Source organism: Myroides sp. LoEW2-1, assembly GCF_009767705.1.
In the GTDB taxonomy this organism is placed as follows: domain Bacteria; phylum Bacteroidota; class Bacteroidia; order Flavobacteriales; family Flavobacteriaceae; genus Flavobacterium; species Flavobacterium album_A.
This window is the reverse complement of the sequence record NZ_WSPP01000063.1, coordinates 57,672-101,565: the sequence shown is the minus strand read 5'-3', so window position 1 is coordinate 101,565 and position 43,894 is coordinate 57,672. Positions and strand designations below refer to the sequence as shown.

37 protein-coding genes are annotated in these 43,894 nt (G+C 35.3%); 11 read left to right on the top strand and 26 right to left on the bottom strand.

Annotation, left to right across the window (positions count from 1 at the left end; translation table 11 throughout):
* Positions 1-204 precede the first annotated feature (204 nt).
* The gene (locus GOQ24_RS05065; protein WP_155091281.1) at positions 205-1,269 is read left to right on the top strand and encodes a 2,3-butanediol dehydrogenase; all 1,065 of its coding nucleotides are present in this window, start codon (positions 205-207) and stop codon (positions 1,267-1,269) included.
* Between the two features lie 74 nt (positions 1,270-1,343).
* Here the strand turns inward: GOQ24_RS05065 and lgt are convergent, their stop codons facing one another.
* Positions 1,344-2,195, bottom strand: a complete 852-nt coding sequence (gene lgt / locus GOQ24_RS05060; RefSeq protein ID WP_155091280.1) for a prolipoprotein diacylglyceryl transferase — start codon at positions 2,193-2,195, stop codon at positions 1,344-1,346.
* Between the two features lie 188 nt (positions 2,196-2,383).
* Positions 2,384-3,157 carry an XRE family transcriptional regulator gene (locus GOQ24_RS05055; RefSeq protein WP_155091279.1) on the bottom strand — a complete coding sequence of 258 codons (774 nt, stop codon included), beginning with the start codon at positions 3,155-3,157 and terminating at the stop codon, positions 2,384-2,386.
* 84 nt (positions 3,158-3,241) lie between these two features.
* Here GOQ24_RS05055 and dinB point away from each other — a divergent pair, with 84 nt between their 5' ends.
* Both dinB and GOQ24_RS05045 read left to right on the top strand, forming a co-directional pair.
* On the top strand, positions 3,242-4,423 hold the full coding sequence (dinB, locus tag GOQ24_RS05050; RefSeq protein WP_155091278.1) for a DNA polymerase IV: 1,182 nt from the start codon (positions 3,242-3,244) through the stop codon (positions 4,421-4,423).
* Between the two features lie 32 nt (positions 4,424-4,455).
* On the top strand, positions 4,456-7,518 hold the full coding sequence (locus tag GOQ24_RS05045) for a DNA polymerase III subunit alpha (RefSeq protein WP_160339236.1): 3,063 nt from the start codon (positions 4,456-4,458) through the stop codon (positions 7,516-7,518).
* Between the two features lie 153 nt (positions 7,519-7,671).
* Here the strand turns inward: GOQ24_RS05045 and GOQ24_RS05040 are convergent, their stop codons facing one another.
* Positions 7,672-7,872, bottom strand: coding sequence for a hypothetical protein (locus GOQ24_RS05040; RefSeq protein WP_155091276.1), 201 nt, complete (start codon positions 7,870-7,872; stop codon positions 7,672-7,674).
* Positions 7,873-8,132: 260 nt separating this feature from the next.
* Entirely contained in the window at positions 8,133-8,333 is a 201-nt protein-coding gene (locus GOQ24_RS05035) for a hypothetical protein (RefSeq protein ID WP_155091275.1), read from the bottom strand.
* A 1,007-nt stretch (positions 8,334-9,340) separates the two neighbouring features.
* Between GOQ24_RS05035 and GOQ24_RS05030 the strand changes: the two genes are divergently transcribed.
* Positions 9,341-9,958: a hypothetical protein gene (locus GOQ24_RS05030; protein ID WP_155091274.1), complete on the top strand. Its 618-nt coding sequence runs from the start codon at positions 9,341-9,343 to the stop codon at positions 9,956-9,958.
* A gap of 70 nt (positions 9,959-10,028) precedes the next feature.
* Here the strand turns inward: GOQ24_RS05030 and GOQ24_RS05025 are convergent, their stop codons facing one another.
* The 5 genes from GOQ24_RS05025 to GOQ24_RS05005 all read right to left on the bottom strand — a co-directional run bounded on the left by GOQ24_RS05025 (position 10,029) and on the right by GOQ24_RS05005 (position 17,888).
* A complete protein-coding gene (locus GOQ24_RS05025) occupies positions 10,029-10,460 on the bottom strand; it encodes a hypothetical protein (protein ID WP_230381491.1) in 432 nt (143 codons plus the stop codon).
* A gap of 266 nt (positions 10,461-10,726) precedes the next feature.
* The gene (locus tag GOQ24_RS05020) at positions 10,727-12,115 is read right to left on the bottom strand and encodes an efflux transporter outer membrane subunit (protein WP_155091273.1); all 1,389 of its coding nucleotides are present in this window, start codon (positions 12,113-12,115) and stop codon (positions 10,727-10,729) included.
* 102 nt (positions 12,116-12,217) lie between these two features.
* Positions 12,218-15,370: an efflux RND transporter permease subunit gene (locus GOQ24_RS05015; protein WP_160339235.1), complete on the bottom strand. Its 3,153-nt coding sequence runs from the start codon at positions 15,368-15,370 to the stop codon at positions 12,218-12,220.
* Between the two features lie 17 nt (positions 15,371-15,387).
* Entirely contained in the window at positions 15,388-16,509 is a 1,122-nt protein-coding gene (locus GOQ24_RS05010; protein ID WP_160339234.1) for an efflux RND transporter periplasmic adaptor subunit, read from the bottom strand.
* 515 nt (positions 16,510-17,024) lie between these two features.
* A complete protein-coding gene (locus GOQ24_RS05005; protein ID WP_155091270.1) occupies positions 17,025-17,888 on the bottom strand; it encodes a helix-turn-helix domain-containing protein in 864 nt (287 codons plus the stop codon).
* A gap of 171 nt (positions 17,889-18,059) precedes the next feature.
* Between GOQ24_RS05005 and GOQ24_RS05000 the strand changes: the two genes are divergently transcribed.
* The 6 genes from GOQ24_RS05000 to purL all read left to right on the top strand — a co-directional run bounded on the left by GOQ24_RS05000 (position 18,060) and on the right by purL (position 27,150).
* Complete coding sequence (locus GOQ24_RS05000; RefSeq protein WP_155091269.1) at positions 18,060-18,899, top strand: NAD(P)-dependent oxidoreductase; 840 nt, start codon at positions 18,060-18,062, stop codon at positions 18,897-18,899.
* Between the two features lie 31 nt (positions 18,900-18,930).
* Positions 18,931-19,746, top strand: coding sequence for a 2,3,4,5-tetrahydropyridine-2,6-dicarboxylate N-succinyltransferase (locus tag GOQ24_RS04995; protein ID WP_155091268.1), 816 nt, complete (start codon positions 18,931-18,933; stop codon positions 19,744-19,746).
* 75 nt (positions 19,747-19,821) lie between these two features.
* Entirely contained in the window at positions 19,822-21,684 is a 1,863-nt protein-coding gene (locus GOQ24_RS04990; RefSeq protein WP_155091267.1) for an LTA synthase family protein, read from the top strand.
* 51 nt (positions 21,685-21,735) lie between these two features.
* Positions 21,736-22,485: a glycosyltransferase family 2 protein gene (locus tag GOQ24_RS04985; RefSeq protein WP_155091266.1), complete on the top strand. Its 750-nt coding sequence runs from the start codon at positions 21,736-21,738 to the stop codon at positions 22,483-22,485.
* 56 nt (positions 22,486-22,541) lie between these two features.
* Entirely contained in the window at positions 22,542-23,306 is a 765-nt protein-coding gene (locus tag GOQ24_RS04980; RefSeq protein WP_155091265.1) for a glycosyltransferase family 2 protein, read from the top strand.
* A 172-nt stretch (positions 23,307-23,478) separates the two neighbouring features.
* Entirely contained in the window at positions 23,479-27,150 is a 3,672-nt protein-coding gene (gene purL / locus GOQ24_RS04975) for a phosphoribosylformylglycinamidine synthase (protein ID WP_155091264.1), read from the top strand.
* Between the two features lie 93 nt (positions 27,151-27,243).
* Here purL and hisIE read toward each other — a convergent pair whose 3' ends face one another.
* From hisIE to GOQ24_RS04930, 9 genes are all read right to left on the bottom strand, one after another.
* The gene (gene hisIE / locus GOQ24_RS04970) at positions 27,244-27,840 is read right to left on the bottom strand and encodes a bifunctional phosphoribosyl-AMP cyclohydrolase/phosphoribosyl-ATP diphosphatase HisIE (protein ID WP_160339233.1); all 597 of its coding nucleotides are present in this window, start codon (positions 27,838-27,840) and stop codon (positions 27,244-27,246) included.
* Positions 27,837-28,589, bottom strand: a complete 753-nt coding sequence (gene hisF / locus GOQ24_RS04965) for an imidazole glycerol phosphate synthase subunit HisF (protein ID WP_160339232.1) — start codon at positions 28,587-28,589, stop codon at positions 27,837-27,839. The genes hisIE and hisF overlap by 4 nt, the downstream gene beginning before the upstream one ends.
* Positions 28,583-29,296, bottom strand: a complete 714-nt coding sequence (gene hisA, locus GOQ24_RS04960) for a 1-(5-phosphoribosyl)-5-[(5-phosphoribosylamino)methylideneamino]imidazole-4-carboxamide isomerase (protein ID WP_155091261.1) — start codon at positions 29,294-29,296, stop codon at positions 28,583-28,585. Before hisA ends, hisF begins: the two co-directional genes overlap by 7 nt.
* Positions 29,293-29,871: an imidazole glycerol phosphate synthase subunit HisH gene (gene hisH / locus GOQ24_RS04955; RefSeq protein WP_155091260.1), complete on the bottom strand. Its 579-nt coding sequence runs from the start codon at positions 29,869-29,871 to the stop codon at positions 29,293-29,295. Before hisH ends, hisA begins: the two co-directional genes overlap by 4 nt.
* Complete coding sequence (hisB, locus tag GOQ24_RS04950) at positions 29,868-30,959, bottom strand: bifunctional histidinol-phosphatase/imidazoleglycerol-phosphate dehydratase HisB (RefSeq protein ID WP_160339231.1); 1,092 nt, start codon at positions 30,957-30,959, stop codon at positions 29,868-29,870. The genes hisH and hisB overlap by 4 nt, the downstream gene beginning before the upstream one ends.
* Positions 30,931-31,998 carry a histidinol-phosphate transaminase gene (gene hisC, locus GOQ24_RS04945; RefSeq protein WP_160339230.1) on the bottom strand — a complete coding sequence of 356 codons (1,068 nt, stop codon included), beginning with the start codon at positions 31,996-31,998 and terminating at the stop codon, positions 30,931-30,933. The genes hisB and hisC overlap by 29 nt, the downstream gene beginning before the upstream one ends.
* Positions 31,991-33,280, bottom strand: a complete 1,290-nt coding sequence (gene hisD, locus GOQ24_RS04940) for a histidinol dehydrogenase (protein WP_160339229.1) — start codon at positions 33,278-33,280, stop codon at positions 31,991-31,993. Before hisD ends, hisC begins: the two co-directional genes overlap by 8 nt.
* 11 nt (positions 33,281-33,291) lie before the next feature.
* Positions 33,292-34,149: an ATP phosphoribosyltransferase gene (gene hisG, locus GOQ24_RS04935; RefSeq protein WP_155091292.1), complete on the bottom strand. Its 858-nt coding sequence runs from the start codon at positions 34,147-34,149 to the stop codon at positions 33,292-33,294.
* Positions 34,150-34,488: 339 nt separating this feature from the next.
* The gene (locus tag GOQ24_RS04930) at positions 34,489-35,718 is read right to left on the bottom strand and encodes a DUF6051 family protein (protein WP_160339228.1); all 1,230 of its coding nucleotides are present in this window, start codon (positions 35,716-35,718) and stop codon (positions 34,489-34,491) included.
* A gap of 167 nt (positions 35,719-35,885) precedes the next feature.
* Here GOQ24_RS04930 and GOQ24_RS04925 point away from each other — a divergent pair, with 167 nt between their 5' ends.
* The gene (locus GOQ24_RS04925) at positions 35,886-36,230 is read left to right on the top strand and encodes a hypothetical protein (protein ID WP_196216213.1); all 345 of its coding nucleotides are present in this window, start codon (positions 35,886-35,888) and stop codon (positions 36,228-36,230) included.
* 70 nt (positions 36,231-36,300) lie between these two features.
* Here GOQ24_RS04925 and GOQ24_RS04920 read toward each other — a convergent pair whose 3' ends face one another.
* From GOQ24_RS04920 to GOQ24_RS04885, 8 genes are all read right to left on the bottom strand, one after another.
* Positions 36,301-37,692: an aminopeptidase P family protein gene (locus GOQ24_RS04920; protein ID WP_155091256.1), complete on the bottom strand. Its 1,392-nt coding sequence runs from the start codon at positions 37,690-37,692 to the stop codon at positions 36,301-36,303.
* A gap of 107 nt (positions 37,693-37,799) precedes the next feature.
* Entirely contained in the window at positions 37,800-38,405 is a 606-nt protein-coding gene (locus tag GOQ24_RS04915; protein ID WP_160339227.1) for a porin family protein, read from the bottom strand.
* A 101-nt stretch (positions 38,406-38,506) separates the two neighbouring features.
* On the bottom strand, positions 38,507-39,523 hold the full coding sequence (locus GOQ24_RS04910) for a hypothetical protein (protein WP_160339226.1): 1,017 nt from the start codon (positions 39,521-39,523) through the stop codon (positions 38,507-38,509).
* A 189-nt stretch (positions 39,524-39,712) separates the two neighbouring features.
* The gene (locus GOQ24_RS04905; protein WP_155091253.1) at positions 39,713-40,117 is read right to left on the bottom strand and encodes a DUF2262 domain-containing protein; all 405 of its coding nucleotides are present in this window, start codon (positions 40,115-40,117) and stop codon (positions 39,713-39,715) included.
* A gap of 152 nt (positions 40,118-40,269) precedes the next feature.
* Positions 40,270-40,740, bottom strand: coding sequence for a hypothetical protein (locus tag GOQ24_RS04900; RefSeq protein WP_155091252.1), 471 nt, complete (start codon positions 40,738-40,740; stop codon positions 40,270-40,272).
* Between the two features lie 112 nt (positions 40,741-40,852).
* Complete coding sequence (locus tag GOQ24_RS04895) at positions 40,853-41,491, bottom strand: hypothetical protein (RefSeq protein ID WP_160339225.1); 639 nt, start codon at positions 41,489-41,491, stop codon at positions 40,853-40,855.
* Between the two features lie 6 nt (positions 41,492-41,497).
* Positions 41,498-43,174: a hypothetical protein gene (locus GOQ24_RS04890; protein WP_155091250.1), complete on the bottom strand. Its 1,677-nt coding sequence runs from the start codon at positions 43,172-43,174 to the stop codon at positions 41,498-41,500.
* A 38-nt stretch (positions 43,175-43,212) separates the two neighbouring features.
* Positions 43,213-43,848 carry a DUF4471 domain-containing protein gene (locus tag GOQ24_RS04885; RefSeq protein WP_160339224.1) on the bottom strand — a complete coding sequence of 212 codons (636 nt, stop codon included), beginning with the start codon at positions 43,846-43,848 and terminating at the stop codon, positions 43,213-43,215.
* Positions 43,849-43,894 lie beyond the last annotated feature (46 nt).

The following is a 43,894-nucleotide window of genomic DNA, read 5'->3' as shown; positions in this document are numbered from 1 at the left end:
GTAAATAACACCTTAAAATACAATTCAGATGCACAGTTATATCCTCTTATTCTTAAACAAAGTCTAATCTTGTCTTTTTTTAAAAGTTAACAAATACAAACAATGTTAATCAATATACTTTTTTCTTCTATTTTAACTTTTAAAAACTAAAAATAAATTGTCTTTACAGTAAATTTGGACAAGACATAAAAAAAGATTTATACTATGGCAACTATGAAAGCAGCACGTTGGTATGCAGCAAAAGACATCCGCGTGGAAACTATCGACATCCCCACTCCTGCAAAAGGACAAGTAAAAATTGCCGTTCAATATGCTGGGATTTGTGGATCTGACTTACACGAATACGTACATGGGCCTCAACTTATCCCCTTTGACAAGCCATACCCTTTAAACGGACACCAAGGGGTGACAACACTTGGGCATGAGTTTTCAGGAATTATCGAAGAAGTAGGACAAGGCGTGACAAATCTAAAAAAAGGAGATCGCGTTGTTGTTGAACCAATTTACAAAAACTTTGACAGCCCATTTGTAGCCTCAGGAGAATACAACTTAGGAGAACACTTAGGTTTTATTGGATTAGCTGGCAACGGCGGATTTGCAAACTACGTGGTAGTAGAAGATTATATGGTACACAAGATTCCTGATACAATGTCCTTTGAACAAGGAGCATTAGTAGAGCCAGCAGCTGTGGCTGTATATGCTGTACTTCAAAGTGGATTAAAAGTAGGACAAACTGTTCTTATCTCAGGAGCCGGACCAATTGGACTATTATGTGCTCAAGCGGCTTTAGCGGCAGGAGCATCAACTGTTATTGTCACTGATGTTGCTCAAAAGCGTTTAGAAAAGGCAAAAGAAATCGGAGCTACTCATGTGTTTAATGCCACAGAAGATAATCTACCTGCGAAAATTAAGGAATTAACAGCGGGCTTAGGAGTAAACGTATTCTTAGACTGCGCAGGTGTACAAGCCTCTTATAACACAGGGATTGCTTCTACTCGCAATGGAGGTACTGCTGTATTAGTAGCTTTATTTGGAAAACCAGTACAACACAATGCTTTGGACCAAGTACTAAGAGAGGTCACTGTTAAAGGAGTTATTGCTTATAGAAATATATTCCCAGAGGTAATCAACTTAATTGATTCAGGCCGCATGCAAGTAGAGAAATTAGTAACTAACAAAATTGCATTAGACCAGATTGTAGACCAAGGTTTTGAAGCTTTAGTAAGCAATCCTGAACAGGTAAAAATTCTTATTGATATCAATAGATAAATTCAATAATAGACAAAAAACGCTTAGAGGTTATCCCCTAAGCGTTTTTTATTTGACCATATAGAAAAAGTAAACTACTCTACTTTCAAATTTCGAGGATCAAACTCGCTTACTCCCTTTAGCTTACTTTGGAAAATCAACAGCCCTGCCCCGATAACAATAAAGGGAATACTAAGCCATTGTCCCATATTAAGCAGCATATCTTGTTCGAATTCGACTTGATTTTCTTTGAAGAACTCCAATACAAAACGCGTTGTAAACATCAATATTAAAAACCAACTAAAGATAACTCCGTTTGATTTTACCTTATTGCTCTTGTACAATACCCACAAAAACACACAGCTAAGCAAATAACCCAATGCCTCATAGAGCTGAGTGGGATGACGGGCAATCATATCGTCTTGGGCAAAAATAACACCCCATGTTCCACTTGTTGGCTTTCCGTATATCTCAGAATTCATAAAGTTTCCAAAGCGAATAAACGCACCCGCAATTGGCACGCCTAAAGCAATGCGGTCCAAAACCCAAAACACTCCTACTTTGTACTTTCTACAAAACAAGTAAATAGCCAACAACACTCCAATTGCTCCCCCATGACTCGCAAGTCCTTGAAAACCAACAAAAGTATAAGAACCATTAATCTCCTGAAAAGGAATAAAAATTTCTAATATATGATTCTTATAATATTCAAAATCATAGAACAAACAATGTCCTAAACGCGCTCCAGCTACCGTCCCCACTATAATATAAATAAGCAGTTTATCCAGGTATTTAATATCTATCTTCTCTTTATTAAATACTGTTTTTACAGCAGTGTACCCCAGAATCAACCCCAAAGCAAACAATACTCCATAATATCTAATTGGAACACTTCCTATTTTGAATATCTCAGGATCAACGTCCCATACCATCACAGCTAAATTCATTTATTTGTTGTTTTATTTAAGGCGTGCAAAGTAATAAAATTCACCTACAAATGAGTGATTTTTTTAATTAATCCACAATTCACATCCCTTATTGTTAGTTTTAAACAGATCAAAAAAAGCGTTTAAAAGAACCATACTGCTCTTTTAAACGCTTACTATTTACTGTAGACTAACAGTTAAGATAGTCTTTACCTCTTTACATGACTGGCGATATTGTGTAACATATATCGAATTTCTTTAAACATAGCCTTGGTATCTGGTTCCTCTAAATCCTCTGGCTTAAATTCCTGAGTGGCGATACTACAAGCATATTCCCAAATTTCAATAATATCATAAGCCTTTACAGTATAAGGCTCATAGAAGGTATTGTCTGAGTGCAACTCGAAAGTTTCTTCATCTATGCGATACACGCGCTTATACACCACTCCTTCATTAGCTGTTATCACAATGTAAGTTCTACCGTCCCTAACATCGCTTAAACGCTCAATATAACTTCCAATGATAAAAGACCCCTCTTGATGAGGAGGCATCGAATCCCCCTCTATGGGAAAAGCCCTATATTTTCCCTCTCTAAGAAAAGGAAGAGATATTTGCTCCAAATTCTGAATAAACTCAGGGTCCGCATATCCTGTAAGGTATCCAGCTCGAGCTTTATGAGGAATAATCTCTATATAGTTATTCCCTGTGGTAGAATCCACCATAATAGGCAACAAAATACGATTATCCTCAAGCTTTAATAAATCTTGCATAGGAACTTTGCGCAAATCTACCGAAATCATAAGATCGACACTCACGTGAAAAAAACGAGAGATGCGCAACAATACTTCCAAAGGTGGCTCAGAGGCTCCCTCTTCATATTTCGAATAACGAGCACGTGTAATTACTAATTCGTCTGCCACCTTTTGTTGTGACATACTTTTCTGTGCTCTCAAATACCGGATGTTATCTGCTAAAAATGACATTTGCTACTATTTATAGCATCAAATATAATAAATATTGCTAACATATATAGTAATTTCGTTTAATAAATTTTGAACTTCATTAAAATGGATCGGGCAATAGCACATTTAGATTTAGATACTTTCTTTGTCTCTTGTGAGCGTTTACAGGACTCCTCTCTCAATGGGCTTCCCATTATTATTGGAGGAGGCGATCGCGGTGTAGTTGCGAGTTGCTCCTATGAAGCTCGTTATTTTGGCGTGCGTTCTGCTATGCCTATTCGCATGGCGATGAAACTGTGTCCTCAAGCCAAAATCATCAAAGGAGATATGCAACTCTACTCCAATATGTCCCACTTAATAACGGATATTATCTGCGAGCAGGCTCCCGTTGTTGAAAAGGCAAGTATAGATGAATTTTACCTGGATCTCACGGGAATGGACCGCTTTTTTGGGACGTATAAATGGACAAGTGAACTGATTGAAAAAATAAAAAAAGAGTCTGGGCTTCCCCTGAGTTATGCTTTATCGATCAACAAAACAGTTTCTAAAATTGGAACTGGTCAGGCCAAACCCATGGGAGCATTGAGCATTCCCTCTTTACAAGTTCGACCTTTTCTCAACCCTTTGTCGATTCGCAAGATTCCCATGCTTGGCGAGGTTACTTATACTACTTTGTCCAGAATAGGAATACGAAATATCAAAACACTATCGGAAATGCCTATACAAGTCTTGCAGCAGATGCTCGGGAAAAACGGTGTAGATATATGGAAAAAAGCCAATGGAATTGACCTTACCCCTGTAGAGCCGTATAGAGAACGCAAGTCTATATCGACAGAACACACTTTTGATCAAGATACAATTGATATTGTCTTAATCAAATCCATTTTATTGGGGATGGTTGAGAAATTGGCTTTTCAACTCAGAACAGAGCAATGGCTTACTTCAGTGATTACAGTGAAAATTCGATATGCAAATTTCGATACCGAAACAAAACAAAAAAGAGTTACCTATACTTGTGCTGATCACACCCTAAGTCAACTTGTCTATGAATTATTCGACCGCTTATACCTCAGGAGAATGAGGCTTCGACTAATTGGCATTCAGTTTAGCGGACTAGTTAGAGGAACCTATCAAATAGATTTATTTGAAGACACCCAAGAGCTCATGGCGTTGTATCAGGCTATGGACAAAATGAAAAAGAGATATGGAATAGATGCTGTAACTCGTTGTGCAGCCGCAAACTTAAAGCACAGAGAAAAGCAGATCAAACAGATAATCGACAAATAGCAAACACACATTAATTCTCACTATTAAAAACTATGTTTTTAAACTGTCATTCATATTACAGTCTGCGCTACGGTATGCTGCCTTTAGACCAACTTGTCAAGCAAGCCCAAATACACCAAGCAAGCGCTATTGCCCTAACAGACATTGACACCTTTAATGGTATTTATGACTTTGTCACCCTATGCGAGCAGGCCAAAATAAAGCCCCTTGTAGGAATGGAGTTTAGAGATAATCGAGGACTTTTATATATTATTTTAGCAAAAGAGGTAAGAGCCATAGCTGAGATAAGCTCCTTTAGAACAGCCTACAATAAATCAAAGGCCCCTTTACCTGAATTTGCTCCAATATTTGAACATTGTATTGTTATCTATCCCCTTGACAATGTACCCAATCAATTAAATAAGCAAGAGTATATCGGCATCACTAATCATCAGGTAAACCTACTCTACCAAAACAAATGGAAACAAAAGATAGATAAAATGGTTGTCCTTCACAGCGTTAATCACCACAGTGAAGATGAATTTACTGTGCATCAAATTCTAAGAGCAATAGACAAAAATACCTTACTGTCTAAATTAGCTCCAGAAGATTGCGCCTGTACAACAGATACTTTTATCTTGGAGTCTGAACTGATAAGTCACTTTGCAGATTATCCAGTGATTGTCGAAAATACAAAGGCAATCATCGATACTTGTAACTATGAATTTGAATTGCATAAGCCGCGAAATAAGCAACACTATACCCAAAGTAAAAAAACGGATATGGAACTGTTGACCCAACTCACTTATCAAGGGATGAAACACATCTATGGACAAGATCATCAAGAGGCAAAACAGCGCATAGAAAAAGAGCTCAAGGTAGTAGATCAACTAAACTTTGCTGGGTACTTTTTAATTACTTGGGACATTATCAGATATAGCAATAGCATGGGGTTTATGCATATCGGTAGAGGTAGCGGAGCCAATAGTATCATTGGATATTGTTTGGGCATTACCAATGTATGTCCTTTAGAACTGGATTTATACTTTGAGCGTTTTCTCAATGAAAACAGAAAATCACCACCTGATTTTGACATCGATTGGTCGTGGAGAGAGAGGGATATTATATTAGCCTACATATTTAAACGCTATGGATCGGAATACGTAGCTTTCTGTGGAGCGATCTCCACCTTTAAATACCGCTCAATTATACGCGAAATAGGTAAAGTTTACGGACTACCCAAAGAAGAGTTAGACAGCCTGACTCGCCATACACTTGAGCAACATGAGCCAAACAGCATTGTAAAACTCATTCACCGTTATGGTCAAATGTTGGAAGGCTTCCCCAATCAACGTACTATGCACCCTTGTGGAGTTCTAATTTCAGAAACGCCTATGACAAACTATACAGCTTTGGATTATCCACCCAAAGGATTTGCTGTAGCACAATTTGATATGCATATTGCTGAAATGGTTGGCTTTGACAAATTCGACATTCTGAGCCAGCGAGGAATAGGTCATATTAACGATGCAGTCATGCTGATTAAAGCCAATCAAGGTATTAACCTGGATATTAGAAATATTGCTATATCAAAAGACGAAATAAACTGCAATGACTATTTGCAAAGAGGTCATACAATAGGTTGTTTTTACATTGAAAGCCCAGCCATGAGAGGGCTACTGAGACGATTAAAATGCGACAACTACAAAGTACTTGTCGCAGCCTCATCTATTATAAGGCCAGGAGTAGCACAAAGTGGAATGATGCAAGAATACATCTATAGACATAACCACCCAACAGGCTTTGAATACTTCCACCCTGTATTCCAACAGCAATTAGCAGAGACCTACGGCATTATGGTTTACCAAGAAGACGTAATCAAAATTGCATTACATTACGCTGGTTTACCTGCCGCAGATGGCGATATACTGCGTAGGGCAATGAGTGGAAAGACGCGCTGCAAAGACGCACTTACTTCAATCAAAGAGCGATTCTTCGAATGTTGCTTGGACAAAGGGCACCCAAGAGAACTAAGTGAGGAAATTTACCGTCAAATCGAATCTTTTGCAGGATATTCTTTTTGCAAGGCACATTCTGCTTCCTATGCTATAGAAAGCTACCAAAGCTTGTACTTGAAAGTGTACTATCCCTTGGAGTTTATTACCGCTGTGATTAACAATCAAGGAGGCTTTTATCGCACAGAAGTCTATGTACACGAGGCCAAAATGTCTGGAGCCACTATCCTACCACCTTGTGTAAACCACAGCGATATGGAGGCCACTATACAAGGCAAGACCATTTATTTGGGCTTTATGTTTATTCAAGGTATCAATACAGAGTTAATACAGGCCATACTACACGAACGAGCATGTAAAGGCGATTTCACTTCTTTAGCTGATTTCACACAGCGGGTAGATATTGGAATAGAATCCCTACAAAAATTGATATTTATTGGAGCTTTCCACAGTTTTGGCAAACAAAAAAATGAATTACTCATACAGGCCAGATTACTTTTTGCACATCCCAAACAACCACAAACACTAACTTTGCTTCAAGAGCCAATACAAGAGTATAACTTCCCCGTACTGGAACGCTCCGTTTACGAAGATGCTTTTGACGAGATAGAACTATTGGGATTTAGTATCTCATGCACTCCCTTTGACCTATTAAAAACAAAATTTAGAGGAGATGTAATGGTGCAAGACCTCATGAAACACCATAAAACAACAGTGCGTATGTTAGCCTATCTCATTGCGAGAAAACACGTACCTACAAGTAAAGGGACTATGTATTTTGGTACTTGGATTGATTGTAATGGAGATTACTTTGACACTATACACTTTCCCGATAGTTTACAGCAATACCCCTTTCAAGGAGGAGGCTGTTATTTACTACTTGGTAGAGTCGAAGTAGAGTATCACTTCCCTTCTATTCAAATAGTAAAAATGGCGAAAATGCCTTTTATAAATGATCCACGCTATCATTATGAGGATGAAAAAAGTAGTGAATCACGACAAATCTTAAAAGAAGATTTCAGTGGTACCAATCGCGCTGCCTATCCTAAAGTAACTGAGATCAATTTACCCAGACATCGCATGAAGTTCAAAACTACTTAGCCTTAATAAAAATCCCCTACTATGACAACAAAGCAAGGGATTTAATCTATCAATAACCAACCTTATGAATTCTTTTACCAACTCTAAAAAACGAATTAGAGCTTTGAAATAACGATAAAAAAAGCATCCCAATTCAAGGGATGCTTGCATATTTTAAACGTTAATTAATTTTAATGAACCTTGTAGTTCAGGTTTTTCTTTTACATAACCTGATACCCAACTTGTTAATTGATCCACATCATATGGTAACAATTGTTTAATTGCTTTTTGAAGCTCTTTGTAAAACAACTGAGGATCGAAACTTACATTTTCTAAAATTGTTCTAGCAAACTCAAACATATTAAGTGATTTCATTCTTTATACATTTAGTGTTTTTTATTATACTATAAACTTAAGCATTTAATTATTTATTATATACTATTCAAATAAAAATTAATAAAATTTTAATAACTAAATAAAATATTATCTTTTTTCAATCTAAAAAGAACAATAAATAATAAACTATTGCATTAATATTCTTTATTGTTATCTCAAAACCGATATCAAGCTAATGAATCAGTATGAATTCGCTGACAAAAATAAAAAAAGCACTTCATGCGAAGTGCTTTTTAATATTATGCGTTTATTAAATTTAATGAATCATGTAGCTCTGGTTTATCTTGTACATATCCATTTACCCAATTCGATAGTTGTTCTACATCATAAGGTAATAAATGGTTGATGGCTTTTCTTAGTTCCTTATAAAACAACTTAGGATCGAAACTAACATTTTCTAAAACTAAACGTGCGTAATCGAACATTGCTCTTGTTTTCATAATCTAACTTTTTTCTTTACTACTGTAGTAAATATAGCACATATAATAGGCTTTGCCCGTTTTTGGATTAAATTTTAATACAATTTTAGCAATTATTATTTCATTTATACTATTTAAACCAATTCTATATAATAAACTCAAATAAAAATCATTTTACTGAATTTTCTTCAAAATTCAGTATTAGAATCAAAAGTTAGCATACCTAGCAAGTCATATAATTACTGCCTATTGAGTCTAAAAAAATCCATTTACAGCCTAGTCAAAGACCACAAAATTGAAATCAGTAATAAAGCATCTATTAAAACTACCTTAACAGCTAAAAGATAAAACTGGCATTATATCAAAAGTGCTTATCCAAAAGGATAATTAGTAAATCAGTACTAAATAGATGGGACTTTCTTGAGGTTTTCTAGGAGATTGCTAGGGGTTTTCCTGCTAAAATGCACCTTTCAGCGAGTAAAAGTGCAAGGATACAGCAAGAAAAGTGAAAGAAAGCCCAAAGAAAACAGGTTTTATATTCAATCCAAAGTTGAATAATCAACAAGAAAAAGCTGTAACATAATTTGAATAATACCCCAATGTGAAACAAACTTATATCCTGTCATCCCTTAATTGATCAAGCAGATCCTTAATCATTAAGATCTCAACGATATAAAAACGAAAAGGCACCCTATAAAAGAGTGCCTAAACTATGGTTATGCAATAATAAACTTATTTACTACTATGACTGACTAAATAATGTTCATATATTATTGATTCAACTTATAACAAATAGAAAAACAGGATTATCTACCTGTTTACAAGAAGTAAAATTACTGATTCTATCTCCAAATGACTATAACTTTAATACAACTTTAGGACAATATACGGTCAGGTAATAATGCTCAAAAAAGACTTTAAAATACTATCATACAAACAAATTCATAGATATTGTACTATACGCCTATTGATTATCAATAAAAAATAGACTTACTTTGATTAGTATAATTATTTAGTTTTATTAACTGATGAACCTACTAAAAAAAACAGATTGGGCAAGGCTTGGTATTATTGCATGTACAATCATTTTCTTGATTACAGCTGTTACCTTCGAAATATTTGAATTAAACACCTTACCTGCTCAATTCTTTGGAACATTACTTGGTGTTGTAATTACGGCTATTATAACAGTCTTACTACTACAAGGTCAAACTAAAAGTGAAGAAAAAAGAGAGCGACACTTAATGGTTTTTGAAAAGAAACAGGAGGTTTTCTTTCAATTCCTAACACAACTAAACACAATCTTACAACGAGAATCGCTTAGTCCTCACTTGGCTACAGGTAAGAAGATAGAAAAGGAAGTGAACAACCTACATGATCTTATATTTGAATTCGGTTTTCTTCAAATGCATACCTCAGCAGAGACATTCGATAAAATCTTAGTTCACGTAGGCAATTTGATGATAGAAAGCAGTCAAATAAAAGTTGCTGAAAATCAATCTGTAGAGAAAGTAGAACAATACTATTTAACTCTTACTTCGGATTTCTTTTCGATTGTATCGTTATTAAAACAGGAACTATACAATGAATTCTCTCCTGATATTGATAAAGAAAAATTAGACCGCATTATACGTTTATCATTTTAAAGTAAACAATAATAGGGTGACTTCTCAGTCACCCTATTAAACAAAAAAAATCGATAATTAAAAAGTAAAATTAATAAGAAGCTACTGGCCAAAACATCCATGGTATTCGGCTTAATATTAATATTAAACCAATCACATAGTAAACAGCAACAGTACGGTTTTGTTTCTTAGCATCTTTCAAGCGCTTTGCCTTTGAAAAACCTATAGTGATGATCACTGCAGCAATAATCATAACAAGCGGATGTTCAACTGTGTAAAGTCGCAATAAAGTATCCTGCATGGCATCTGCACTGAGGCTTTTCATACCCCAAGGAGAAAGAAAATACATCAAAACACCTGCTACAATTTGAAAATGGGTTGCTCCCAGCCCTATAGCCGCTATCTTTTTGTTGTACGGCTGATTACTCATATACGCCTTCCAAGCATATACTATTGAAATTAAAATACCTAATAGCACCACATATCCCATAAAAGAATGTAAATGTTTTATCCCTACGTACATATTTATTGTTTTTAAATTGATAATTCAGTTTGTGGAATAAACACTCCTCAACACATTAGTTGTCAAAAGCTAATTCGAACAATCAGCTCTTTAAACACATTGTATTTCAACTCTCATTAGCATATAAAAAATAAGAAACACAAGAACTGTAAAGCTGCTAACGATCAAGGAGTGCTATTATCTAAATGAAAACAAAGTCAACATTTAGAACACAGATTAAAAAATGACGTCAATCTCTAACCTTCAATATTTTTATGTAGATTCTTTTAATCTACACCACCACCTAAAGCACGATAAAGTTTAATAGCGGATTGCCACTTGAGTAAACGATCGTTTGTGATTTGCATTTGCGCATACAAATATGATTGTTCACTTGTCAATACATCCGTATAATTAGTCGAAGAATGATATAACAGTAGCTTTTTGGTGTAATCTACGGCCAAGGAAAGTTTCTCTACTTGTATTTGCCTATTTTGTTCTTGAGTTTCAGCAGTCTGATACGCGTAAAGTGCGTCCGAAACTTCTTGACCAGCCACTAAAAGTGCTTTTTGAAAATTGTAAACCTTCTCCTGGTAATTTGCTTTAGCAACCTCTAATCTGGTTTTGTTTAAACGTTTATTAAAAATAGGTTGCAATAACCCTCCAGCTACATTGGCAAAGAACCCCGTAGATGTAAACCAATCCTTAAACTCATAACTCGAGAATCCCACCCCTGCTGTTAAAGTAAGAGAGGGATAAAATGCACGTCTTGCTGCACTTACTTCCTCAAAATAAGAGGCTAACTCATACTCTGCTACTCGAACATCGGGTCTGTTTTGTAGTAGTTGAACAGGAATACCTACTTGAATAGATTCATACATTTTCTGACTCTCAAAACTTCCTCTATCAATCACCTCTCCCACTTGACCTATCAAGGTACTTAGCGCATTCTCTATCTCTCTAATTTGGCGATACACTCGTGGCAAATCTGCTTGAGCGTCATAATAGTTTGCTTCACTTTGAACAACCGCAGCTCCAGTAACAACACTAGATTCCTTTAAGTTCTTCATAGTCTTGACATCTTCTTGTCTATTTTCAATAGTTTGCTTCAAGATGCGCACCTGCTCATCCAAGGTCAATAATTGATAATAGTAGTCAGCTATCTGAGCAACTAATTGCGTTTGTACAGCTTGCTGAACCGCTTCGGTTTGCATTAACCTATAAAAAGTAGCGCGTTTACTACTAGCGAGTTTTCCCCACACATCAAGTTCCCATGATGTATTGGCAAAGACATCGTGTTGGGTTGCATCTTTTACAAAGCCAAAGCCCTGTGGATAAGCTAAACGTGACCTCTTTAATCCACCACCGATACTCAAATCAGGTAGAAAGGCTGCCTTTGATTGTTTGAGCATTGCTTGAGCAGCATTAATTCTCTCAATCCCCATCTTTAAATCAAGATTGTTATCTAATCCTTTTTGGATTAAATCTTGCAAATAAGGATCCGCAAAGAACTCTTGCCAACTCACATCAGCTATATTTGTTGTATCAGTCGATTGAATATCTCTGTAGAGTTGAGTATCAACACTTTCTTGAGGTTGATACCTTTTGCTTGAACCACACGAGGTCAATGCTCCCGCAATGGCTAAAGCAAGTAAAAGTTTATAATGAGTTTTCATTGTCTAATAATTTAAAATCACAATTGATTCTCTGGGCAAAACAGTTAAGTAAAAGAGTGGAGGTACTCAGTCTAAAAAATACCTCCCACCCTTTTTATATAACTAATTAGCCTCCTCCATAGCAGTATCTGCCAGCGTTTCAGGTGCTCCTGAAATTTTTTCTTGAAGGGATTGGAACACAATAAAAAGAGCTGGTATTACCATTACCCCCACTAAAGTACCAATCAACATTCCTCCTACGGCAGCAGTACCAATTGATTTGTTGCTCAATGCTCCGGCACCAGTAGCCAACATAAGTGGTAATAAACCAAATATAAAAGCAAAGGAAGTCATCAAAATTGGGCGCAGACGCAAACGCGCTCCTTCTATTGCTGCATCGGCAATTCGCTGTCCTTGCAGACGTCTTTGCAGTGCAAATTCAATAATAAGAATAGCATTTTTGGCCAATAATCCGATTAACATAATCAAACTAATCTGCAAGAAAATATTGTTCTCTATTCCAAATAACTTGGCAAACAAAAAGGCTCCTGCAAGCCCAATTGGCAATGAAAATAATACTGCTAATGGCAAAATATAACTCTTGAACTGCGCACTAAGTAAGAAGTAAACAAATACAATGGACAATATGAAAATAACTATGGTTTGGTTTCCACTTGTACTTTCTTCTCTTGACAAACCAGAATACTCGAATCCGTATCCTTTTGGCAAAGTCTGAGCAGCTACCTCTTCAATTGCGTTAATTGCATCTCCCGAACTGTATCCTGCATTAGGACTACCATTTACAAAAGCTGAATTAAACAAATTAAAGCGAGTTAAGAACTCTGGGCTATATACTTTCTGCAAATCGATAAAGGCAGTGATAGGTGTCATAACACCTTGACTATTTTTCACATACAATCTATCTATTGCTTCTTTATTTTCTCTAAAGTTAGGATCAGCTTGAATCATCACTTTATACTGTTTTCCAAATCGGTTAAAATTCGTAGCATAAATACCTCCTAAATACCCTTGTAATGTCGTCAAAACTTCTGTTACAGTTACTCCTGCTTCTTTCGCTTTTGCAACGTTTACAGATACTTCATACTGAGGAAAATTAGTATTAAATGAAGAAGTGGCATACATAATTTCAGCACGTTGATTCAAGGCTCCTAAAAAGCCACCTATCACCTGTTCAAATTCTTTATAATCTCCACCGGTTTTATCTTGAAGTTGAATTTCGAATCCCGAACTATTACCAAATCCTTGTAAGGTAGGTGCGGCAAAGAAAACGATATTAGCATCTTTGATATGTGCTGTTTTGGCAAATAACTGTCCTACTACACTGTGAATATCTTGCCCTTTTTCCTTGCGTTCACTCCAGTGTTTTAATTTGATAAACTCAACAGCATACGAACTACCATTTCCACTAAAAAAGTCCATACCTGCCAAACGAGAAGTAAACTTAACCTCTGGGATACTCATAGCAATACTGTCAATCTGATTGGAAATGCGCTCTGTTTCTTCTAAAGAAGTAGACGGAGCTAAGATAATATTACCATATATTGAAGCACTGTCTTCATTAGGAACAAATCCCGTTTGAGTTGTTTTGGTTAAATACATAAATATACCCGCAAAAACAACTACTGTAGTTAAGGCAAGCCACAAGCGCTTGTTTAAAAACTTCAAAACACCAACATAGCGATCAGTCATTCGATCAAAACTGCTGTTGAAAGCTGTTTTCAGCCTATTAACCACTCCTCTTTTTTCTTGATGTATACCTGATTCTGGCTTTAACATAATCGCACATAATGCTGGACTCAAAGTCAAGGCATTAATAGCTGATATTAAAATAGCAACTGCTAAGGTGATACCAAACTCCTTGTAAAATACTCCAACAGATCCTTCAATAAAAGTTACGGGTACGAATACTGCTGACATAACTAAGGTAATCGAGATAATCGCAGTAGTTAACTCATCCATTGCACTGATTGTTGCCTTTTTAGCACTTTCAGCACCTTCATATAACTTGGCGTGTACCGCCTCTACAACGATAATGGCATCATCCACTACAATCCCAATGGAGAGTACAAGGGCAAACAAAGTCAATAGGTTAATTGTAAATCCGAACAAATTCAAGAAGAAGAATGTTCCAATTATCGCTACTGGTACTGCAATAGCAGGAATAAGTGTAGAGCGCCAATCTTGTAAGAATACCAATACAACAATAAATACCAAAACAAAGGCTTCAATCAATGTTGATATTAATTTGTCAATCGAAGCTAATAAAAAGTCATTTGAGTTTGCATAAACAGCAAATTTAGCACCTGCTGGCAGGTCTTTTTCAGCCTCTTGCAAGACTTGTTCACATTGCTTAATAATATCATAAGCATTCGAACCCGCTGTTTGGTTTACTGCTACATAGGTACCGTGTTCTCCATAGGCAGTCATCGTCATTGCATACGAATAAGCCCCCAAGTCAATCTCGGCAACATCTCTTAAATACAATACCTTACCATTGCCTAAAGATCGAATAACAATATCTCCAAATTCTTCTGGAGTTTCTAATCGCCCTGTGTATTTCAGCGCATATTGGAAACTCTGTTGACTATTCTCCCCTACCTTACCAGGAGCGGCTTCCACATTTTGCTCGTGCAAAGCATTTATAATATCTGTTGGAGTCAAACTATACGATGCCATGACATTTGGCTTCAACCAAATACGCATACTGTACTCTCTTCCTCCATATATCGCAGCATCTCCTACACCATTGATACGCTTTATCTTTGGCAATAAGTTAATGCGTGTATAATTCTCTAAAAACGCCTGATCAAACTGTCCATCTTCACTATAGAAAAGGAAACTAAAGATCTCACTTGCCAATCGCTTGGTAGTGGTAACCCCTTGTTTGACAACTTCTTCTGGAAGTTGACTCATAGCCTGACTTACACGGTTTTGAACGTTAACGGCAGCCATATCTGGATCTGCCCCTTGATTAAATGTAATTGTTATAACAGCAGAACCATCATTACTCGCTTTTGAGTTGATGTAAGCCATATCTTCTACTCCGTTAATCTGCTCCTCTAATGGTGTGATTACACTCTTCATCACAGCTTCTGCATTAGCACCTTGATAATTTGCAGTAACCTGTACCGTAGGTGGAGCAATCTCAGGATATTGTGTCATCGGTAAAGATGACAGTCCTAACACCCCGAGTATCACAATAATAATTGATATTACTGTTGATAATACGGGATTCTCTATAAATCTTCTCAACATAATTATATCCCCTTACTTTATAGTTTAATTTGAGTACCATCACTTAGGCCACCAATATCTTCACTGACAATTTTATCTCCTTGTTTTAATCCATCTTCTACAATGAAAAATTGACTTGAAGGTACTTTATCCATGATCTTGATTTCTGTACTTTTTACTACTCCATCAGCTCCTACGACATAGACAAATCGCTTTCCTTGTACGTCATAAGTAGCTTTTTGAGGTACTAATATTGCCTCTTGTATATCTTCGTATACGCGAAGAGTAGCACTATTACCACTTCTCAATAATGCTTTTGGATTTGAAAATACTGCTCTAAAATTAATACTCCCTGTTAGTGGATCAATTTGCCCGCTTACTGTATTAATCTTTCCTTTGTATGCATATTCCCCTCCATTAGCTAAAATCAAACTCACCTCTGGAAGCGATGCAATACGCTCAGATAATGACTTGTCTTGTGCTTTCTGCATAAAATCAAAAAACTGTTTTTCGTTCATTGAGAAATAAGCATTCACAGAAGTAATATCAGAAATAGTAGTCAACGCTTGAGCAGAAGCACTACTTACTAATGCACCAACTTTATATGGAATAAGTCCAATAACTCCATCAAATGGCGCTACAATTTGTGTATATCCAACATTAGCTTTTGCATTGCTTAGATTTGCTTTAGCTTGTGCAAGTTGAGCCTCCTTGCTTCTCAAAGCATACTGGGCAGATTCTAATTCGTAATTACTGATAATTCCCTCTTGAACAAGTGGTTTAGCTTTGGCTACTTGCATTATAGCATCATTCAATTCAGCTTCAGCTCTTTTTACATTGGCAATAGCACTTGCATTTTCCTCTTGAAATTGAGGGGCATAAATCGTAAACAATACTTGCCCTTTGCGAACAGACTGTCCTTCATCAACCAGTATAGACTCAATAAATCCATCTATTTTTGGTCGTAATTCCACATCTTTTATCCCTTGTAAGACTACTGGGTAATCGCTGTATATATTTGCTTTCTCTTTTTGTATTGAAAGCATTGGATAAGCCTCAACTTGGCCTGTATATCCGTGTCCTCCATCTTGGTTTTTATCTTGACAAGCCCCTGTAAAGGCTAAAATGGATAAGGTCAAAAATGCTGTTGTTTTGTTCATTTTTTAATCGTTATTAATGATGACTAAAAAGCTTAGAAGTAAATCTTCTATTTTTATCAATGGCAAAATTATCTGTTCAAAGGGTAGGTATAAAGGGCTAAAAAGCAGTTTTTTTAGTCAAAAGGTAAGATTCCCATCAATAAACCAAGTACCAAACAAATAGTTATGAAGTATGGCAACATTCCTTAAACAGCCTGTTACAAATCACAATCCTAAAAAATAGTTTTATTACACTCTAAAAACTCTTTGGCAAAATTCCTTGTATTGTGAACTACAAACAATTAATAAAGTTCGGTATAATTGTACAAAAACACGGATTAAGTACTTTTAAGTATATTTTAATATTTAGATTAAAATGAGCCTAAAAAACCAATAAATCACTGTAAACAAATTACTTGAGAAGGAAAAACATCCTTACAAACCAAAAAGAGAGTGTCTTATAAAAAAGACAAGTAGGCCAATTGAAGGTTAAAAAACACTTGATATTGGTAAAGAAAATTCAATCAAAAAGACAATCATAGATTCTCTCGATAGTTACTTGGGCTAATTCCCGCGTATTTTTTAAAGTATTTACCAAAAGTACTTTGGTCAGGAAAGTTTAATACCTCAGCAATAGTTCCCACTGATATCGTATGATCTTGCAGCAAAACTTTTGCTTCTAACACTACTTGAGATTGTATCCATTCACTGGCAGTCATTCCTGTTTCTGTAGAAATAACATGACTGAGATATTTGGGGTGTACATGTAGATACTCGGCATAAAACTGAACACTTCGTTGTTGTTTGCAATGCTTAGCTACAGCCTCTCGAAAACGCAAATCTAAAGAGTGAAGTGCTTTAGTTTGGTTACCGTATTTTTCATACATATACGCCACCTCATTAATCATGCTGTAGATTGCACCACGTACAACTTCAATGTGAAATGGATTGTCAGAGTTCACACGACTATCTATGACTTTAAACAAAGTCAGAAAATTAGTAAACTCAACTTCGTTTAATTGAGTCACACAACCACCTAAACTCGACAAATCAGAAAAAGAATTCAACACATTATTCTCAATAAGCTTGCTCTGCATAAAGTCTTCAGAGAACAAAATAGTACGCATTTCATAAGTGCGCTTGGTTTTGTCCCAACGTTTAATCGAAGTGGTATCTGCAAAGATAATAGCTGGAGCTTGGATGTGATAACGCGTTAAATCAATATAGAAAGTAATCTCTCCTTGTTCTAATAGACCAATTCCATAATAATTAGATCGATAAGGTTCCCCTGGATAATAGTCCAAGTTAATAGTAGGCATATAAATAAACTCACCTTTAGCCTCCAGTTCTTTAAAACCTGCTTTTAGTCTATCGAGTGTCTCCCATTTAATGTCCTTCATACTTTTGGTTGTATATCCTTGTAAGCAAATATATTTTATTTTGACAATAACTACAATAACCCACGACTTCATTCACTTATAGAATATAGCGCTTGTTTAACTCAAACACGATAAAAATGAACATTATTAATTATATTTGCTTTTCGAACAAAATCACAGACAGGATAGACTATGAAGACAATTGGATGGATAGGACTTGGAAATATGGGAAACCCAATGGCAGAAAACCTTTTAAAGGCTGGATATAAGCTTAATATATACCAACGCATCCCTAATAAAGTATCCCCATTAGTGGCGAAAGGAGCTGTTGCTATTCAAGAATTAACTGCTTTCATTAAAGCATCTGATATAGTCTTCTTAACCTTGCCTAACGATGCAATTGTAGAAGATACATTCAACCAAATTCTCACACAGGAGATAACGGGAAAGACTTTTGTCAATAGCAGTACTATATCACCTGTCTTAGCTAAAAAACTATATCAACAAATACAAGAAAAAAAGGCTCATTATCTAGATGCTCCTATATCAGGAAGTGTAAAGCCTGCTGTAGATGGTACACTACTATTCTTAGTAGGTGGAGACAAAACAATCTACGAACGCACTATCCCATACTTCGAGGTTATGGGAAAAAGTCATTACTACTTAGGAGAATCAGGTAGTGGTAGTAAAGCTAAACTAGCCATTAACTACTATATGTCTGTAGTAGTACAAGGACTAGCTGAGACTGTGCTATTGGCTGAACAAAATGGAATAAATAGAGAGATGATGACTGCTATCGTAAATGATAGTGCATGTGGCTCTGGTATGAGTAAGATAAAGACCTCTGCTATCCTAAGCGATGATTATCCTGCTGCATTTCCACTAAAATTTATGCTAAAGGACATTCGCTTAGCACAAGAGGCAGGATGGGATACTGCTCTGACACAGGCTGCAGAACAAGCGTATGCAAAGGCCAGTGAACAAGGATTAGCAGAACAAGACTTAATGGCGGTAATCAAAGCCATTCAATAATTATATATTAACAAACCTCAATCTAATACAGATGACGCACTTACAAGAAGTAATCGAAAAAGCGTGGGAAGACCGCTCACTTTTACAAGATCAAAACACTCAAAATACTATTCGTGAAGTTATAGAGCTGATTGACAGTGGTAAATTGCGTGTAGCTGAACCTAAGGGAACAGAATGGCAAATCAATGAATGGGTAAAAAAGGCAGTGGTACTTTACTTCCCTATCCAAAAGATGGAAACTTTAGAAGCTGGTATCTTTGAATATCACGACAAAATGCCTCTGAAGAAGAATTATGCTGAAAAGGGAATCAGAGTAGTGCCTAATGCTGTGGCTCGTCATGGAGCCTATATTTCTGCTGGAGTGATATTAATGCCATCATATGTGAATATAGGTGCTTATGTAGATCAGGGGACGATGGTAGACACATGGGCTACAGTAGGATCATGTGCTCAAATTGGAAAGAACGTACACTTATCAGGTGGTGTAGGTATCGGAGGAGTACTAGAACCCCTACAGGCAGCTCCTGTAATTATAGAAGACAATGCATTTATCGGATCGCGTTGTATCGTAGTAGAAGGTGTTCGAGTAGGAAAAGAGGCTGTATTAGGTGCTAATGTGGTACTGACAGCGTCTACTAAAATTATAGATGTAACAGGAGATACTCCTAAAGAAATAAAAGGATATGTACCAGAGCGCTCTGTAGTGATACCGGGTTCGTATACAAAGAAATTCCCTGCTGGTGAATATCAAGTGCCGTGTGCTTTAATAATTGGAACACGCAAAGCATCAACGGATTTAAAGACATCGTTAAACGATGCCTTAAGAGAGTATAATGTAGCTGTATAATCATGTTACATCTGTTAAAACAGAGTACTTACGGGTACTCTGTTTTAATTTATTACAAATTATTAATCAAATATCATGAGTAAACTTCTTTCTCAAAATTGTATTTTATTTTTCAAAAGATTTGCTTTAATCTTTATCTTCTATCAAGTATGTAGAATAGGGTTCTATTTCTATAACAGTCACTTGTTAGATCCATGGGATTGGAAAGTATTTATAGGTGGATTGCGATTTGACCTTGCTGCGCTGGGATTTTTAAATATGGCTTTTGCCCTACTTCATATCTTTCCAGGTAAATTTCAAACCAGAGCAGGTTACCAACAATTCTTATTTTACAGTTTTTACTTAGTCAATATTTTCTTTCTATGCTTGAACTACGTAGATTACGAATACTTTAAATTCATTGGTCGCCGTAGTTCTTATGCCTTCATTACAGCTACTGGAATGGAGCAAGAAATACCAGGTCTACTAAAAAACTTTATTGTTGATTATTGGTGGATACCACTATTCATGTTTTTATCTTTCTTTATTTTTTGGTTGATTTACAGAAAGATAGATTACAAAATAAAAAGAAGTTATATCAACGTAAAAGATATCATTATAGCAATATTAGTTATAGGTATTATGCTTGTTTTAGGCCGTGGTGGTTTACAGCATAAACCCATAAGATTAGTAGATGCTTCTCAGTACGGTGGGCTAAAAAACACAGCACTTGTCTTAAACACACCTTTCTCTGTTATCAAGACAATGGGGAAAAGTGAGGTCTTGGAAGAAGTACAATTTTTCACTGATAGCGAACTAAATAAAGTCTTTAATCCTATACAAGAATTCAAGTATGATAGCATAAATAAAAAGAATGTTGTCCTATTAATAGTGGAGAGTTTTGGTAGAGAAACCATGCACAGAGGCTTAACTCCTTTTATGGACTCTTTAGCACAAAACAGTCATTTCTTTGAAAATGCTTTTGCCAATGGTAAAGTTTCTATAGATGCTGTACCTTCAGCTATCTCAAGCATTCCAAGTTTAATGAACAGAACCTTTATATCATCGAGCTATGCACTAAACGATGTATATACCCTACCCAAAATCTTAAAAGAAAATGGTTATCACACCGCTTTCTTCCATGGAGCATTTAACGGAAGTCAAAACTTTGACCAATATGCAAATGTGGCGGGATTTGATGAGTATTATGGAAAGAATGAATATCAAGGTCCAGAGGCATTCGATGGTGCATGGGGAATATTCGATGAAGAGTTCTTACAGTTTTATGCAAAAAAACTAGATGAGTTTAAAAAGCCTTTTTTTACGACTTTATTTACAATTTCATCACACAACCCCTATACCATACCTGAGAAATACAAAGGGAAATTTCCAAAGGGAAATGCTGACATTCACGAATCTATTGCCTATGCAGACTACTCCTTGAAGAAATTCTTTGAAACAGCTAAAACTAAAGAGTGGTACAACAACACAATCTTTGTTATTACAGCTGATCACACTTGCTCAGAACCCAAGGAAGACCATTGGAAAACTAATGTAGGTAAGTTCAGAGTTCCAATCTTATTTTTTGCACCTGGAGACGAAAGTCTTTCAATAGAAAAAGTAGAAAAGAACTTTCAACAGATTGATATCTTGCCAAGTTTAATGGATTATCTGCAAATTAACACCAAAATAGTTACTTATGGTAAATCGTATAAATCAGAGCAAGATTTTGTTGTTAACTACTTAGACAATATATACAACTACGAAAAAGGCGATTATTACTTAGCTTTTGATGGAAAGAAAACATTGGGATTATACAATTGGAAAACAGATCCATTACTTAAGAACAATCTAATGAATACTGAATTAGAGGTTCTAAAACAAATGGAAGATTTCATCAAAGCTTACATACAATCATTTAATTTTAGAGTAAAAAATAATCAACTTACCATAGATTAAAAATTACAACATTAACACTATCTTTATACAGCTTATATACAACGAACAATTATGCCAATAACTGGATTAGTAATAACATTTAATGAGGAAAAAAACATTGGAAAGTGTTTAGATTCATTATTTCAGTACTGTGAAGAGGTAATCATCATTGATTCAAATAGCACAGATAAAACAGTCGAAATAGCAAAGAGCAAAGGAGCAAAAGTTTATTTGCAAGCATACTTAGGTGATGGTCCACAACGAACGTATGGTTTGCAATATTGTAAAAATGACTGGATAATGAACTTAGATGCTGATGAGTTCTTAGACGAGGATGCTTTAGCATTTATTCGCAAAAAAGAATATGAAAACAGCACCATTGATGCCTATAAATTTAGAGTCAAAAATTTCTTAGGAAACAAACTTATTAATTTCTCTGGATGGTATCCCGATTCAAAAGTTCGCTTTTTTAATAAAAAAACAGCTTTTCCTTCAGATCATATGGCTCATCAATACATTATCGCTACCAATGAAAAAAGCGTTAATGTACACATCTTGCACTATGGGTGGGAATCTTACAAACAAGTAATAGACAAGAAGAATCAATATTCTACTTGGGCTGCACAACAATTATTTGAAAAAGGAAAAAAAGTCTCGGCTTTTAAACCTATTTTAAATGGAACAGTTGCTTTTGTGAGATGTTATTTCTTCAAAAAAGGCATTCTTAACGGAATTGATGGTTTTGCATTTTCCTTAATACAATCTTTCTTTTCTTTCATGAAGTATGTCAAGTTAATCAATTTACATAGAGCAATAAAATAAATCACATAAAGTTATATTAAACAGATAGCTATTTTATAAAGTAGGGACCAAATAAAATGAAAAACAAACTAACACTTCTAATTCCAACCAAAAATGAAGAAACTAAAATTAGGGACTGCATTTTATCTGCTATTGATATAGTAGAAGAGGTCTATTTAATCGATTCTTGTAGTACGGATAAAACTGTAGAGATAGCAACAGAGTTAGGAGCAAAAGTGTTAACAAGAAAATTTGATAACTACTCCGATCAAAAAAACTGGGCTATCACACAAATAGACACAGAATGGGTTTTATTATTAGATGCAGATGAACAATTAACTGCAGAATTAAGAGAAGAAATAATCGAACTCTTTAAAAACAACAAACAAAATCAATATCAAGCTTACTGGGTTTTTAGACGTAATTACTTTTTTGAAAGACCAATTAATTATTCAGGATATCAGAATGACAAAGTAGTTCGCCTTTTTAAAAAAGACAATAGTTTTTATGTAAATAAAGTTCACGAGAATTTACAAGTGGAAGGCCAAATAGGTTTTCTAAAGAATAAACTCTATCACAATACCTATAGGGGTTTTGACTTTCACGTACAGAAATTAAGTCACTATGCAACATTACAAGCAGAAGATTACAACCTAAAAACAGGCAAGCTGACCTTCTTTCACTTTATTTTAAAACCAGGATTGCGTTTTTTAAAACACTATTTTTTAAAACAAGGTTTTAGAGATGGAATACCAGGACTTATCTTGTCATTTTTAAATGGTTATGCTACCTTTTTAAGGTATGTAAAACTGTGGATGCTTCGAAATAATATTGAAAAATAATCATAGTAAAAAAGGTTTTAGGCTTGAGTCTGAAACCTTTTTTTATACAAGCTTTTTAGCTATAGTAAAAGGCAATTTTATCTTTTTAAGTCCATTGAAACATTAATTTTTAAAATCTTATTTTTTAGTCTATTTTTGTGCATTACAACAACAACTAAATATTCTTAACGCAATGATTCATTTCTTCGAAAACCCTTCGAGAAAGTTCTACACAGTACAGGTGGAGAACAACTTATCTAATGAAGATATCCAAAAGTTAAACTGGTTATTTGGCAATGCCAAGCACATCAACGAGAAAACAATCAACGCTAAATTTGTCGGTCCACGTGCTACGATGATTACTCCATGGAGTACCAATGCTGTAGAGATTACTCAAAATATGGGAATCACTGGAATTATTCGCATTGAAGAGTTCGTAAAAGCAGAAGACTGTGAAGCATTCGATCCAATGTTATCACAAGAGTTCGAAACACTACACCAAGACATCTTTGCAATCAATATTGCTCCAGAAGCAATTAACTACATTGAGGACATCGCTAAATACAACGCACAAGAAGGTTTAGCTTTAAACGATGAAGAGATTACTTACCTAAATGACTTAGCGACTAAATTGGGACGTAAACTTACAGACTCTGAGGTATTCGGATTCTCACAAGTGAACTCAGAACACTGCCGTCACAAAATATTTAACGGTACCTTCATCATCGACGGAGAAGAGCAACCTACTTCTCTTTTCAAATTAATTAGAAAAACATCTGAGACAAATCCTAATGATATTGTTTCGGCTTATAAAGATAACGTTGCTTTTGTCAAAGGACCTAAAGTAACGCAGTTTGCTCCTAAATCGGCAGACAAACCTGACTTCTATGCAGAGACTGAGTTTGACTCTGTTATTTCATTAAAAGCAGAAACGCATAACTTCCCTACTACTGTAGAACCTTTTAATGGTGCTGCTACAGGATCTGGAGGAGAGATACGCGACCGTTTAGCTGGTGGGCAAGGTTCATTGCCGTTAGCAGGTACTGCTATCTATATGACATCATACTCTCGCTTAGAAGAAAACCGTCCATGGGAACAAGCAATGGACGAAAGAGCATGGTTATACCAAACGCCTATCGATATCTTAATCAAAGCTTCTAATGGTGCTTCTGACTTTGGTAACAAATTCGGTCAACCCTTAATCACAGGGTCTATCCTTACATTCGAGCATGAAGAAGACGCTCGTAAATTAGGGTTTGACAAAGTGATTATGCAAGCTGGTGGTATTGGATACGGTAAATTAGACCAAGCTTTAAAACACAAACCAACTGAAGGTGACCAAGTGGTGATCTTAGGTGGTGAGAACTACAGAATCGGTATGGGAGGTGCGGCAGTATCTTCTGCTAATACAGGTGCTTTCGGTTCTGGAATTGAGTTAAACGCTATCCAACGTTCTAACCCAGAGATGCAAAAACGTGCTGCTAATGCTATCCGTGCGATGGTAGAGGCTGAACATAACCCTATCGTATCTATTCACGATCACGGTGCAGGTGGACACTTAAACTGTCTTTCTGAATTAGTAGAAGAAACAGGTGGAAATATCAATTTAGATGCTCTACCTGTGGGTGACCCTACGCTATCTGCTAAAGAAATTATTGGTAATGAGTCTCAAGAAAGAATGGGATTAGTAATCGGTCAAAAAGACATCGATACTTTAGCGAGAATTGCAGAAAGAGAACGCGCTCCGATGTACACTGTTGGTGAGATTACTAATGATCACCGCTTTACGATAGAATCTAAAACAAAAGGAGATAAACCAATGGACTTCGCTATCGAAGATATGTTCGGAAGCTCTCCTAAGACAATCATGGATGATCAAACAATCAACCGTGTATATGCTGATTTAGATTACTCTGTATCAAAAGTAGAAGAATACTTAAACCAATTGTTACAATTAGAAGCTGTAGCTTCTAAAGATTGGTTGACAAATAAAGTAGACCGTTGTGTGGGAGGTCGTGTGGCTAAACAACAATGTACAGGCCCATTACAATTGCCATTAAATAACTTAGGTGCTATGGCACTTGATTACAAAGGTAAAGAAGGTATCGCAACTACTGTAGGACACGCTCCTGTAGTAGCTATCGTAGATCCTGCTGCAGGAAGTAGAAATGCTATTGCTGAGGCTTTATCTAATATCGTTTGGGCTCCTCTTAAAGAAGGAATCAAAAACGTTTCTTTATCAGCAAACTGGATGTGGGCATGTAACAATGCTGGAGAAGATGCTCGTTTATACAAAGCTGTAAAAGCGTGTTCGGACTTCGCTATCGAATTAGGGATCAATATCCCTACAGGAAAAGATTCATTATCAATGAAGCAGAAGTATCCTAACGATGAAGTTATTGCTCCTGGTACTGTTATTATCTCTGCTGCAGCAAACTGTACAGATATTACTAAAATAGTAGAACCTACTTTAAAGAAAAACGCTGGTTCTATTTACTATATCAACTTGTCTAAAGACAACTTCAAATTGGGAGGTTCTTCTTTTGCACAAGTACTAAACAAGATTGGTCAAGAGGTTCCTACTATCACTGATGCGGCTTACTTTAAAAATGCATTCAATGCTATTCAAGAATTAGTAGCTAACGAACAAATCGCTGCTGGACACGATATCGGAAGTGGTGGTTTAGTTACTTCTCTTTTAGAAATGACGTTTGCAGATGTGAACTTAGGTGCTAAATATGACTTGACTGCTCTTAACGAGAAAGACACCGTAAAAGCATTGTTTAACGAAAACATCGCGCTTATCGTTCAAGCTAAAGACGACGCTACTTTAGAACAAGCATTAGCTGCTAAAGGAGTTGTAGCTGTTAAGATCGGTACGGTTACTACTGATGAGAAAGTATCATTCACTAATGGATCAGATCACTTCGCATTTAGCGTACCTGCTATTAGAGATACTTGGATGAAAACGTCTTATTTATTAGACCAAAAACAAACAAAGAATAACAAGGCCGCAGATCGTTATAACAACTATAAAGAACAACCTTTAAACTTCAGTTTCCCAACTCAGTTTGACGGTAAAAAACCTGTAGTTGACGCTTCTAAACCAAGACCTAAAGCAGCTATTATCCGCGAGAAAGGTAGTAACTCAGAAAGAGAGGTTGCTAATGCAATGTTCTTAGCTGGTTTTGATGTAAAAGACGTTCACATGACAGACCTTATTTCAGGTAGAGAAACGCTTGAAGATATCCAATTTATCGGAGCTGTAGGTGGATTCTCTAACTCTGACGTATTAGGATCTGCAAAAGGATGGGCTGGTGCATTTATGTACAATGAGAAAGCAAATACAGCATTGAAAAACTTCTTTGCTCGTCAGGACACTTTATCTGTAGGTATCTGTAACGGGTGTCAGTTGTTTATGGAATTAGAATTAATCAATCCTGAGCACGAAGTACACGGTAAGATGCAACATAACGAATCTCAAAAACACGAGAGTATCTTTACTTCTGTAACTATTCAAGAGAACAACTCTATTATGCTTTCAACTTTAAAAGGAAGTACTTTAGGAGTATGGGTTTCTCATGGAGAAGGTAAATTCAACTTACCTGAGACAGAAGATAAATACAATATCGTAGCGAAGTATGCCTATGAGGCTTACCCTGCTAACCCTAATGGTTCTGACTTTAACACTGCTATGATGTGTGATACAACAGGACGCCACTTAGTAATGATGCCTCACATCGAGCGTTCATTATTCCAATGGCACTGGGCTAACTATCCAGAAGGAAGAAAAGATGAAGTTTCTCCTTGGATGGAAGCATTCGTTAATGCACGCGAGTGGATTGAAGCAAACAACGCTAAATAATCAAATAGCTTACATACAACAAAGCCTCCTAATGGGAGGCTTTGTTATTTGTATTACCTTGTTCTTGTTCACAGAGTATTTATAACAATACACTTATTTTGTGTGTCTTTGTTTTAATACAGCCTCTATGTCACTTAGCATAAAACCTTTTGCCTTTAAAAGGATTAAATAGTGGTACAATAAATCTGCTGCTTCATTCTTAAACAAATCATCATTGTCATCTTTAGCTTCGATAACCAGCTCAACTGCTTCTTCCCCTACTTTTTGAGCTACCTTGTTTATACCTCTTTTGTAAAGTTCATTGGTATATGATGACTCTATATTATCATCTATTCGCTCACTGATGATTTGTTCTAATTGATAGACAAAGCCTTTGTCTGCCATTTCTCCAAAACAAGAAGTAGTTCCTGTATGACATGTTGCTCCTACTGCCTCTACGGATATCAAAAGGCAGTCCTGGTCACAGTCCGTCTTAATATCTTTGACCAATAAATAATTTCCTGAGGTTTCTCCTTTGGTCCAAAGCCTATTCTTAGTACGACTGTAGAACGTTACTTTTCCCTGTGTGATTGTCTGTTGGTAGGCCTTTTCATTCATATATCCTTGCATCAATACTTGCATAGAATCTTTATCCTGAATAATCACAGGTACTAACCCATTTCCTTTATTAAAATTGATATTTAATTTCATCTTACACTTATATTATTTGTTTTTAACGCCTGCTTTAACTCTGGTATACCTACTTCTGCATAGTGAAAAATACTCGCTGCTAAGGCACCTGTCGCTTGCGTCTGAGTGAATACCTGTGTGAAGTGTTCTATAGCACCTGCACCACCTGAAGCAATCACAGGAATATTCACTTCCTTGGCTACCTCAGCTGTAATATCCAGTGCAAAACCGTCTTTTGTACCGTCATTATTCATAGAAGTTAATAATATTTCGCCTGCCCCTAAGCGCTCTACTTCTCTTGCCCACTCTACAGTCTTAAGATCTGTTTTAATACGCCCGCCTGCACTGTATACCCACCACTCTCCATCTTCATATTTTGTATCTATAGCTACAACAGCGCACTGACTCCCTAGGGCTTGTGCTATTTCGCTAACTAGTTCTGGTCTTTTAATCACAGCAGAATTAACACTTACCTTATCCGCACCTGACCTAACTAATTCGATCGCCTGTTCTTTAGTGCTAATCCCTCCTCCTACTGTAAATGGTATATTTATCTGACTCGCGATCTTATTTACTAAACCAATTAATGTCTTTCTATTCTCGATTGTAGCAGTGATATCTAAAAAGACTAATTCATCTACGCCTTCCACTACATAGCGTTTTGCCAATGTTATAGGATCACCAGCTCGCTGTATATCAACGAAGTTAATCCCTTTGACCACCTGGCCATTCTGAATATCCATACAGGCTATTATTCTCTTCTTTAGCATAATTCACTCAACTCTTTTAAGGTTATCTTTCCTTCATAAATAGCTTTGCCTATGATTACTGCTTCACAACCTATCTCTTTTAGCTTGTACAATTCAGCTACAGTAGTTAATCCACCACTAGCGATCAACTTAACTTCTGTATTCGCTATAATCTCTTTATACAGCTCTATGGCAGGTCCGCTTAGCATTCCGTCTTTTTCTATATCAGTGACTATGGTATAAGACACCCCTCTCTGCTCATACGACTGGATAAACTCTAAAACGTCTGTATCGGCAGAGTCTAACCATCCTTGAGTCATAATCTTGCGTTGCTTACAATCTGCTCCCAATATTACTTTCTCACTTCCATAAGCATCTAACCACCTTAAGAATAGTTCTGGCTTAGTCGCTGCTATACTTCCTACAGTCACTTGCTTAGCACCGCTATTAAAAGCAGTAATGATATCTTCATCCTTCTTAATACCTCCACCGAAGTCTATCTGTAGATTGGTTTGAGTAGCTATCTCTTCTAATACCTTAGCATTCATTATTTGGCTCGACTTAGCACCATCTAGATCCACTACGTGTAGATACTCAATTCCTGCATCTTCAAACTGTTTTGCCACTTCCACTGCACTGGTATTATACACTTTAGAGGTGTTATAATCCCCCTTAGATAGTCGAACGCACTGCCCTGCTATTATATCTATCGCTGGTATAATTCTCATAATTCTAAAAAATTCTTTATTAATAGTTCTCCTACTTTACCCGACTTCTCAGGGTGAAACTGCACTGCATAGAAATTATCCTTTTGTAAAGCCGCCGAAAAAGGTTGTATATAGGTATTCACAGCAATAGTACTCTCACTTAATGTTGCGTAATAACTATGCACATAGTAAAAATCATCTGCCAATTGTATTCCTTTAAATAAAGGTCCTTTCACACTACTAAAGTTGTTCCATCCCATGTGAGGAACTATGTCTAAGGCAGGAAACAGCTTTACCTCATTATCAAAGATACCTAAACCTTCTACTCCTCCCTCCTCACTCGATTTACACAACAACTGCATTCCTAAACAAATTCCCAAAACAGGTTGTTGCAATCCTATAATTACTTTATCCAACCCCTTGTCTATTAAGTATCTCATCGCAGATGAAGCCTCTCCTACTCCTGGAAAAATCACCTTATCTGCACAGGTGAGCATCGCTAGATCATCTGTCACTATAGTCTTATACCCTAAGCGTTCTATTGCATTCTGTACAGACTGTACATTACCTGCATTGTATTTTATAATTGCGATCATAGTATACCTTTAGTACTAGGGATATTGTAATTTTCTGTCTTGCTCACTGCCATCTTTATTGCCTTAGCAAAGGCTTTGAATATAGACTCTATCTTGTGGTGTTCATTATCTCCCTCTACCTTAATATTTAGGTTACAACTCGCTGCATCAGAGAACGATTTAAAGAAGTGAAAGAACATCTCTGTAGGCATATCACCTACTTTTTCTCTCTTAAACTCAGCCTCCCATACTAACCATGCCCTTCCTCCAAAATCAATAGCTACCTGTGCTAAACACTCATCCATCGGAAGTAAGAATCCATATCGCTCTATCCCTTTCTTAGTACCCAATGCTTTTTTAAAGGCTGTACCTAAGGCTATAGCAGTATCCTCTATCGTATGGTGCTCATCTACTTGCAAATCTCCTTTTACCTGAATCTCCAAACCGATATTACCATGTCTGTTCACCTGTTCTAACATGTGATCAAAAAAGGCTAATCCAGTATTAATCTTACATTCTTTAGCACAGTCTAAGTTTACAGATATATCAATAATCGTTTCATTGGTCTTTCTATATTCTTTCCCTATACGAGGCTGTTGTTTTAAAAACTGATAGATTTCTTCCCAGTCCATTGTAGACAGAGCAGCTCTATCATCCTTTAATTCATTGATATAAATAGCTTTACTCCCTAAGTTCTCTGCCAATTGTATATCTGTAAATCGATCTCCTAATACATACGAATTAGCCAAATCATAATCACCATATACATACTTACCTAACATTCCGAGCCCAGGTTTGCGCGTAGGTTTATTCTCATAGTCAAAAGAATCATCTACATAAATATCTGTAAATGTCACTCCCTCGTCTGCTAGTGTATCCAAAATAAAGTTCTGTACTGGCCAGAAAGTGTTTTCTGGAAATGAAGCAGTTCCTAGACCATCTTGATTACTAACTAATACAAGTATATAATCTAACTCTCGAGCAATTTTAGACAAACTAGATATTGACTTGGGTAAGAATACTAATTTTTCAAAACTATCTATCTGAAAGTCTTCAGGTTCTTTAATAATAGTTCCGTCTCTATCTATAAACAATACTTTCTTTTTCACGTTCTATAGCTTTTAATGCAGTTATTAATTGGTTGTTTTCCTGTGGTGTTCCTATCGAAATACGCAAAGTATTTTCTACTACTTTACTTCTATTTCTCACGATAATCTGTCTATCTATTAACTCTTGATACAGTTGATCAGCCTTGTCGAATTTAACTAAGAGATAATTAGCTTCTGAAGGATAGATAAACGATGTAATAGACAATGTACTTAATTCTCTAATCACTCTTTCTTTCTCACTTAAAAGTAGTGCTATTCTCTCTTTAAAGCCCTCGACATCCCTTAACGTTTCAATCGCAAGTTGCTGATTAACAACACTCAAATTATAAGGAGACTTCACTTTATTAAAATAGTAAAGCACCTCTTCATTCATCCATGCCATACCGATGCGTAGACCTGCCATTCCCCACCCTTTAGACAAGGTCTGTAAAATGATTAGATTACTATATTGTGACAATTTATCTAACCAAGAAGGTTCATTACTAAAATCAATATACGCTTCATCGATTATAACGATTCCTTTAAAGCGATTAAGCAATGTGACTATTGTTTCTTCACAGATTAGATTGCCAGTAGGGTTATTAGGCGAACAGATAAACATCAACTTCACAGTATCATCGTTTAGATAAGGCTCTACCATTGCTTGTTCGATCTGAAATATCTCATCTAGAGGAAGTGTAATTAGCTCTACAGCATTGATATTAGCATACACTTGATACATTCCATAGGTTGGTGTAAATACAATAGCTTTATCCTTATTGGGCTCACAGAATATACGATAGGCTAAGTCAATAGCTTCATCACTTCCATTACCTAAAAACAATTGGTCAGCACTACCTCCTTTTACCTTACTAATCACTTGTTTTAACTCAAGTTGATAAGGATCAGGATAGCGGTTCACTTTACCATAAGGATTCTCATTCGCATCTAAGAATACCTCCTTATCTCCTTTATACTCATCTCTTGCACTGGTATAAGGAGATAAGATCTTAATATTAGGGCGTACTAATTCGTTTATATTTATTTTACTATTACTCATTACTTAGTTTTTTAAGGCGAATACTAACAGCGTTTTTGTGAGCGATTAACTCCTCTGCTTCTGCCATTACTTCTATTGTTTTACCTATATTTTTCAGCCCTTGTTTTGTTAACTTTTGAAAAGTAATCTTCTTTACAAAACTATCTACAGATACCCCGCTATAGCTCTTGGCATATCCATTAGTAGGTAAGGTATGATTCGTTCCGCTAGCATAGTCCCCTGCACTCTCACATGAGTAAGCGCCTAAGAATACTGAACCTGCATTGATCACTAAGTCTATATACTTCTCGGCATTCTCTATATTCAAGATTAAGTGTTCAGGTGCATAAGCATTGCTAAAAGCAATACATTCTTCTATAGTCGATAATTCTATCATCAAGCTATTGTTCAATGTCTGTATGGCTAAGTCCTTTCGAGGTAATTCTTCTAATTGTTTTTCTAAAGCCTCTGTTACTTCACTTAACTTTTGTTTCGTTGTCGTTACCAAGACTACTTGACTATCTGTCCCGTGTTCTGCCTGTGACAACAAATCTGCAGCTATATAATCTGCATCTGCCACCTCATCAGCGATAACTAAAACTTCACTAGGCCCCGCTGGCATATCAATAGCTACACCTTCTGCCTGTACTAGCTCCTTAGCCTTAGTCACATACTGATTACCAGGCCCGAATATCTTATAAACTTGAGGAACAGTCTCTGTACCGTAGGCCATAGCAGCAATAGCCTGAGCTCCTCCTATTTTAAAAATTGTATCTATTCCTAAATATTGAGCAGCATAAAGTACTACTTCATTTACCTTGCCTTGTTTGTTACACGGTGTACACAATATCAACTCTTTACAACCTGCTAACTGAGCTGGAATAGTTAACATTAATAAAGTAGAGAATAGAGGAGCTGTTCCCCCTGGTATATAAAGTCCTACCTTTTCTATTCCCACACTCTTTCTCCAACAGTTAACCCCTTCTGTTGTTTCTACTTTTTCCTCTTGTATGATCTGAGATTGGTGAAACTTTTTGATATTAGATGCAGCTATCTTTATAGCTTCTTTTATTTCCTGACTGACTGAAGTAGTGGCTTCTTCAATTTCTTGTTTGCTTACTCTGAAGTTTTTCAGTTGTACTCCATCGAATAATGAGGTGTAATTCTCAACAGCTACATCCCCTCTATCTCTAACTTGTTTTAGTACAGTACTAATACTCTCATTTAAACTTTCTGTAGTAATAATAGGACGTTTGATCAATCCTATCCATTCCTCTTTTGTTGGTTTGTATATTGTAATCATAACTTCTTAGTTTAGTAAATCATTTTTTCTATTGGAGCTACTAAAATTCCCTCTGCTCCTAAGTTTTTTAACTCATCGATAATATCCCAAAACTGATCTTCTTGGATGACAGAGTGTAAACTACTCCATCCTTTATCAGCTAATGGAAGAATAGTAGGACTCTTCATACCTGGTAATATTGAAATGATTTGTTCCAACTTATCGTTAGGCGCATTCAATAAGATATACTTGCGTTCTTTTGCATTTAAAACGGACTTAATTCTAAACAAGAGTTTATCTAACAGCGCCTGTTTCTCAATACTTAAAGCTTTATTACTAATTAGTATTGCCTGACTATCCAGTACCTTATCTACTTCTTTAAGCCCATTAGACATCAGTGTAGATCCACTACTCACGATATCACACACACCGCTAGCCAATCCAATACTAGGTGCAATCTCAACACTACCAGAAATAAACTCTATAGTAGCACTTACTCCTTGCTCTTTCAAATACTTCTGTAAAATAAATGGATATGAAGTAGCTATCTTTTTTCCTTCGAAGTATGTTATCCCAGGATAATCTACTTCTTTTGAAACAGCTAAACTTAAACGACAACTTCCAAAGCCTAAGTATTCTAAAACATTCACAGAAAGATTAGCTTCAATGAAAACATTCTCTCCCACGATACCGATATCAGCTACTTGCTGTTCTACGTATTTGGTTACATCATCATCTCGCAAGAACAATACTTCAATAGGAAAGTTTTTACTTTCGGCAATTAGTTTACCTCCACCATTGGGAAACTTAATACCACACTCTTTTAATAATTCTAGGGATTTCTCACTAAGACGTCCACTTTTTTGGATTGCAATTTTTAATTTACTCATCATATTTTAGATTATAATGTTTGAGTAAATCAATAGGAAATATAAAATAGCAATATGCTTAAAAACAAAAAATCCCGTCTGATTTACTCAAACGGGATAATTAGATATTTTGGATTCAAATACACCATATCATTACCAGCTCGTAAGAGTACAAGTAGAATGATGACGATGATGTAATTGATTAAGATACATGTCTTTTATTGTTTATTTGATAAATCAAATGTATGTATTATTTTCATACCCTCGACAAATATTTTTTATTTATTTCTTATACTTTTCAAACATTCGCTTCTAAAACCAATACTCAAACCCAATGAAAACAAGAAGTTTACAAGATTATTACTTTAAGTAAAAATTTGCCATTTTAGCCATTGTTAGATTAAAATGTGCATCTACTTCTTCAGCATTTTTACTTGTCAATGGGTAGGGTACCATATGAGTATAATTAAAAGGATAGTCTAATATATCCACTTTAATATCAATATCCCTATAAGGTCCCTTTAGCATATTTAAGGCTTCCACTGGAGGTGCTACTTCATCATTTTTTAGATTAATAGACATGATTTGACCTTGTAACTCTCTTAGCCGCACTTCACGTTCAGCTTGAAAATGATTATACCTCAACATTGTTTTAAACCAACTCTCTCCAGGATGTAATTCACATGATTGATAGTGATTTAATCTTGGTTCGGCAGCAAAGCTTGTGGTTAATAATTGTGCGAATATCTTCTGCATCATTATAGTTGCACGACCATCCATGATGTATTTTGAAACTGGGAACATACGATCTATGGTCATCCCACCACAAAAACACACCAACTTAGCCTTATCCAATATATTGTTAGGATTAGCCATCATTAAAATAATAGATAAAAACGACCCAATAGAATATCCAAAAAGATCAATATTTGCTTGAGAAGAAACAGTAGAAAAAACTCCTTTTCTAAGAGCCTTTTCCCATTCGATAAAATCGTAATAAGTCTGCAAGCCCGACCAAAACATCCGTTGAGGATGAGCCTCCATTCGCGTACTAATAGCAGCATTGACATAGCTACTATCAGAATTCTCCTTCCAATCTGCTGCTCGTTTCTGTGCAATTTCAAACATCATTTTGCGATCAGACCACTGCCAGGGTGTACGATCCATGTGGAAACTAATAGGAAATAAGACTACAGCTTTTTTTGTTCTTTTAGTTAGTTCATACGCCCAAGGTAAGTACTTATCCCATTTCTTTTCGTTAAGACCATGAAACATAACAATCACATCTTGGCAAACTTTCACATCGTTGGGTTTCACAACAATAATTTTAAAATCTAAGTTTTCCTTTACACTAAAATCTGGAACATCTAAAAGCGTATCGGTATCCGCTGTATATTTAACAAAACACTCTTGGAATTCAACCTGGTGATCTTCACAAAATAATCGCTCTGAACCTATTAATATTCCATCTGCTTTAGTGGATTTAAAAGGATACTTGTGAATCTCTATTGCCAAGTTTTCATCACAATGAAAATCACCTTGTTGATGAAAAAGTTGTTTTAATTCTTCATGAAGTTGATAGTAGTGCATTATGCTATATTTTATAAGGTGAATATCCGTTGCTATAAAGGTAAACGCTTTGACTATCAAACTTATTACAGAACTTACATAGAATATTTACATATTTAATTTTTATTCACAATATTCGAGATTCACTATAAATCAATTACCTTTAAATATTACAAAAAACATACATTATGCTAATCCATCCCAATAGGATATTGATTATAAAGAATCTACTACCTAAACAATTCGACGGACTAACTATCTTTCCTTTTATTATCCTAAAAGATAAACAAGAGATTGATAATCACATTTTAATTCAACATGAATGCATCCATTTAAAACAACAGTTGGAATTATTGATTATCCCATTCTTTATCTGGTATGTCATTGAGTTTACCTACCACTTTATAAAGAATAAAGACTCTTTTCATGCCTATCGATGCATCAGTTTTGAAAAAGAAGCCTATACACACGAAGACACACTTAATTATTTACACAATAGAAAGAGTTATGCCTTTTTAAAATTTCTCAAATAAGATTAAAATACTACTATATAAAAAGCCCAAAAGCAATGCTCTTGGGCTTTTCAAATCTATACTTTACTTTTTAGAACTGTCTTTTATAATCTTCAATTTCTGTTACTGTTTTAATCAATTCAGGTCCGAGATGTTTATAACCGTCATTGTTAATTAAAAAGTTATCCTCTATACGAATACCTCCAAAGTCTTTAAACTTATTGAGTTTTTCATAATTAATAAACTCCGCGTATTTATTCTCTGCCTGCCACATCTCGATTAACTCTGGGATAAAGTAAATGCCTGGCTCTACCGTTAGTACATGTCCTGCTTTTAATTCTTTTCCCAAACGAAGCGACTTAATACCAAACTGTTTTGTATCCTTAGGCTCTTCAGCGGTATATCCAACATATTGTTCACCTAAGTCTTCCATATCGTGTACATCTAATCCCATCATATGTCCTAATCCACATTGGAAGAACATCGTATGGGCATGATTAGCTACAGCATCTTGTGCGTTTCCTTTCATCAAACCAAAATCTATTAGCCCCTGCGCTAATATCTCACAGGCTTTTAGGTGTACGTTTTTATATTTTACTCCAGCTTTAAGTTCTGCCTTAGCGCCCTCAAAAGAGTTCAAAACTATATTGTACAGATCACGTTGCTCTGATGTAAAAGTTTTATCCACAGGATAGGTACGCGTCAAATCTGATGCATAGCCCATTGATGTCTCACACCCAGAGTCGTTTAATAACAACCTACCTGACTCAAGGGTATTCATTTTATAATGATTGTGTAATATCCCCCCATTCACAGTTACAATAGAAGGATAAGCAAGCTCACAATTATGACTTCCAGCCACATGTTCGATAGCACTCACAATCTCATATTCTTTAGCTCCAGGTCTTGCCATTTGCATAGCCAATAAGTGCATTTGGGTAGAAACTTTAAGGGCACTCTCAATCTGCTCAATCTCTTGTGACTCCTTGATTTCTCTTTGTTTTACAATAGCCTGAATCATAGCCACAGAAGCTTTAAAATCTCCAAGTGAAATTTGTAATAATTCGCTTAATAAGATTTTATTTACTGATTGATAAGGTGGCAGGTAATGAATAGGACGCTTAACACTTAAAGCAGTAGCCAAATAAGTAGCTAAATCTGCGTAGGGGCGAACATCTAAAACTCCTGATTTTTCACATTTATCTTTTAATGTTTCTTGACGTCCCATCCACACAATCTCATCGATTGACATTTCATTTCCAAATACAATTGATTTATTCTCGTCTAAATCAATAATCGCTGCTAATTTTGGTTGTTGGATACCAAAGTAGTATAAAAAAGTACTATCCTGTCTAAAGTGATAGGTATTATCTTCAAAATTTACAGGGTTTTCAATATTTCCAAAGAATAACAATATACCTTTTGACTGTACATTGTTTACTAAATTTTGTCTGCGTTTTATATAAGTATCTTTATTGAACATAGTGTTGTTGTTTAAGTTTCCTAAGTTAACAACTTTATTGAATTAGATCCTCTAAAATAAGCATAAAAAAAGGCCATCTATTTCATAGAAAGCCTTTACTGTATTGTTTAGTTAAATTTATAACCAATCGAAAACTGTACTCCAAAATTCTTACTCTCGTCATCTTCAAGTTTAATGACATTTGTAACTCCAAATATTCCACGAGTCTCAATAAAGACACGATTATCAAACTCATATCCCAGACCAAAATTAACAGCAAAATCTGTTTTTTCAATCTTCTTATTTTCATAATAAGAATACCCATCAAACTTCGACTTGGTATGTAATGCAAAGCTTAGCTGCGGTCCCATTTGTAAATTAAAGCCTTTGTAGAGGTAAAACTTTGCCATAATAGGAATAGACAAATAGTTTAAAGTAACCTTACCATCAAAATTATTAGGTATAAAATCTGTTGATGTAAAATTTGCTCCTAAAGTAGAATACATCAATTCTGTTTGTAGCGAGATATTAGAAGTAACAAATTTCTCTGCAACAAAACCTATATGAAATCCAGACTTTCCTAAAAAGTCATCGTGATTAGTCAGTATTGAACGATTAAACCCTGCTTTTATACCTAAGAGTAATTTACTGTTATCCTCTTTCTTGGTTTGCTGTGCTTGTACAGAACCTAAGAGTGCCAAAGTTACAAAGCAACTAACTATTATTCTTTTCATATATGCCATTTCTTGATTATAAGGAATTCACTGGTTACTAATGTACTAAAACATCGCTAACAAACAAGATAAAATTACAAACAATAAAAAAAACAAGTATATCAATTATCAAAGAATACCCTTACATCTTGGTAAATATTGTGCTTGGCTGACACTTTTAAAAGAAACTGTGTAAAGTCATTTCTGAACAAATAACGTTTAGAGGACTTAGCAAGTAGTATTTCTTTTAGCAAGTCTACATATTGATTCATACGCTGGTGACTTGCTGTTAGATAAATATACTGCACCAACATATAATCATATTCCTTATTTGTCAAATACGGCAATTCAAAAAGCCTGTAAAGTTGTATCTCTACAATATGCCTCCACTGTTTATCATCTTGTATATTATTAATCGACAAAGCAAATCGTTCAATATATTCATCAACGTACACACCAAGTTTTTTACTATAATGAGATACCCTATGATCAAAGGCATAAAGGGTATCTAAAAAAGTTGAAAAAATTTTATAAGCAATAGGTTTATTGATATTTGCCACAACAAAAGTCTCCACTGGCTCCAAGGCAATAGTTAGTAGATCTAATATCTTTTTTATCTTAACAGCTTCTAATGTTTTTCGCTTACCAGCTACCGAGGCAATAACTTGTTCGGTTGTCTCCTTTACTTGCTCTGGTGTATAGCTAATTTCTTTCTTTCCAAAGGTAAGTAAGAACTGCTTCTCGAAAGGTTTATTCTTTTTAAACACCTCTTTTAACCAATGCACCAAAACATCTTTGTCCATCTGTAATAACAATTCGTCGCTTTCTGTTAGCTTTGCTTTTCTACCTTTGGTTTGCTTGCTTTTTGTAAGTCGCTTTTGTTCAGTAAACTTATTTTTAATAGCCATTACCACAGCTATTTTATGCAAACAACTATCTTCTTGTACATGACAATCACAGTCCGAGACAATAATTACTTCGCCATCCAAAACAATAGAAACATCAAAACTGTGCTCCGCATCATCAACAAAAGCAATGTATTTGCCCTTTGGATCTAACTCCAACTCTCTAACAGGGAATTTCTTAGATTTACTTAAGTCTTGTCTACTTTGCTTTTTTAAAAATTCTTGAATGGTCATAATTACTTTCTTGTCAAACACACACTATACAAATCTAATCTTCCCTTGACAAATAAAAAAATACTCTGCTTAAAATACAGCAAACTTGCAGTAATTAATCTGTCCAATACTACTATATTAAACAAAAGAGGTTAACATGATATTATTCTGTCAACCTCTTTATTATATTATTGCTGCGCTTTAAACTTTTTATCCATCTATAGCAACACCATCTTCAAAGTGTCCTTCAACTAAAGAAATAGTCAAGATATGTTCGCCAAAAAGCTCTTTGTTTCCCTCATAAGTAAACTCTACTTCCTGATCTCCTGTAAAGTATAAAGACACTAATTTTATGTCTTCCATAAACTCCTCTTCTGTTATAGCACTTTTCTTTGTGTAGGCATCAAACAATTCATCTGTAATCAAGCGAACACCTCTTTTATTCAAATGCTCAAAATCTTCCATTGTCTTGTTTACATCTACCAAAATATCTTCCAAGTTATCATCTCCGTTATAGATACTTAGGATCACAGGTTGATCTTGAAAATCAATAATACACTCAATTGTTTGCTCATCATACTCTGAAGGGATAAAATGTTCAGCTGTATATTTCATATTCCTATTGTTTTAGTTCTGCTCAAAAGTAAATATTTAATACTACTACACCCAACCTACAAGCTAATAAATATTATCAAAGGTAATATATCGTTATCCTTAGAATGAAATTACTAGTTTATAACTAAATAGAACGCTTATGTTCCTGTCAATTAATATCTCATAACTTCAAGATAATTAGACTTATCCTTTGTGATTCTCAACTTAAAAGACAAAGTAAACCCTTTAATAACAGGATTACTAACACTTTGTTTAAATGCAAAAGAATATCCAACTCCAATATCTAACAAATTTAGCATAGTTACACCTATTTGAGGCTGTATGTGATGTGTAGATAAACGAGTTGAAATAAATGCTAAGCCATTGCTTCTTGTAAAATCTGCGTAAGGTAACCAATACCACTTATCTCGATAGGGAGTTGCCATTACACCTGCTCCTACAAAATTCCACCTTTCTGTTAATCGCGTTCCAGAAATAAAACTATATTCTAAACCAGCGTAAACTTGACTGTGAGAATTGAATTGATACCCCATATTCACAATTGGTTTATACGCTCTCCAATCACTTTGCCCAAAGCAAATACAGGTGAATAAGAGACTTAAAAAAACAAACAACTTTCTCATAACCACCCTTTTATACAATCAGCTAATTTGAATATACAATTTCTAAAAAGCAAGCTAAAAACAATACCTTTTTCTTTTATTAACCTACAGAAAACACTTACTAATCAACAAGTCATTTAAACATATCCTCGAATGCCTTGTTAACTATATTAATTAGCTCCTGTGGAGTCATAAACTTTTGCATAAATTCCTCTAAACTTCCTTCATTAGTCACTTCTCTAAAGAAAACCTCATGATCAGTACCAAATAATGTAGGATTGTCTTGATTGGGATCGTCTATACAAATATAAAACTGATCAGGAAAACTATAACTATAAAACAACTCCATCATTTCAGGCTGTTTTAACCCTGTAGCAGAAATAATCTCAGTAAGATCCACCTCTTCTTCACGTAAAAAATCACTACTCCACTCCTCATAATCATCTGTTCCTTCCTTATAGGGTGTAAAAGGAGTTGCTGTCCAAAACATCTGCCCTCTACCTTCCTTAGTTATTACATAATAGTCTGCAATCATTTTATCGTAGAAAACTTTTCTGTCTATATTAACCAACTCCTGATGCTTGTCTATGTACTCTGCTAACCCACAGATAGGCTCTTGTTCATCTGCTTTTGCCCATGCTGTATCTTCTGGTCGCTGGTATAGTACAGTATTAAAAGTAATCGCCATTAAGTCTTCTTGTAATGACTTTCCTTTTACTTGACTAATATCTCCACCTAAAGCCTTTATTCTATCTAAAATTGCTTGTTTCATTACTATCTACTTTTGTTTTTTCTCGACAAGTGTCTTGATCTTTTTATTCAAACTTCCATCTGTATACCTATACTTCATCAATTTCTGCACGATATCTTTTGTTGAAAATTTCTCTACAATAAACTCAGCCAATCTTTCATCAGTATATCTAGGATAAACAGGAGTTTGTCCAATGCTCATAACCTTGTCTAAGTACGATGCAGCATTAAACTTACACATCTGTTCACCATAAGCCCACATTACATCTTGAGGAACATCTCTAGTTAGTACTTCCAGCATTTTCTTATAATTATGCTCTGTTTCCAGAATTGCAAAATACAACATAGAGGCTGATTTTGCATGATGAAAGTTATTTCTTAAAATACTTAAAACTTTAGTTCTAAACCTCTTAACCTCTTCCGGATCCTTTAAATACTTAATTACATAATTATAATCTTCAAGGTCATAGGTCTGAAAGAAAAGTTGCTTTTTTATGTTTGCTATACCACTTTTATCCCCATTATTCTCATAAATCTCTTCTAGTATCTCTAGATATGGCTCATTATACTCTATCTGAATATTACTCTCTATTATTTTTAAACAATACTCCTCTACTAGTTTAACATCTATATCCATTAACCCTTTTAGTAATAGCAAATTGTATTCATTCTGAAACCTAACTGGTTTAAACAATTTATAACAATCTTTTAAAACTTGTTGTTCAACAGCTATTATCAAAAAGAACAAATACATCTCTATCTCAACAACATAATTATTATCTTGATAATGCTTCATTATTTTCACTACCTCATCCCCACAAAGAGAAGTATATCTCTCATCTTTACTTTCGTATAGTTCTATAACTAATGCAGAGACTAGACTGTATTGTAAACTATTCTTAGGCTCATACAGTTGTTTCAATAAATTGATTATCGTTTTCTTGACAACATCTTGGTCTTTGACATTTAATAATGCTAATACATATCTTTCAACAAACTTATTCATATACGTATCAACTCGTTTACTTGTATAATTCACACTATACTTTAACGTAAATAGAGAAGACATTATCTTTAAATAAAGTTCTAAAGCAATAGGTTTTGTTATATTAACAACGATGTATTTATCCACTGGCTCTAATGCAAGTGAAACCAAATCTACCAGCTTCTTAATATCTTTAGTATCAGCATTCTTTCTTTTTCCAAAAACAGAAGTATAAATATCTTTCAATATTTTATCCACGATATCTACAGTATACTCAGCAATATCTTGTTTTTTAAAAGTCAATATAAACTCCTGCTCTACCTCCTTATTTTTCTTAAACAATTCAGTCAGCCATGTATATACCTCCTCCTGGCTAACATCTTGAAGTAATGCTACACTTTCGCTTACTTTCTTTTTACTCAAAGCTTTTTTCACAACAGGTTTCGTAGCAATTTTCTTCCCTTTTAAGGCATCATTTATTGCCATGAGTAGCTTAGTCTGGTGTGAACACATAACTATATTGTCAATCTCACATTCACAACTTCTACTAAGGACTTGTTTCCCCTCAATAACAATCTGTACATCATAACTTTCCTCTTTATCATCTACAAATGCTATCCAGTGTCCTTTACTCTCCTCCTCTACTTCACGTATAGATAATTGGGCTGCTTTTCTTACAGTAGCTCTTTCTACAAATTTTAATAACTGTGCTATTGTCATCTTTTACTTTTTTCTATCTACAAATATACTTACTCTTCTCACACTCTCCACTTAGGTGAACAATTCCCTGTCATCATATCTAATACATCCTCTATCTTATCTCTCCACTGAGGGACTCCATCATATACATTGCCCAATGCTGTAAGTATCTCTACCGCTCTTTCTTGTCCTCCGCCTTTCAACTTGTAATCTTTTAAGTAAGCTAATACTTCTTTTGTAAAAGCCTGTTTTTCTTCACGTACTAAATCTAAAATATACTTTCTTAATTCTACCTCTAATTGTATTTGAAATAGCAGTTCTTTTACTTGTCTGCCCAAATCCTCTATGTTGTGATAGAGAATATGATAATCCGATATACCAGACATTGTAGTAGAATGTGATGCGTCAGCCTGACGTAGATAGACTACAGGTTTGCCTTGTGCTTTAGCATATCCTGCTTCTATCCCTATACCAATTCCCTTATCTGTAGTCTCTGCAAACAAACAACAACTCTCATCAATATCCTTCATCGCTTGCATCATCATCTCTTTCTCTTGATGAAATTCAAACTTATAGTGCTCTATAAACACAAAAGGGCGATAACCTATCGTATCTATCTGATATTTTAGTTGATTCATCACTTCTCTAAGCTCCTTTTGCATAGAAAAGCTACACGAAATATATATTTGTTTCATAATACATTAAATCCTTTCAAATATATTTAAAATCCTCTTACATTCC

Coding starts and splice junctions, on each gene's coding strand:
- GOQ24_RS05065 (WP_155091281.1), top strand. CDS start 205: ATGGCAACTATGAAAGCAGCACGTTGGTATGCAGCAAAAGACATCCGC.
- lgt (WP_155091280.1), bottom strand. CDS start 2,195: ATGAATTTAGCTGTGATGGTATGGGACGTTGATCCTGAGATATTCAAA.
- GOQ24_RS05055 (WP_155091279.1), bottom strand. CDS start 3,157: ATGTCATTTTTAGCAGATAACATCCGGTATTTGAGAGCACAGAAAAGT.
- dinB (WP_155091278.1), top strand. CDS start 3,242: ATGGATCGGGCAATAGCACATTTAGATTTAGATACTTTCTTTGTCTCT.
- GOQ24_RS05045 (WP_160339236.1), top strand. CDS start 4,456: ATGTTTTTAAACTGTCATTCATATTACAGTCTGCGCTACGGTATGCTG.
- GOQ24_RS05040 (WP_155091276.1), bottom strand. CDS start 7,872: ATGAAATCACTTAATATGTTTGAGTTTGCTAGAACAATTTTAGAAAAT.
- GOQ24_RS05035 (WP_155091275.1), bottom strand. CDS start 8,333: ATGAAAACAAGAGCAATGTTCGATTACGCACGTTTAGTTTTAGAAAAT.
- GOQ24_RS05030 (WP_155091274.1), top strand. CDS start 9,341: ATGAACCTACTAAAAAAAACAGATTGGGCAAGGCTTGGTATTATTGCA.
- GOQ24_RS05025 (WP_230381491.1), bottom strand. CDS start 10,460: ATGTACGTAGGGATAAAACATTTACATTCTTTTATGGGATATGTGGTG.
- GOQ24_RS05020 (WP_155091273.1), bottom strand. CDS start 12,115: ATGAAAACTCATTATAAACTTTTACTTGCTTTAGCCATTGCGGGAGCA.
- GOQ24_RS05015 (WP_160339235.1), bottom strand. CDS start 15,370: ATGTTGAGAAGATTTATAGAGAATCCCGTATTATCAACAGTAATATCA.
- GOQ24_RS05010 (WP_160339234.1), bottom strand. CDS start 16,509: ATGAACAAAACAACAGCATTTTTGACCTTATCCATTTTAGCCTTTACA.
- GOQ24_RS05005 (WP_155091270.1), bottom strand. CDS start 17,888: ATGAAGGACATTAAATGGGAGACACTCGATAGACTAAAAGCAGGTTTT.
- GOQ24_RS05000 (WP_155091269.1), top strand. CDS start 18,060: ATGAAGACAATTGGATGGATAGGACTTGGAAATATGGGAAACCCAATG.
- GOQ24_RS04995 (WP_155091268.1), top strand. CDS start 18,931: ATGACGCACTTACAAGAAGTAATCGAAAAAGCGTGGGAAGACCGCTCA.
- GOQ24_RS04990 (WP_155091267.1), top strand. CDS start 19,822: ATGAGTAAACTTCTTTCTCAAAATTGTATTTTATTTTTCAAAAGATTT.
- GOQ24_RS04985 (WP_155091266.1), top strand. CDS start 21,736: ATGCCAATAACTGGATTAGTAATAACATTTAATGAGGAAAAAAACATT.
- GOQ24_RS04980 (WP_155091265.1), top strand. CDS start 22,542: ATGAAAAACAAACTAACACTTCTAATTCCAACCAAAAATGAAGAAACT.
- purL (WP_155091264.1), top strand. CDS start 23,479: ATGATTCATTTCTTCGAAAACCCTTCGAGAAAGTTCTACACAGTACAG.
- hisIE (WP_160339233.1), bottom strand. CDS start 27,840: ATGAAATTAAATATCAATTTTAATAAAGGAAATGGGTTAGTACCTGTG.
- hisF (WP_160339232.1), bottom strand. CDS start 28,589: ATGCTAAAGAAGAGAATAATAGCCTGTATGGATATTCAGAATGGCCAG.
- hisA (WP_155091261.1), bottom strand. CDS start 29,296: ATGAGAATTATACCAGCGATAGATATAATAGCAGGGCAGTGCGTTCGA.
- hisH (WP_155091260.1), bottom strand. CDS start 29,871: ATGATCGCAATTATAAAATACAATGCAGGTAATGTACAGTCTGTACAG.
- hisC (WP_160339230.1), bottom strand. CDS start 31,998: ATGAGTAATAGTAAAATAAATATAAACGAATTAGTACGCCCTAATATT.
- hisD (WP_160339229.1), bottom strand. CDS start 33,280: ATGATTACAATATACAAACCAACAAAAGAGGAATGGATAGGATTGATC.
- hisG (WP_155091292.1), bottom strand. CDS start 34,149: ATGAGTAAATTAAAAATTGCAATCCAAAAAAGTGGACGTCTTAGTGAG.
- GOQ24_RS04930 (WP_160339228.1), bottom strand. CDS start 35,718: ATGCACTACTATCAACTTCATGAAGAATTAAAACAACTTTTTCATCAA.
- GOQ24_RS04925 (WP_196216213.1), top strand. CDS start 35,886: ATGCTAATCCATCCCAATAGGATATTGATTATAAAGAATCTACTACCT.
- GOQ24_RS04920 (WP_155091256.1), bottom strand. CDS start 37,692: ATGTTCAATAAAGATACTTATATAAAACGCAGACAAAATTTAGTAAAC.
- GOQ24_RS04915 (WP_160339227.1), bottom strand. CDS start 38,405: ATGAAAAGAATAATAGTTAGTTGCTTTGTAACTTTGGCACTCTTAGGT.
- GOQ24_RS04910 (WP_160339226.1), bottom strand. CDS start 39,523: ATGACCATTCAAGAATTTTTAAAAAAGCAAAGTAGACAAGACTTAAGT.
- GOQ24_RS04905 (WP_155091253.1), bottom strand. CDS start 40,117: ATGAAATATACAGCTGAACATTTTATCCCTTCAGAGTATGATGAGCAA.
- GOQ24_RS04900 (WP_155091252.1), bottom strand. CDS start 40,740: ATGAGAAAGTTGTTTGTTTTTTTAAGTCTCTTATTCACCTGTATTTGC.
- GOQ24_RS04895 (WP_160339225.1), bottom strand. CDS start 41,491: ATGAAACAAGCAATTTTAGATAGAATAAAGGCTTTAGGTGGAGATATT.
- GOQ24_RS04890 (WP_155091250.1), bottom strand. CDS start 43,174: ATGACAATAGCACAGTTATTAAAATTTGTAGAAAGAGCTACTGTAAGA.
- GOQ24_RS04885 (WP_160339224.1), bottom strand. CDS start 43,848: ATGAAACAAATATATATTTCGTGTAGCTTTTCTATGCAAAAGGAGCTT.